The sequence below is a fragment of the Candidatus Competibacter denitrificans Run_A_D11 genome (genome assembly GCF_001051235.1).
In the GTDB taxonomy this organism is placed as follows: domain Bacteria; phylum Pseudomonadota; class Gammaproteobacteria; order Competibacterales; family Competibacteraceae; genus Competibacter_A; species Competibacter_A denitrificans.
This window is the reverse complement of the sequence record NZ_CBTJ020000054.1, coordinates 1-57671: the sequence shown is the minus strand read 5'-3', so window position 1 is coordinate 57671 and position 57671 is coordinate 1. Positions and strand designations below refer to the sequence as shown.

Annotated in this window: 50 protein-coding genes and 1 tRNA gene (1 of these 51 running past the window's edge); 14 read left to right on the top strand and 37 right to left on the bottom strand. The window is 57.2% G+C overall.

Annotated features, from left to right (window positions below):
- Positions 1-1184: the 3' portion of a phosphogluconate dehydratase gene (edd, locus tag BN873_RS11650; protein WP_048673835.1), read on the top strand. It extends 652 nt beyond the left edge of the window; only the last 1184 of its 1836 coding nucleotides appear in the window; the start codon falls outside the window, past its left edge; it ends in the stop codon at positions 1182-1184.
- A gap of 106 nt (positions 1185-1290) precedes the next feature.
- Here edd and phoU read toward each other — a convergent pair whose 3' ends face one another.
- The 5 genes from phoU to glyQ form a co-directional block, all read right to left on the bottom strand.
- Positions 1291-1983: a phosphate signaling complex protein PhoU gene (phoU, locus tag BN873_RS11645; protein ID WP_048673833.1), complete on the bottom strand. Its 693-nt coding sequence runs from the start codon at positions 1981-1983 to the stop codon at positions 1291-1293.
- 11 nt (positions 1984-1994) lie between these two features.
- A complete protein-coding gene (locus BN873_RS11640) occupies positions 1995-2780 on the bottom strand; it encodes a lysophospholipid acyltransferase family protein (RefSeq protein WP_048673831.1) in 786 nt (261 codons plus the stop codon).
- A 17-nt stretch (positions 2781-2797) separates the two neighbouring features.
- A complete protein-coding gene (gmhB, locus tag BN873_RS11635) occupies positions 2798-3340 on the bottom strand; it encodes a D-glycero-beta-D-manno-heptose 1,7-bisphosphate 7-phosphatase (protein ID WP_048673875.1) in 543 nt (180 codons plus the stop codon).
- A gap of 100 nt (positions 3341-3440) precedes the next feature.
- The gene (glyS, locus tag BN873_RS11630; protein ID WP_048673830.1) at positions 3441-5516 is read right to left on the bottom strand and encodes a glycine--tRNA ligase subunit beta; all 2076 of its coding nucleotides are present in this window, start codon (positions 5514-5516) and stop codon (positions 3441-3443) included.
- Positions 5509-6435, bottom strand: a complete 927-nt coding sequence (gene glyQ / locus BN873_RS11625; protein WP_102047036.1) for a glycine--tRNA ligase subunit alpha — start codon at positions 6433-6435, stop codon at positions 5509-5511. Before glyQ ends, glyS begins: the two co-directional genes overlap by 8 nt.
- Positions 6436-6757: 322 nt before the next feature.
- Between glyQ and BN873_RS11620 the strand changes: the two genes are divergently transcribed.
- Both BN873_RS11620 and BN873_RS11615 read left to right on the top strand, forming a co-directional pair.
- Positions 6758-7771 carry a toprim domain-containing protein gene (locus BN873_RS11620; RefSeq protein ID WP_048673826.1) on the top strand — a complete coding sequence of 338 codons (1014 nt, stop codon included), beginning with the start codon at positions 6758-6760 and terminating at the stop codon, positions 7769-7771.
- A 24-nt stretch (positions 7772-7795) separates the two neighbouring features.
- Positions 7796-9604 carry an asparagine synthetase B family protein gene (locus BN873_RS11615; protein ID WP_048673824.1) on the top strand — a complete coding sequence of 603 codons (1809 nt, stop codon included), beginning with the start codon at positions 7796-7798 and terminating at the stop codon, positions 9602-9604.
- On the opposite strand, the gene BN873_RS11610 is transcribed toward BN873_RS11615, so the two are convergent.
- The gene (locus BN873_RS11610) at positions 9601-10329 is read right to left on the bottom strand and encodes a cupin domain-containing protein (RefSeq protein ID WP_171820461.1); all 729 of its coding nucleotides are present in this window, start codon (positions 10327-10329) and stop codon (positions 9601-9603) included. The genes BN873_RS11615 and BN873_RS11610 overlap by 4 nt on opposite strands.
- Positions 10274-10873 carry an HNH endonuclease gene (locus BN873_RS11605; protein ID WP_048673820.1) on the bottom strand — a complete coding sequence of 200 codons (600 nt, stop codon included), beginning with the start codon at positions 10871-10873 and terminating at the stop codon, positions 10274-10276. Before BN873_RS11605 ends, BN873_RS11610 begins: the two co-directional genes overlap by 56 nt.
- Before the next feature lie 315 nt (positions 10874-11188).
- On the opposite strand from BN873_RS11605, the gene BN873_RS11600 reads away from it, so the two are divergent.
- From BN873_RS11600 to BN873_RS11590, 3 genes are read left to right on the top strand one after another with little or no spacing between them, the layout of a single operon-like run.
- Entirely contained in the window at positions 11189-12307 is a 1119-nt protein-coding gene (locus tag BN873_RS11600; protein ID WP_048673818.1) for an NAD(P) transhydrogenase subunit alpha, read from the top strand.
- Between the two features lie 30 nt (positions 12308-12337).
- A complete protein-coding gene (locus tag BN873_RS11595; RefSeq protein ID WP_048673873.1) occupies positions 12338-12640 on the top strand; it encodes an NAD(P) transhydrogenase subunit alpha part 2 in 303 nt (100 codons plus the stop codon).
- 3 nt (positions 12641-12643) lie between these two features.
- Positions 12644-14053, top strand: coding sequence for an NAD(P)(+) transhydrogenase (Re/Si-specific) subunit beta (locus BN873_RS11590; protein ID WP_048673816.1), 1410 nt, complete (start codon positions 12644-12646; stop codon positions 14051-14053).
- Between the two features lie 105 nt (positions 14054-14158).
- Here BN873_RS11590 and BN873_RS11585 read toward each other — a convergent pair whose 3' ends face one another.
- The 12 genes from BN873_RS11585 to BN873_RS11535 all read right to left on the bottom strand — a co-directional run bounded on the left by BN873_RS11585 (position 14159) and on the right by BN873_RS11535 (position 27953).
- On the bottom strand, positions 14159-15307 hold the full coding sequence (locus BN873_RS11585) for a slipin family protein (protein ID WP_048673814.1): 1149 nt from the start codon (positions 15305-15307) through the stop codon (positions 14159-14161).
- Positions 15308-15761: 454 nt separating this feature from the next.
- Positions 15762-15837 (bottom strand) — tRNA-Thr (locus BN873_RS11580).
- Between the two features lie 843 nt (positions 15838-16680).
- Positions 16681-17025: a hypothetical protein gene (locus BN873_RS11575; RefSeq protein WP_048673812.1), complete on the bottom strand. Its 345-nt coding sequence runs from the start codon at positions 17023-17025 to the stop codon at positions 16681-16683.
- Between the two features lie 340 nt (positions 17026-17365).
- Complete coding sequence (locus BN873_RS20095; protein ID WP_139031697.1) at positions 17366-17764, bottom strand: hypothetical protein; 399 nt, start codon at positions 17762-17764, stop codon at positions 17366-17368.
- A 381-nt stretch (positions 17765-18145) separates the two neighbouring features.
- On the bottom strand, positions 18146-19324 hold the full coding sequence (locus tag BN873_RS11570) for a VWA domain-containing protein (protein WP_048673810.1): 1179 nt from the start codon (positions 19322-19324) through the stop codon (positions 18146-18148).
- Positions 19324-21627 (bottom strand): DUF5682 family protein, encoded by a 2304-nt coding sequence (locus BN873_RS11565; RefSeq protein WP_048673808.1) that lies wholly within the window; start codon positions 21625-21627, stop codon positions 19324-19326. The genes BN873_RS11570 and BN873_RS11565 overlap by 1 nt, the downstream gene beginning before the upstream one ends.
- A 214-nt stretch (positions 21628-21841) precedes the next feature.
- Positions 21842-22447 carry a LysE/ArgO family amino acid transporter gene (locus BN873_RS19505; RefSeq protein WP_082161236.1) on the bottom strand — a complete coding sequence of 202 codons (606 nt, stop codon included), beginning with the start codon at positions 22445-22447 and terminating at the stop codon, positions 21842-21844.
- Between the two features lie 347 nt (positions 22448-22794).
- A complete protein-coding gene (locus BN873_RS11555; RefSeq protein ID WP_171820460.1) occupies positions 22795-23517 on the bottom strand; it encodes an SIMPL domain-containing protein in 723 nt (240 codons plus the stop codon).
- 61 nt (positions 23518-23578) lie between these two features.
- The gene (locus BN873_RS11550; protein ID WP_048673801.1) at positions 23579-24658 is read right to left on the bottom strand and encodes an ATP-binding protein; all 1080 of its coding nucleotides are present in this window, start codon (positions 24656-24658) and stop codon (positions 23579-23581) included.
- Positions 24655-26199 carry a DUF5691 domain-containing protein gene (locus tag BN873_RS11545; RefSeq protein WP_048673800.1) on the bottom strand — a complete coding sequence of 515 codons (1545 nt, stop codon included), beginning with the start codon at positions 26197-26199 and terminating at the stop codon, positions 24655-24657. The genes BN873_RS11550 and BN873_RS11545 overlap by 4 nt, the downstream gene beginning before the upstream one ends.
- On the bottom strand, positions 26196-27545 hold the full coding sequence (locus BN873_RS11540; protein ID WP_048673798.1) for an SWIM zinc finger family protein: 1350 nt from the start codon (positions 27543-27545) through the stop codon (positions 26196-26198). Before BN873_RS11540 ends, BN873_RS11545 begins: the two co-directional genes overlap by 4 nt.
- A 42-nt stretch (positions 27546-27587) precedes the next feature.
- Positions 27588-27953, bottom strand: coding sequence for a hypothetical protein (locus tag BN873_RS11535; RefSeq protein ID WP_048673796.1), 366 nt, complete (start codon positions 27951-27953; stop codon positions 27588-27590).
- Positions 27954-27989: 36 nt separating this feature from the next.
- On the opposite strand from BN873_RS11535, the gene ispF reads away from it, so the two are divergent.
- Positions 27990-28457, top strand: coding sequence for a 2-C-methyl-D-erythritol 2,4-cyclodiphosphate synthase (ispF, locus tag BN873_RS11530; RefSeq protein ID WP_048673792.1), 468 nt, complete (start codon positions 27990-27992; stop codon positions 28455-28457).
- 54 nt (positions 28458-28511) lie between these two features.
- On the opposite strand, the gene BN873_RS11525 is transcribed toward ispF, so the two are convergent.
- Positions 28512-29390 (bottom strand): GGDEF domain-containing protein, encoded by an 879-nt coding sequence (locus tag BN873_RS11525; protein WP_171820459.1) that lies wholly within the window; start codon positions 29388-29390, stop codon positions 28512-28514.
- A 71-nt stretch (positions 29391-29461) separates the two neighbouring features.
- Positions 29462-29998 (bottom strand): V4R domain-containing protein, encoded by a 537-nt coding sequence (locus tag BN873_RS11520; RefSeq protein ID WP_048673788.1) that lies wholly within the window; start codon positions 29996-29998, stop codon positions 29462-29464.
- A 310-nt stretch (positions 29999-30308) separates the two neighbouring features.
- Between BN873_RS11520 and BN873_RS11515 the strand changes: the two genes are divergently transcribed.
- Positions 30309-31163, top strand: coding sequence for an NAD-dependent protein deacetylase (locus BN873_RS11515; RefSeq protein ID WP_048673785.1), 855 nt, complete (start codon positions 30309-30311; stop codon positions 31161-31163).
- On the top strand, positions 31160-33304 hold the full coding sequence (gene pbpC / locus BN873_RS11510) for a penicillin-binding protein 1C (protein ID WP_242434421.1): 2145 nt from the start codon (positions 31160-31162) through the stop codon (positions 33302-33304). The genes BN873_RS11515 and pbpC overlap by 4 nt, the downstream gene beginning before the upstream one ends.
- An 85-nt stretch (positions 33305-33389) precedes the next feature.
- On the opposite strand, the gene BN873_RS11505 is transcribed toward pbpC, so the two are convergent.
- Positions 33390-34430 carry an acetyl-CoA carboxylase carboxyltransferase subunit alpha gene (locus BN873_RS11505; RefSeq protein WP_082161233.1) on the bottom strand — a complete coding sequence of 347 codons (1041 nt, stop codon included), beginning with the start codon at positions 34428-34430 and terminating at the stop codon, positions 33390-33392.
- Entirely contained in the window at positions 34427-35839 is a 1413-nt protein-coding gene (locus BN873_RS11500) for a DegQ family serine endoprotease (RefSeq protein WP_048673868.1), read from the bottom strand. Before BN873_RS11500 ends, BN873_RS11505 begins: the two co-directional genes overlap by 4 nt.
- Positions 35840-36139: 300 nt before the next feature.
- Between BN873_RS11500 and BN873_RS11495 the strand changes: the two genes are divergently transcribed.
- Positions 36140-37309, top strand: a complete 1170-nt coding sequence (locus BN873_RS11495) for a PilT/PilU family type 4a pilus ATPase (RefSeq protein WP_048673784.1) — start codon at positions 36140-36142, stop codon at positions 37307-37309.
- A 4-nt stretch (positions 37310-37313) separates the two neighbouring features.
- Here BN873_RS11495 and BN873_RS11490 read toward each other — a convergent pair whose 3' ends face one another.
- The 7 genes from BN873_RS11490 to gmk all read right to left on the bottom strand — a co-directional run bounded on the left by BN873_RS11490 (position 37314) and on the right by gmk (position 46018).
- Positions 37314-38051, bottom strand: a complete 738-nt coding sequence (locus tag BN873_RS11490) for a general secretion pathway protein GspB (protein ID WP_048673782.1) — start codon at positions 38049-38051, stop codon at positions 37314-37316.
- Between the two features lies 1 nt (position 38052).
- On the bottom strand, positions 38053-40164 hold the full coding sequence (locus tag BN873_RS18810) for an ExeA family protein (protein ID WP_139031696.1): 2112 nt from the start codon (positions 40162-40164) through the stop codon (positions 38053-38055).
- The gene (gene recG / locus BN873_RS11480; protein WP_048673780.1) at positions 40104-42203 is read right to left on the bottom strand and encodes an ATP-dependent DNA helicase RecG; all 2100 of its coding nucleotides are present in this window, start codon (positions 42201-42203) and stop codon (positions 40104-40106) included. The genes BN873_RS18810 and recG overlap by 61 nt, the downstream gene beginning before the upstream one ends.
- Before the next feature lie 47 nt (positions 42204-42250).
- Positions 42251-42637, bottom strand: coding sequence for a RidA family protein (locus tag BN873_RS11475; protein WP_048673778.1), 387 nt, complete (start codon positions 42635-42637; stop codon positions 42251-42253).
- 96 nt (positions 42638-42733) lie between these two features.
- Positions 42734-45007: a RelA/SpoT family protein gene (locus tag BN873_RS11470; protein WP_082161237.1), complete on the bottom strand. Its 2274-nt coding sequence runs from the start codon at positions 45005-45007 to the stop codon at positions 42734-42736.
- Between the two features lie 39 nt (positions 45008-45046).
- Entirely contained in the window at positions 45047-45331 is a 285-nt protein-coding gene (rpoZ, locus tag BN873_RS11465) for a DNA-directed RNA polymerase subunit omega (protein ID WP_048673776.1), read from the bottom strand.
- 72 nt (positions 45332-45403) lie between these two features.
- Entirely contained in the window at positions 45404-46018 is a 615-nt protein-coding gene (gmk, locus tag BN873_RS11460; RefSeq protein WP_048673862.1) for a guanylate kinase, read from the bottom strand.
- Between the two features lie 258 nt (positions 46019-46276).
- Between gmk and galU the strand changes: the two genes are divergently transcribed.
- Both galU and BN873_RS11450 read left to right on the top strand, forming a co-directional pair.
- The gene (gene galU / locus BN873_RS11455) at positions 46277-47191 is read left to right on the top strand and encodes a UTP--glucose-1-phosphate uridylyltransferase GalU (protein WP_048673774.1); all 915 of its coding nucleotides are present in this window, start codon (positions 46277-46279) and stop codon (positions 47189-47191) included.
- 34 nt (positions 47192-47225) lie between these two features.
- Complete coding sequence (locus BN873_RS11450; RefSeq protein ID WP_048673772.1) at positions 47226-48491, top strand: acetate/propionate family kinase; 1266 nt, start codon at positions 47226-47228, stop codon at positions 48489-48491.
- A 17-nt stretch (positions 48492-48508) separates the two neighbouring features.
- Here the strand turns inward: BN873_RS11450 and BN873_RS11445 are convergent, their stop codons facing one another.
- Entirely contained in the window at positions 48509-49165 is a 657-nt protein-coding gene (locus BN873_RS11445) for a hypothetical protein (RefSeq protein WP_139031695.1), read from the bottom strand.
- A 146-nt stretch (positions 49166-49311) separates the two neighbouring features.
- Here BN873_RS11445 and BN873_RS11440 point away from each other — a divergent pair, with 146 nt between their 5' ends.
- Positions 49312-49833 carry a 6-pyruvoyl trahydropterin synthase family protein gene (locus BN873_RS11440; protein WP_171820458.1) on the top strand — a complete coding sequence of 174 codons (522 nt, stop codon included), beginning with the start codon at positions 49312-49314 and terminating at the stop codon, positions 49831-49833.
- A gap of 28 nt (positions 49834-49861) precedes the next feature.
- On the opposite strand, the gene BN873_RS11435 is transcribed toward BN873_RS11440, so the two are convergent.
- The 6 genes from BN873_RS11435 to apaG form a co-directional block, all read right to left on the bottom strand.
- Positions 49862-50200: a hypothetical protein gene (locus tag BN873_RS11435; RefSeq protein WP_139031694.1), complete on the bottom strand. Its 339-nt coding sequence runs from the start codon at positions 50198-50200 to the stop codon at positions 49862-49864.
- A gap of 93 nt (positions 50201-50293) precedes the next feature.
- Positions 50294-52606, bottom strand: a complete 2313-nt coding sequence (locus BN873_RS11430; protein ID WP_048673763.1) for a 2OG-Fe(II) oxygenase — start codon at positions 52604-52606, stop codon at positions 50294-50296.
- A 45-nt stretch (positions 52607-52651) separates the two neighbouring features.
- Positions 52652-53419, bottom strand: a complete 768-nt coding sequence (locus BN873_RS11425) for a pentapeptide repeat-containing protein (protein WP_053085324.1) — start codon at positions 53417-53419, stop codon at positions 52652-52654.
- A gap of 10 nt (positions 53420-53429) precedes the next feature.
- Entirely contained in the window at positions 53430-55859 is a 2430-nt protein-coding gene (gene lon / locus BN873_RS11420; protein ID WP_048673761.1) for an endopeptidase La, read from the bottom strand.
- A gap of 110 nt (positions 55860-55969) precedes the next feature.
- On the bottom strand, positions 55970-56578 hold the full coding sequence (locus BN873_RS11415) for a class I SAM-dependent methyltransferase (RefSeq protein WP_048673759.1): 609 nt from the start codon (positions 56576-56578) through the stop codon (positions 55970-55972).
- A 14-nt stretch (positions 56579-56592) separates the two neighbouring features.
- Positions 56593-56979: a Co2+/Mg2+ efflux protein ApaG gene (apaG, locus tag BN873_RS11410; protein ID WP_048673858.1), complete on the bottom strand. Its 387-nt coding sequence runs from the start codon at positions 56977-56979 to the stop codon at positions 56593-56595.
- A 289-nt stretch (positions 56980-57268) separates the two neighbouring features.
- Between apaG and BN873_RS11405 the strand changes: the two genes are divergently transcribed.
- A complete protein-coding gene (locus BN873_RS11405) occupies positions 57269-57616 on the top strand; it encodes a hypothetical protein (protein WP_053085323.1) in 348 nt (115 codons plus the stop codon).
- The last annotated feature ends 55 nt before the right edge of the window (positions 57617-57671 follow it).

Here is a 57671-nt window from a genome sequence, read left to right as displayed (position 1 = left end):
ACGCGCCGGGCACCTGCACCTTTTACGGCACCGCCAACTCCAATCAGATGCTGATGGAAATCATGGGTCTGCATCTGCCCGGATCGGCTTTTGTCCCTCCCAACACGCCGCTACGCGATACACTGACCCAGGCGGCGGCGCGCCGGGCCGCGAAAATCACCGCGCTCGGCCAGGACTATATTCCGGTCGGACGGGTAGTGGACGAACGGTCCATCGTCAACGGTATCATCGGTCTGCTGGCGACCGGCGGTTCGACCAATCACACGATGCATCTGGTAGCGATGGCCCATGCTGCCGGTATCGTCATCAACTGGGACGATTTCAGCGATTTGTCTGCCGTGATTCCGCTGCTGGCCAAGGTTTATCCCAACGGCAAGGCGGACGTGAACCAGTTCCACGCTGCTGGGGGGATGGGCTTTTTGATCGGCCAACTGCTGGATGCCGGACTGGTGCATGGCGACACCCTCACCGTCGCCGGTGAAGGGCTGGCCCACTATCGGCAAGAACCGTTTTTGGCTGAGGGCACGCTCGTCTGGCGTCCGGCGCCGCCGCAGAGCGGTGATGAAGACATCGTGCGTCCTGCCGCCCGGCCGTTCAGCCCCGATGGTGGCCTGAAGCTGCTCAGCGGCAATCTGGGCCGGGCGGTCATCAAAACCTCGGCGGTCAAGCCGGAACATCGGGTGGTGGAAGCACCCGCCATCGTGTTCAACGATCAGGATGAACTCATGGCGGCCTTCGAGCGGGGCGAATTGCGGCGCGATTTCGTCGCCGTGGTGCGCTATCAGGGGCCGCGCGCTAATGGGATGCCGGAGTTGCACAAGCTGACTCCGCCGCTGGGCGTGTTGCAGGATGAAGGCTTTAAGGTGGCGTTGGTCACGGATGGCCGGATGTCCGGCGCCTCCGGCAAGGTGCCAGCGGCGATTCACGTTACGCCGGAATGTTTGGCGGGTGGCGCGTTGGCTAAGGTGCGCACGGGTGACGTGATCCGGCTCGATGGCGAATATGGGGTGCTCGAAGCGCGGGTGTCAGATGCAGAATGGGCCATGCGTCAAGTCGAAACAGTGGATTTGAGCGGCTACCAGCACGGCTTGGGGCGGGAGTTGTTCGCGGTGTTGCGGGCGAGTGCTGCGGAAGCGGAGCAGGGTGGGATCACGTTTATGAGTGTTCCTGCGACCTCAACATAAGGGTTACTGAAAATCCTGTACGGGTTCTATTCGGCAGTCCCACGGCTGAATAGAATCGCCATTGAGCGTCGTTCACAAACCGCCATTACAGCGTCGATTTGCTCACTTATAAAACAACGTTCGAGTGACGGATATCTTGCCCTTCTACGATGTAGATCACGTATTCAGCGAGATTGCGCGCCCGCTCGGCCACGCGCTGCAACGCTTTCAACGCCAGCGCAATATCGATCACTGTGCCAATCGGCAGCTCGCCATCCAGCGCGTAGGTACTGAGTGAGCGCATGATATCCTCGAATACGCCATCCGATTCATCAGTCTGAGCCAGCGCCCAGGCTTGCTCGGCATCTAACCGGGCGAAACTATCGAGCGCTTGCTGGACACGCTGGTCGGCGATCAGCGCTAATCGCTCCATTTCCAAGGAGATCGCCTCTTGCGGGCGGACGCCGCGTGCATAAATGGATAGTGTTCTCTCGGCAATCGCTTTGGCCTCATCACCGATTCGTTCCAGATCGTTCACGGCTTTATTGAGCGCCATCACCATCCGCAGATCGGTGCTCATCGGTTGCCGGCGACTGAGCAAACGGACACAATTGCGATCAATCTCCATGTCCCAACGGTTAACCGCTTGATCTCCGGCGATGACCTCCTGAGCCGCTTCGATATCACCAGTCCGAAAAACCGTGACGGCTCGGCTGACTTGCAACTCCACTGCCCGGCCCATTTCCAGGACTAAATCCACCAATTGGTGGATTTCCGCATCAAAGCGCTTGACGGTATGTCTGCTACTGGCGAAAGCCATGGATATCGCTCCTATGATTCGGGTTGGCCCGTGGCAGGGCTTGGCGCTGGCGCTGGAACCTCACTGATGAGCCGCATGTTGCTTTCAATCCAATCCTCAACCTGTCGGATCAAGTCCTGTGGCGACCGGTCAACGCTTTCCAGCAATGGACCAAAGACGACCTGGACAGTGCCAGGATACTTGATGAAGCCGCGCCTGGGCCAGAACTCACCGGCGTTGAGTGCGACTGGAAGAATTGGGCAGCCGCTTTGCGTGGCGAGCACCGCCCCACCCAAGCCGTAGCGGTTGCGGGTTCCCGGCGCGGTGCGGGTTCCTTCAGGAAAAATTAACACCCATTGGCCTTGCCGCAAGTAGTTCACACCCTGTCGGATCACTTGTCTGACCGCCAAACTACCCGACTGGCGATTGATCGCGATGGGACGCAAGGCGCCCAACGCCCAGCCAAACAGCGGTAACCAGAGTAATTCGCGCTTGACCACCCAGGACATCGGTGGCAGATACTGGTTCAGAAAAAGAGTCTCCCACGTCGATTGGTGTTTAGCCATCACCACCACCGGTCGGTCGGGAATATGCTCGTTGCCGCTTACCCGATAATCGATCCCACAGGTGATGCGCAGCCACCAGATGTTGAAGGCGGCCCAGATCTGCGAGATACCATAACGTTGGCGAAACGGGAGAAAGAAACCCAGCACCACCAAGGGGGCAAATAGGGTTATGGACGACAGCATCCCCAACGAAAACAGTAGTGAGCGGATGAAGCGGCTTGCTTTGCCAAGAAAACCGACGGATGTGGGCATGATCGGTGAGCCAGAGGTCATGAGTCGCGGGCAATTAGAAAATCGGCCACGGCAGATAAATCGTCGAAGACCGGCACATTAGCGCAGACCTCCCGTTCCCGCGTGAGCGTTTTGCTGCCCTTGCCGGTTCGTACCAGTAACGGCCATGCATTTGCAGCCCTGGCGGCCCGGATATCGCGCACGCTGTCGCCCACCACCGGCACCCCTTGTAAATCGCATTTCAGCCGCTTACCGATTTCCACCAGCATACCGGGGTTGGGTTTGCGGTAGGGGTGGGTCTCGTCCACATCCGGGCAAAAGAACACCGCCTCAATCGTGCCGCCTGCTTCTTGCACCATTTTGTACATTTTGCGATGAATTCGGTTCAGGCATTCCAGATCGAATAGCCCTCGACCAACCCCGGACTGGTTGGTGGCAACCACCACCCGATAACCGCCCTGGTTAAGGCGGGCTATCGCATCCAGACTGCCTGCAAGGGGTAGCCACTCATCCGGTGATTTGATGAATGCATCAGAATCTTCGTTGATGACACCATCCCGGTCCAGAATGATTAATTTTATCGGAGTCATTCAGTAGTTCATTCGGCAATTTTAATTGGCCCGCCGCTGGTGAGGTGTGACGACGGTACCCATGTTTCACGTGAAACCTTTGCGTTGGTTTTTAATCCTGCAAGCGTGAGAAGTCCGCCACCCTTAGAAAGAGTTCGCTGAGCCGGTTCAGCAAGGCGATTCGGTTATCGCGTAACGCCGTATCTTCAGTCATGACCAACACCTGATCAAAAAAGGCATCGACCGGTTCGCGCAGGGTAGCCAAGCGGTTCAGGGCATCGCCATAGCGGCCATGCTCCATCAGCGGTATCACCGCAGTGGAAAGCTCGCCCAATCGTTCAGCCAACGCCCGTTCGGCCGGCTCAGGTAGCAAATCCGACCGGACCTGGGATGGTGGAGCGGTCTCTATTTTTTTGAGAATGTTGCGAATCCGCTTGTTGGCGGCGGCGAGGCTGGTGGCCTCTGGCCGCTCTCGAAAAGCGCTGACGGCCCGCACTCGCCGGTCAAAGTCCAAGGGCCTGGCCGGCTGGCATTCCAATACCGCCTCAAAGCTGTCGGCGCGCACGCCCTGGTCGAGATAATAGGCCCGCAACCGCTCCATGATAAATTCAAAAACGCTTTCGACGATCTGATCGGCATGAAGGGCGAGCTGAAAGGTGGCCGCGCTGCGCTGTAATACCTCGCGCAGATCCAAATCGATTTGGCCCTCAATCAAAATTCGCAAGACACCCAACGCGGCGCGCCGCAACCCAAATGGGTCCTTCGCCCCGGAAGGCGGCTGGCCAATGGCAAAAATACCGACGAGATTATCCAGCCGGTCGGCCAGTGCCAATGCGCGTCCTGTAGGTGTCGCTGGCAAGCGATCACCGGCAAAGCGTGGCAGATATTGTTCTTCTTGCGCTTGCGCGACCTCGGCGGCTTCCTGGTCATTCAGCGCGTAGTAGCGGCCCATGATCCCTTGCAGTTCGGGAAATTCCTGCACCATTTGGGTCAACAGATCGCATTTGGCTAACTCTGCGGCCCGCTCGGCCCATCGGGGATCACCGCCCGTTTGTTCAGCGATGAAGCGAGCCTGGGTGGCAACCCGCGCGCTCTTGTCGGCTAAGGTGCCTAGACGCTGCTGAAAGACAACTTGTTTGAGCGCTTCCCGCTGGTTGGCCAGAGGTTGCTTGCGATCCTGATTCCAGAAAAATTCAGCGTCGCTAAAGCGTGGCCGAATGACCCGTTCGTTACCGGCGCGTACCTGGGCGGGATCGCGGCTTTCCAGGTTGGTCATGGTGATGAAGTGCGGCAGCAGTTTGCCGTTTGTATCCACCACCGGAAAATAGCGCTGGTTGTCCTGCATGGTGCTGATCAGCGCTTCGGAGGGTACATCGAGAAAACACTGCTCGAAGTTGCCAGCCAACGCCACCGGCCATTCTACCAGTGAAGTCACCTCATCCAGCAGCGCTGGCTTGATCACCGCTGTGCCCTGCAACTGCGCAGCAACCGTTTCAGCCTGGGCGCGCACCTGCTCGCGCCGCTCGGCGAAATTGGCGATTACCTTGCCTTCGGCCGCAAGTTGCCGAGCATAGTTGGCCGGTGCGCTCAACCGGATGGGTTGTGGGTGATGAAAGCGGTGACCGCGTGTTTCCCGGCCTGTTTCCATCCCCATGATGGTGGCGGGGATCACCTCATCGCCGAACAGCAGCACGACCCAATGCACCGGACGGACGAATTCCTCATCGCGGTCGCCCCAGCGCATTCGCTTGGGAATTGGCAACCCAGCCAGCGCGGCTTCGACGATGCCGGGAATCAGGTTGGCGGTTGGTGCGCCCGCTTCAGTGCTGACGTGGATCAGCCAGGCGCCCTTGTCGGTCTCCACGCGCTGTAGATCGGCGATGCCGACGCCGCAGGAGCGGGCGAAACCTTCGGCGGCTTTGGTCGGCCGGCCGTCGGGACCAAAAGCAGCACTCAAAGCCGGTCCACGCCGTTCTAACTGGCGGTCGGCTTGCTGGATCGGTAAGCGCTCGATCAGCACCGCCAAACGGCGCGGTGTCGCAAAACGCTGGATACCGTCGTGTGCCAGCCCGGCTTTTGCCAAACCTTCGCTAATGCCGGTCTCAAAGGCTAGCGCCAGATCGGCCAGGGCTTTAGGCGGCAATTCTTCTGTGCCGATTTCGATTAGTAAGTCGCGGGCCTCAGACATGAGCCGCCTCCTTGCTCGCCGCCGTTTGCTGAGTACACATGGGGAAGCCGAGCGCCGCGCGGGCATCGTAATAGGCTTGCGCCACCGCACGCGCCAGCGAGCGCACCCGCAGGATATAGCGTTGGCGTTCAGTCACGGAGATCGCTTTACGGGCATCCAGCAGATTAAAAGTATGAGAGGCTTTCAATGTCATTTCGTAAGCGGGTAGGGGTAGACCCAGATCGATCAAACGCTTGCTTTCGGCTTCACAGGTATCGAACCAGCCGAACAATGCGGCGGTATCCGCGTGCTCGAAATTGTAAGTTGACATTTCGACTTCGTTTTGATGGAACACGTCACCGTAAGTCACCCGACCGAGCGGACCATCGGTCCAACACAAATCAAACACGCTTTCCACACTTTGCAGGTACATGGCAATCCGTTCTAAGCCGTAAGTGATCTCGCCAGTAACTGGCTTGCAATCCAGCCCGCCCACTTGCTGAAAATAAGTGAACTGGGTAATTTCCATACCGTTGAGCCAGACCTCCCAGCCCAGACCCCAGGCCCCCAAGGTTGGTGACTCCCAGTTATCTTCGACGAAGCGAATATCGTGAATCAGCGGATCAAGACCGAGTTCCCGTAAGGAATTGAGATACAGATCTTGCAAATCCAACGGTGAGGGTTTGATGACGACCTGATATTGGTAGTAATGCTGGAGGCGGTTTGGATTCTCGCCGTAGCGGCCATCGGTGGGACGGCGGGATGGTTGCACATAGGCGGCGCTCCAAGGCTCTGGGCCGATGGCGCGCAAAAAGGTGGCGGGGTGAAAAGTCCCCGCGCCGACTTCCATATCATAAGGTTGCAGTAGCACACAACCTTGATTGGCCCAGTAGTCTTGCAAGGCCAGAATCAGCCCCTGAAAGGTTGAAACATCGCGCACAGGCGCCTCCAAAATCCGCAGAAACGGTCAACGAGCAATTCGATAGGTTCTGGTATAAAAATCGAGCTTGCAAGTATAGTCCGGCATCTGGGTTGGATTCATCTTGCGCTCAAGGTTTTATGTGAAACCAACGGCCGATGTTCCATGTGAAACATTTGCCGCCGCCACTTTTTTGGCAGCTTGTGGCCAAGGTTTTACGTGAAACCAACGGCCGGTGTTCCACGTGAAACATTTGCTGCGTACACTTCTAGTAAGGGGCAAATGCCAAAATAACAACCTCGCCCTTGATTCTCGACCATGACCGCTACTGGAGAGCGAGCAAATGCGTTGTCCTGACTGCAATCATAACCAGAGGTATCGTGATGGCACTCGCTGTGGGAAGTGCAGTTACCAGTTCGTCTTTCGGAAGAAAAGCGATGGTCTCAGCGACCACGCGCTGCGGCAGATCATCCGACGGTTATCAGACAACGGCCAGTATGCCTTCACCCTGACCCAGCTCACCCTGGAGCTTTGTCGCTACTGGCAGCGGAGCGCGACGCAAATACTGGTCAGCGGCCTGATTTTCGTTGCCATCATCAGCGGTTTTGTCGGTTTCTTCTTTGGTAGTTGGAGTATCGCGCTCCTGCTTGGCATTATTTTGGTGATATTCAGTGTCTGGAAAACCCAGCAGCAGAGAATCAGCTTACCGCTTTCCAAAGCGCGCAAGTTGCTCGACCGTTACCAGCAAAGTCACCCCATTACCGCTTTGGCCGACGGCCGAGCGTTCGCGCAACAAACCGTGACCGCCACCCCGCAAGATTTGCAGTATGCACCCGAACGAATTCTGGTGGTGGAGCGCGATGACCTGGTGGATATGCTGGTGCGCAACCGCTTCCACGCTACCCACAAAACGGTCATCGTCAGCCGCTCCGGTTATCCCCAGGCCGCGTTTGCCGCTTGTCGGCATTTCTTAAAGCACCATCCGGCTATTCCCGTGCAGCTGCTGCATGATGCCTCGTTGCAGGGTTTTAATCTCAAGGCGCAATTGGCCGCAGATACAAACTGGCCGCTGGCCCGGCAATCACTCGTCGATCTGGGGCTTTCCCAGGAAGCCATCAAGAACACAGCCCGCTTGCCGTGGCTACCGGCAGGCCGACGCGCGAACGGCAGGCTGAGCACCGATTACGCCAGCATGTTGCGTACCGGGCATCGAATGCCCATCGACTTCATCGGGCCAAAGCCTTTGTTGAATTTGCTGGGCGCGGCGGTACTCGCCGGCCTGCTGGCTTTGCCGACTCCTGGCAGTGGCAGTGATAGCGGCGACGGTGGTGGTAGTGGTGGTGATGACTTTGGCTAAGCGTAAACCAGGATCGGACGCCTGATGTCGTGCCTATTCGGCTATTGTGGAGCGCCGACGGATAAGTTGCTGGCCCGTATGGCAGGATTACTGGCCCATCGCTGCCCCCAGGGCTGGGAGTCGATTCGCGGCCACCTGGTAACTGGCGAAACCGTAGAAATCGGTCACGGGATTGCCAACTGGAACCAGGAATCGCAACTGGCTCGACAGACGACCCATGATCTTCTGGGTTATGGCGGCGTTCTGTTCCCGGCAGAACCCTCGACCGGGCCGACGATCAACAGCCAACAACTGCTGGTTGATCTGCGACAAACGCCTGATATCGAAGCGCAGCTTGCCAGCCTGACCGGTGCTTTCGTGCTGTCCTTTGCTCAGGACGATAGCATCTACTTGCTGCGTGATCCGGCTGGAGTCAAGGTGCTGTATTGGACGGTCTGCCAGGGCCGCCTGCTCTTCGCCAGCGAGATCAAAGCCCTGTTTGCCGATCCTGCCTTACCGCGTCAGCTACGCGCCAGTGCGCTGCCGGAGTATCTGACCTTTAGCTTCGTGCCCGGTGCCGGCACCATGTTCACCGGTATCGAAGAATTACAACCCGGCTCGCTTCTGCGATTTTGCCGAGGCCAGGTACAGGTACGCCGGCATTTCCGGTTTGAGGAATTGGAAGGGGAGACTGTCCGTGCGGCAGATGACTACCCCGCATTGGTGCGGGCCGCGTTGGAGCAATCCGTTGCCGAATGCCTGGCGGTTAGTGGGCAGCAACCACCCGCTGTCTTTCTGTCCGGTGGCATTGATTCCAGTGCGGTGCTCGCGGTAGCCGCCCAACAGGAACCGCAACGCGCTTTCCCGACCTTCTCAGTGCATTTCGGTGCTGAGTACGCCCGTGAAAACGAATTCGTCCAACTCATGGTGGATCGCTACCGGACTGCACACCGCTGGCTGGAAATCCGTCCCACGAATTTTCTGGAGCAGTTACGGGAAATTATCTGGCGGCTGGATGATCCCATCGGCGATCCGGTAACCGTCCCTAATTACCTGCTGGCGCAAGCGGCGGCAGAAGTCGCTGATGTGGTGTTGAACGGGGAGGGCGGCGACCCCTGTTTCGGCGGTCCGAAAAATCTGCCGATGCTTCTGGCGCAACTGTATGGCCCTTTGCCCGGTGAAGCACCGACCGGCTGGCTGGAACGGAATTACTTGCGCGCTTTTCAACGCTGCTATCAGGATCTTGGCATTTTGCTAGACCCTGCTTTACTGCGGGAAGCCGGTGGCGATGAAGCAATGGTCAGCCTACTGGAGCCGTTTTTCCAAACCTCGCAGCCGCGCGAGTTTGTGAACAAGTTAATGGCTATGAATATCCGGCTGAAGGGCGCCAATCTGATTCTGGTCAAAGTGGAAAAGATGACGGCCGCCAATGGGGTACTGGCCTTACCGCCATTATTTTCCCGGCGCATCATCGAAACCAGTATGCGCTGTCCGCCCAACACCAAGCTGGAAGGTGCCATCGAAAAAAGCGTACTCAAGAAAGCGGTGCAGGATCTCGTACCGGAACCGATCATCGCCCGGCCCAAGTCGGGGATGATGGTGCCGGTGCGATTCTGGTTTCAGGGCGATCTTCGCCGCTATGGCGAGCATCTGCTCTCCCGTAAAAATCTCCAGCGTTGTGGCTTTTTCAATCCTGATTACGTCAAGCGTCTGGTTAATTATGAAATCGAAGGCGTTCCGGGCTTACGCCACGGCCTGAAATTATGGATGCTGGTGACTTTCTTGCTTTGGTACGAACAGATGGTCGAAGCGCCGTTGCCGGTCGGACCAGTGCCCAAACTGATCCAACACTAGGCGGCGGGAATCACCGTGCGATTGATCATCGGATGATCGTCATCGCGTGGCCCAAAATCACTGTCAGGATGCCAGGCGATCACGTCGAGCGATTCATCTTCCGTAAAGAAGGAATGCAGGCAGCCTGTCGGGATATACCAGCCCATGCCAGGCTGCAATGGAAACACACCGTCCGGGGTGCGGCATTCACCGGTGCCACGCAAAATCACCCCGATGCGCACCGAAGGGTGGGTATGGGGGGTTTGGTCGGTATGGGGCGGGATATGCAGGTGATTCAAGCAAGGATCGCCCAAACGGGGAGGGCAGATCAGCAGGGTATCGCTACAGCCGTCGATATAGCGCAGGCGCCCCGCCATCTCCAGCGGGCCGCCGATGTGCCGCAGTCCACGATAGCCGGTCAGCAGGATGGCCAAACCCTGGCCGCCGCTCACTGCGCCGCCGTCGGGCAACATAAAAAACATACCGGCGTTCAAGGTAAAGGGGCCGGTTTCCGCATCGGCCAACTGGGCCTGACCGGTCGTGACCATCCCGTAAGCCGTCATCCCAGACGGTAAGCGCAACGGCTCATCCGCCCAACCCCAGACCTGGATCGTTCCCAACTCCAGCAACACACCAGGGCCAAGGGCGAGCGGAACGAAAGCCAAACCTGCATCGTGGTCAGTCATGACATCAAGACAAGCGCGCCAGCCGCTGGTGCAGCGGGCTGGACCGTGGGAAATGGGCACGCAAGAAATCCATCTGATCGACCAACACCCGCTTGCCTTGCAGATAGACATATTCGGCGTGATTCGGCGTGAACGGAATCGCCAGCAGTTGCATCCCTGCTTGCTCAGGCGTCTTACCGCCTTTGTGGTGATTGCAAGGTTTGCACGCCGTGACCACATTGTTCCAGCGATCAAGACCCCCTTGTACAAGAGGCCGGACATGATCGCGCGATAAATCACGCACAGCAAAGGTCAGGCCGCAGTAAAGGCAAGTATTGCAATCACGGCGAAACAGCGAGGCATTGGACAGAGGCGGCACGTAATCCTCACGGGCGCGCAATCGGGCATACGCACCACCCTGGGTGGCGATGATCGAATTGACCGCGATAACGCTCTGGCAACCGCTACGGGCACTGATCCCCCCATGAACGGTATACAGCACGATACCGCAGGTATAGGCCACCTGATCGGCGTAATACAAACGCACCGCTTGCTGGTAATCAACCCATTCCAGGGGCATCCCCGTGACATCCGTGTGCAAAACCTGCTGCTCCAACCCGTACATAACCCACCTACACTTGTTCCTTAATTTTGGTTTAGGTATTTTTGCCTGCTACTGTGAAGCCATGTTGACAACGAAAAAATCGACAGTCGAAAACAGGTTAGTTACCCTGCCCAACGGGCTTATTTCACCCATAACCTTTCAGCGACCTCAAGTCTAAGCTACTATTTTAACAGTGTCGCGCGCTCCCCGCCGCTGACGCGCGAGCCAATCATAAACACAATGTCTTCAAGAGGCTTCATGAAGCCTTTTTTCGTTCTTAATTTCCGGCTAAGGCGGGTAGTCCGGTAGCGATAACAACATCAGGAGGACAACATCATGCCTGTTCGTATGGCCGTCCCGAAAGAGATCGTTTCGGGGGAACGCCGGGTCGCTTTGGACCCGACCATGGCCGAGCGCTTCGCCAAGCTCGGCGCGGAGCTGTTAGTGGAAAAGGGCGCGGGTAGCAGCGCTTTTTTTGCTGATGAAGCTTATAAAAATTGTCGGCTGATGGACGACGCCAAAGCCTTGTACGCCGAGGCCGATGTGGTCTTCAAAGTCCAAGCCCCCACGCTGGAAGAAGTGGAGCTGATGAAAGATGGCTCGACGTTGCTGGCGGTGTTGTTGCCCCATCGCAATCTCGACCTAGTTAAGCGGCTGCGCGATAAGAAAATCATCAGCTTTGCGATGGAACTGATTCCCCGCATCTCTCGTGCTCAGTCGATGGACGTGCTGTCCTCACAAGCGGCGGTGTCCGGCTACAAAGTCGCCCTGTTGGCCGCCAACCTATCCAGCGGATTCTTCCCAATGCTGACCACAGCAGCGGGCACGATTCGTCCCTCTAAAGCCGTGATCATCGGCGCGGGCGTGGCGGGCTTGCAGGCCATTGCCACCTGCCGCCGCTTGGGTGCGATGGTCGAAGCCTACGACGTGCGTCCCGCCGCTCGGCAAGAAATCGAATCGCTCGGCGGTAAGATGATCGACACCGGCGTTAACGCTGCCAGCGAAGGCGGTTATGCCCGTGAATTGACAGCGGAAGAAAAGCAGAAACAGGCTGACGTCTTGGCCAAGCACATTGCCGCCGCCAATGCCGTCATTTCCACGGCCGCCGTCCCCGGTCGCGCCGCTCCGAAGATCATCACTACCGCGATGGTCGAAGGCATGAAGAAAGGCGCAGTCATTGTCGATCTGGCCGCTGAATCCGGTGGCAACTGCGAATTGACCAAACCGGGCGAAACCATCGAGCATAACGGCGTTATCATCGCCGGGCCGCTCAACATTCCCAGCAGCTTCCCGGTTCCGGCCAGCGAAATGTATGCCAAGAACCTGTTCAACTTCCTGTCGCCGATGATCAAAGACGGCAACATGAATCTGGACTGGGACGACGAGGTGATCGCCAAGAGTGCCTTGACCCGCGATGGCAAGATCATCCATGAAGCCACCAGCAAGCTGGTCTAACCACAACATCGGAGAAGCGTTATGGAAATCATGAAACAAGTCGTCGAGTTCTTCTCCCCCATATACATCCTGATGCTGGCGGGTTTTCTCGGCTATGAAATCATCAGCAAAGTGCCAGTCATCTTGCACACGCCGTTGATGTCGGGCACTAACTTCGTTCACGGCATCGTGCTGGTCGGCGCGATGGTCGCCTTGGGCCAGGCGGAAACCGGATTGGAGAAATTCATCGGCTTCCTCGCCGTGCTGTTGGGCGCCGGTAATGCGGTCGGTGGTTACTTCGTCACCGAGCGGATGCTGGAAATGTTCAAGAGCAGCAAGGGTCAGGAGAAGTAAGTCATGGGCTATTTGATCGAGTCAGTCTATTTCCTGACGGCCGCGCTGTTCATCATCGGCCTCAAGCGGATGTCGCATCCGACCACCGCCCGCAGCGGCATCGTCTGGGCGGGTTACGGCATGGTGCTGGCGACGGTGATCAGCTTTATTCATCCGCAGATTCAAGCGGGCACCGGCAATTACCTGCTGATGGTCGTCGCCATCGCCATCGGCGGCGCGATCGCCTGGTACGGCGCCAAGAAAGTGGCGATGACCGCCATGCCGCAGATGATCGCCATTTACAACGGCATGGGCGGCGGCGCGGCGGCGGCCATCGCGGCGGTTGAACTGCTGAAGGATCACGGCGACAAGGCCACCGCGCCTCCCACCTTCATTCTGGTGATGGCCGTGGCCGGCGCTTTGATCGGCGCGGTGTCGTTCTCCGGCTCGGTGGTCGCGTTCGGCAAGTTGCAGGAACTCAAATTCTTCAAGGACGACGCCAAGTTCCGCTTTACCGGCCAACAGAAAGTCAACGCGGCGATCTTTTTGGCGGCGGCGGTATTGGGTCTGGTCATCGCCATTTCCCATAGCTCCAGCGGCGCGCTGATCACCATTTTCTTCCTGCTGGCGTTGGCCTTCGGCGCGATGATGGCCTTGCCCATCGGCGGTGCGGATATGCCGGTGGTAATCTCGCTGTTCAACGCCTTCACCGGTTTGGCAGTGGCGCTGGAAGGCTATGTGCTCGGCAACTCGGCTATGATCATCGCCGGCATCATCGTCGGTTCGTCGGGTACGCTGCTGACCCTGATGATGGCCAAGGCGATGAATCGCTCGGTCTCCAACGTGTTGTTCAGCAACTGGGCGGCCTTGGGCAGCGGCGAGGCGCAAGCGGTCACCGGCAGCCTCAAGGCAATGGAGCCGTCGGATGCGGCGGTGCAGATGGCGTATGCGTCCAAGGTCATCATCGTCCCCGGTTACGGCATGGCGGTGGCCCAGGCGCAGCACAAGATCTGGGAAATGTGCAAGCTGTTGATCGAGCGTGGCGCGACTGTCAAGTTCGCCATCCACCCGGTCGCGGGTCGGATGCCCGGCCACATGAACGTGCTGCTGGCCGAGGCGGGTGTGCCTTACGACTTGATCTTCGACATGGAGGAGATCAACGAGGAGTTCCCGACCGCCGACGTGGCGCTGGTCATCGGTGCCAACGACGTGGTGAACCCGGCGGCGCGCAACGACAAGTCCAGCCCGATCTATGGAATGCCGATTCTGAACGTCGATCACGCCAAGAACGTGCAAGTCATCAAGCGCGGTAAGGGCGTTGGCTTCGCCGGTATCGAAAACGCGCTGTTCTTCGCTGACAACACCCGGATGGTGTACGGCGATGCACAAAAAGTAGCGGCGGGCCTGATCCAGGGTATCAAGGATCTCGGCTAACAGCCTCGGCTGCTTAAAGTAGAAACCAGGCGGCCTTCGGGTCGCCTGGTTTTTTTGCGGGCTAAAAAAAAACCGGCCTTGCCGCCGGGCCTGAAACCACGCCGCTCAATGCGGCGGCAGGTTGATGCGCACCGTGTCCTTCAGCACGCCGTCCAGCCCGCCGAACACGGTCAGCCGATCCACCTTATCCACCACCTTCTCCAGCGCTTCCAGTTCCTTCAAGCGCAACAGCAGCGGATTCTCTTCCATGAGCTTGGCAGTGTTCAGCAAGGAACGGGTCGCGGCGGTTTCCTCGCGCCGCCGGATAACGTTGGCCTGCGCCACCTTCTCCGCCTGCACCACCTGGTTGAGAATGTCCTTCATCTCACCCGGCAGGATCACGTCCTTCAAACCGACCGTCTCGACTTCCAACCCGTGCGAGCGCACCCGCTCGGCCGCGTAACGCCAGACTTCCTGATCCAGCTCGTCCTTGTCGCCCAGCAACACATCCAACGTGCGTGAACCGATGGTCTGACGCAGACCGAATTGCAACGTCCGGTACAAGTATTCGCTGATGTTGCCCAGTTCGGCCCGCGCCTTCACCGGATCAGCGATGCGATAGACCGCCGACAGATTCACCCGCAGGCTAACCTTATCCTTGGTCAGAATATCCTGGCCGGACACTTCCACAGTCTGCAAGCGCAAATCGACCGTTTCCACCTTCACGGTGCGGTTAAACCGCCAGAAGGCGTGTAAACCCGGCGGCAGCGTGCGCACCAGTTCACCGTCCACCACCAACAGGCCAAGGTGGTTATCCTCTACCTCCGCGACCTGAGTCAGGCCCGTCAGACTCTTGGCCAGCGCCGCCGACGGCCGCGCCAGTAAGGCCGTGTGCGCCCGCGACAAGGTGTAATCGGTGGCGATGTCGATCAACTCCACCCGCACCTCGACCGGCCCGCGCCAGTACACCCGACGGGTCGCGGGCGGCAATACACCGTTCAGCCGACCGCTCTTGTAAATCAGGCCGACCTGCTGGTCGCTGGTTTCCACCACCTGGAAATGGCGCTCCACCAACGCGGCATCAGTCTTTAACAGCACATCCAGCCACGGGTGCTCGAACTCGGCCACGGTCAGGTCGTAACGCTGCACCCCGTGGCGGTTCTGCGGGTCGAGCCAGCGGTAAATTCCCGGCTCCAGGATGGTGATTAGCCGCTGATCATAGAAATGCAGCCCACGCTCGTTCTGGGCAATCACGATACGCTTGTAACCGAACATCTTGATTCTCCTTATGAAGATTATTTAAGCTTCCTGTTCCGCCAACATCTGGCGGATAAGCGTGGCGTGTTGCTGTCGGCACCGTTTCCGGCCCGCCACTGCCGAGCGTCAGGATGTCATTCCGTCTTGTCCCTGCCGGTTGTCGTTGAAAGAAAACATCGAAACAGTTGAATGAGTGGGTACCACCCCACGCCCACGCAGCGGACGGCGGGTCGATGCCAGGTCGATGAACGACGGACCTCACGCAGTGGCCAGCGTCCTTGTTGAGCTAAACTGCGTTCGGTTGGCCGCTCACGTTCCCGGCGCGATCCACGCCGTGCAAGACTGCACGAGCGCTGTGGGTCGGTCACGCTTCCGATGCCGAAGCGCCGGATACGCTACCGCCCACCGGGGTGGCTCCCGGGGGTACTGCTATGAGGCGGAGTCGAACCGCGAGCCGTTTCAAGGCTTACCATGGAGAAAAAGGAGGGAATCGAACCCCCTACCGTCTGATTACAAATCAGATGCTCTACCGATTGAGCTACTTTTTCCTCGAAGTCCCATCAAATCCGCCCGACACACACCGTGCAATGGGTAGCGTTGGCGCGCCGAACCGGTATCCAGAACCGGACTCGCTGTGCGGCGACAGGTTGGTTTCGAGCTTTGCCGACGGGGATTTCAAAATCGTTCCGCCGCGCGTCAGACAAAAACGCAGACAACAAAAAACCCCGGTAGGCTCGCCGCCGACCGGGGTTAGGTAATCCCGCTCGGAAGGCCGCCTCACGCAGACCTTCCGAGCTTATAGTCTCGTCAGGTCTGCATCCGATCTATCGTTAGCGCACAAGGCAGCGCCGCCGATCTTGGTCGGCCGATAGCTGATAAGCGGTTGAAGTTGCGATGGCTTTTGTTCATGGGGTGCGGAGTGTAGACCTAAAAAATGGAAAGTCAAGCTCTTTTTCAATCTCTCTAAACAGAGCTTTTTCTGGAAATCAGTGATCAGGCGACTCACATCTTTTTTATCTTTATACTCAAAATGTTACGTGACGCTTAGTATTGCTTTGAATTTATATTTTATAAATCAACATATTACCGACCATCATCGGATTGACATTGAAGCGATTCCAGGTAACTCGGAGCAGATCAAGACACTGAAAATCAGTAAACCCTTTAGGAACACCTGCACAAGCGAGGGTTCTTGGCGGCTGACAACCGCACTAAATCATCACAACCAATTGATTGTAAAATATAAAAAGATGTGGGTAATCGGGTGGCTTCCAAGGGCATCGAGTAGTTTCTTCGCCTGTAACAGGGCTAATCCAAAGGTCGCTAAGCGAGTCTATACACCTGAATTAAACCGCGCTGTGCAGCAACATCGGCTTGAGCAACTGGTTAGGTTAGGCTTGACTGACATTTCCTCCGAGGAGCACTTGCTTCATATCTGCACGACATTTGAACGTCAAATAGAGCAAATACGTAGAAAGAAACAGGCTGCCACCCATCAAGGCAAGCATACCCAAGCCGATTCCTTGAGCAGAGAAACGATTTCTCCACATTGTCCAAAGAGAAGATAGAGTCAGCATTAGAGTGAAATCGTAATTGAACTGTCCAGGCCAATTCAGGGCGAAAATATCACCAAAGAAAATTGGCAATAAATTCCATCCATGCATGGAACCCACTTTGAGTGTATAGATAGAGAGTGAGAGAAGAATCGTGATAAGCAAAGCGCGGAATGCTGTCATGCCATAAATCCTGAAAAGGGTCGTGAAGAAAATTTCATGTCAAGCCTAACATTTGGTTAACTTGCAAATACGAAGTATTTGTCAAGTTGAACCAGTTGTTAGACGTTTATTTTATTACATTTTATAATTATCATTTTCATATATTCAATTGTTTGATTTTTTATTTCTTCTATATTTTCTATATATATAGTATTAAATTTCCTAATATTTATTGCAAAATCTAGCACTTTATTCCATTTTTTATCAAATTAGGAGTTACGCAGTTGGGTCTCTAACGCTCTGATTTTAAAAGAAATCGACCTGTGCAGCAGACAACAGAAATCTTCTATTAATCAATCACTTAGAATTTCAACTGCGTAACTCCTACAAATATATTTTTTGCATAAAATCCTGCATCAAGTTTAGAAATAATTTTCCCTGTAAAAATAGTTGCATGAAGGCGAGTTATACCTAAAACACCCCATTCAATGATAGCTGTTAATTCACTTAAATTATGAACAGCTGACTTTTCCGTCTGATTTACCCAATTCTTCCAATATGTGTTAATATTTTCATGGCAGTATTTAATTACATCATTATTAGTAATTTTTACATTTAAATCATTTAATCCATAAACACATATTGCTGTTTCTTTTAAGTATTTCCATGTAATAGGATTAACTATATAACTATTATTAGTATAAAAATTATTTTCTAAATACCATGGATTATCATTTAGTAATTCGGACTTTATAAGCAATTGTTTATAATTTAAATAGACACCATCGAAATTGATTTGATTAAAATTTGTTGATATTTCTTCATGTATTTTGATTAAAATTTGTTTATCACTATTTCCCCATAAATCATCTTTTATTGTTATAAAATCAAAGTCACTTTTACCAACATAGTAATCATTTAATGATATAGAACCTATCGCATAAATTGATACATTTTTGTTATTGAAAGCATTTTTAATTAAATCTTTATATGCACTAATTGCATTTTTTAAGGTATTATCTATGATAATTTCATCTATTTTTTTTATTATTGATCCTCAGCGCTATTGCTTCCGTCTAACAAATGATTATACGGCTCTGCATAACTTAACCAGGGTGGAATTATACAGCGGCGAAGCCTCTCACCCCTCCGCCCTGGCCGTCACAATATTCTGCCCCGCTGCCCATAGCGCAATGTCCTCGCGCTTAATAGCCGCAGCCATCAACGCCGGAAACTGATCCGGTGTGCAGGCAAACGACGGTACGCCGAGCGCCGCCAGTTTCGCCGCAAGTTGGCGATCGTAGGAGGGCGCGCCTTCGTCGCTGAGCGCCAGCAGGGCAATGAACTGCACGCCGGATTGCACCAGTTCGCTGGCTCGCTGCAACAGATTCTTCTCGACCCCGCCTTCGTACAAATCCGAAATCAGCACCAGAATGGTGTTGCGCGGCTCGCGCACCAGCCCCTGACAATAACCGACCGCCCGGTTGATGTCGGTGCCGCCACCCAGTTGCACACCGAACAGCACTTCGACCGGATCGTCCAGTTGCTCGGTCAGATCGACCACGGCGGTATCGAACACCACCAGATGGGTTTTCACGGCGGGCAGCGAGGCCATCACCGCGCCGAAGATGCTGGAATACACCACCGAGGACGCCATTGAGCCGCTCTGATCGATGCACAGAATCACCTCGCGCTGGGTGCGCCGCGCCTTGCGCCCATAACCGACCAGCGTTTCGGGGATAATGCTTTGATGTTCTTCCTGCCAGTGCCGCAGATTGGCGCGAATCGTCCGCCCCCAGTCGATTTCGGCATGGCGCGGGCGACGGTTGCGCTCGGCTCGATTCAATGCGCCAGTGACCGCGCTGCGCATCGGTTCTTCCAATTTCTTCATCAGCGCATCGACCACCTTGCGGACGACAAGCCGAGCGGTATCGCGGGTTTTGGCCGGAATGATCCCGCGCAGGGACATCAGCGTCGCCACCAGATGCACGTCCGGTTGCACCGCTTGCAGCATTTCCGGCTGGAACAACATGCTCTTCAAATCCAGCCGCTCGAAGGCGTCTTTCTGCATCACCTGTACCACCGACGCCGGAAAATAGCGGCGGATGTCGTCCAGCCAGCGGGCGACACGCGGTGACGACGCGCCACTGCCGCCGCGCAAGCCACCGGGGCCGTCGGCGTCATACAGCGCGGTCAGAGCACGGTCGATGCTCAAATCCTCGCCGGTCAACAGCGCGCCGCAGGCATCCTGGGCTGGCTCACCCAAGACCAGCCGCCAGCGTTGCAAGCGGGTTTCGTTCGCAGAAGAGGGGGGATTCATCAGCCGACTCCCAACAGTTGACGGAACAGCGGCAACACCCGTTCAGCCCGCTCGTTATCCCAATCCGGCAGCGCGCCGCTGGGTACAAGCGGGTTATCCGGTCGGGCGGCGCGTTCACCCAGTTGGCGACGTTCCGGGGCGCTGAAGCCGGAAAAAGCTCGGCGCAGCATCGGCAGAATCTGCCGGAAACGTTCTTCGGTCAGAGTCGTCAGCCAGCCATCCACCAGCGCCCACAATTGACCGTCATGCAGCAACACCAACCCGCTTTGATTCAGAAAACCTTCCAGCCAGGCCGCCGCCAGCGCCGGTTCATGGCCGGGCGAGAGGGCCTGACTCATGTGCAGCGCGGTGCCTTCCACAGAGGCGGCCTGCTCATCGAACAACAGCCGCGCCGCCAGCCCGCAGACCAGCCCGTGGGCATTCGGCAACAGCGCCACCCGTTCCAGCGCCTGCAACCAGGCGGCTCGCAACGTCTCATCGGCCAGTAAGCGCACCGCCTGATGGGTGGCGGCGATAGCATCCCGCAGCGTCTGCGCGGCGTCATCATCCAGCGCGCTACACGCGCCCGGCAGGCCAATCGCCGCCCGTGGAATCAAGCCCTTAAGCACCTGCTCGACCATGCCGACATCGGTCTGCCGGACATTGCCGTAACGCGCCACGTTGACCAGCGGCGGAATCGCGCCCAGCACTTGCACCAGATCGCTGGCGATAGCGGCGAGGTCTTCCAGGGCCTGCGTCACCGGGCCGATAGCGGTTTGCAAATCGGCTAGCAACACTTGATTGACCAATGCGGCCAGCGGCGGCAACGCGGTCAGTGTCCGGGCCTGATCGACCGCTTTGGCGGTGGCGGCGTCCGCGACGGTATTGCCCCAGCGGCTGGCTTCGATCACTGCCATCGCCAGTTCCGGTTGCCATTGCAGCGTCCACAATTCGTGAAAACTGCCTTTCGCACTGCGCCCGGTTTGTTGCGGCCTGCCCCAGCGGATGTCGAGCAGATTCAAGCGATGCAAGAGATGACTACGCGCCAGATCGTTGGCCTCGCGCAAATCGAGATCAAGCGTCCGGTCCACCGCTTCGACTTTCAAACGCCAGCGTTTTTGCTGTTGCGTCAGATCGTGCTGCAACGGCACCACCGGCGCACTGGCGGGAATGCGGCCCAGCCGATCCCCGACGATCAGCGCCCGCTCGATCAACCGCATCAGGGCGGCATCGCCCAGACAGACCACGGTCTGCAAGGCTTCGTTGAGTTCGTCCAAACCGGCTTGCGGACGCTCGCGCAACGCCGCTAGCGTTTCGGCCAGCCGCACCGCTTCGATGATATGGGCCGACGAGCAATCCAGTCCTTCTTCGCGGAACAAGCGCGCCGCCCGCGATAGCCAGCCGACCGCTCGTTGTGCCGGTTGCGCCTTCCACAGATGTTCGTACCAGCCGGGCGAGGTCACGCCCGCACCGTAACCGCTGGCGCTGCTCAGATTGCGATACGACCACGGCGCCCAGGTGGCGGCGACTTTGGCGCGAGGCAAGCCTTTGAGCAGGTCGTTATCGGCTTTGGCGGACGGCATTTCGGCCAGCGAGGGAACGTGCCACGCGCCGCAAACCACCGCGATGCGGGTAAAGCCGTCTTTCTGCGCCTGCCGCAGGGATTTCCGCATGTGGGCTTCGCGCAAGGCTTCCCGCTGTTGCGCCGCCGCCGAGCGTTCCGGGCCGGGCGTTTCGGCGCGCACCGTGGTCATTGCCTCGCGGATCGCTGCGAATAATTCCAGACTGTCGCCGCGTTCCTCGACCAGATGATTCCACCAGCTTTCGCCGTCGCCATAACCGGCGGCGCGGCCCAGCCAGTCGAGCGGATCGAGTCGAGGATCGGTTTCTGGCGTTTCGCTGGGTTCGACCCCGGTCTCGGCTTGATTCACCGCGCCCGCCGAGTTGTCGTCCGCTTTGATCTCATCCGCTGCAATAACTTCCGGCTCCGACGGCGCGAGAGCGAACTGATGTGCCATCGGTAAATCGATAAAGCGGGTCGGGATGCCGTGCGCCAGACCGTAATGCAGCGCGTTCCATTCCGGCGAAAACACCGCGAAGGGATAAAACGCCGCTTGTCGTGAATCGTCCGGGTTGTAAACCAGCAGCGCGACCGGCGGCTCCAGATCGGCATCGGCCATCAGCGGCAACACCGCCTCGCCTTCCAGCGGGCCTTCGATCAACAGACAATCCGGCTGCAAATGCTCCAATGCCTGGATCAGGCTGCGGGCGCAACCCGGCCCGTGATGGCGGATGCCAAAGAGGTGGAAGGGGGTATCAGTCATAACGCCTAAACTCCGCTATCCGGTACAGATCAATACTCAAACGCAGGATCATCACAAACGATCTACAAGACACGGCCATATCATCGAATAGAACCATTTTAGGAATAAGAAATAGAAATGACGCAGCGCTAAGTAGCACGATATGGCTAGCCATTATTCGGAGAATTGCTTTATATAAGAATGAGAAATCTTGCGGCTTTGTCGGGAAATGTTACTAAAAGACCAAGGATAAAGCTATGGAACACATAACAATAAATATAGAAAAATCCAAAATACGCCATGCGCTTGGTTTGGAAAAAATAGGCCTTAAATAAGCAGCGCCATAGCCCAACAAAAAGAAAAATACAAATGAAGCTGTGCTTGTTCCGAGCCAGAAAAACACTAGGTTATCTTTATAATTTCTAGAAACAGCACCGATAAGAATAAAAGTATCTAGATATACATGTGGATTGAGGAACGTAAGAGATAAACATATAACAATAGTCTTATATAAGGATAAGGAATCCTTGTTACTATTTTCATGAATGATTAATCGCGTTTCCTTCTTTAACGAAGAGTAAAGATGACTCAATCCATAAGAAAATAAAAATACTGCACCAAGATATCGCGCGAATTCACCTATATTTTTAACCTTACCTTGTAGTATCTCAAATCCATAAATACCGAAAAACATTAAAATAGCATCCGAAGATGCGCATAAAAAACATACTATAAATATATTCTTTCCAGAAATCCCTCTTTTTAAAATAAAAACATTTTGAGGGCCAATTGCAATTATTAGCGAAAACCCTAATAACAAACCGTAATAGAAGACTATCATCTCAATACAGTATTAAGGATAAAATCAACATCACCAATTCAGAGACACAAATAATGGTGTCGAATTGGCCATGATCCGTCGTGCTCAGGGGCGTTGCTTAGTAGCTTGCAGATCGTTTTGATTATCCAAAGAAAAACGTGCCAGAAAGTTGGTATCAAGTGCGATCATCCATGTGTTCCCGCATCGCCTGAGCAACATCAAAATCGTCTAAACACCGTTGGCTTGGTTTATTGCAGATCAACAAACCGTAACCATCCTCGACCTGGGTAGGCTTAACAGTCGGTTGCGCGACGAGCTGGATCATATGCCACCCACTATGATGGCCGGAGGCGTGGAAAATGCCAACCCTATATCTTTTGTTCCGCAAGCTTGAAAAAGACATGAACATTCTGACGAATTTCAATTGTCGAAGGAATAAAAATTAATTTATCTGACTCTCCCTTATACATAGATTTTTTGAACATTCTATTCATATAGTCATAGTTACCATACCCCGCTTCCATGCGTTGATCCGATATAGAAAATACAGAGCCAAGTTTCGCCCCAATACCATCTGCCATATTTTCAGCTTTATTTTTTGCATCGGCACACGCATCTGCAATTAATGATTTTTCGATTTCCTTACGATTAGATACATCGAATTTTGCATCAATATCAACAATATTTCGATATTTTAACAATCCTTCAACTAACACAGAGTATTTTTTAGTTTCGTGCAGATTAACTAAGATCTTCTGCTTAGTTTCGTATCCTAATATCTTTAAATCTACGCCATTTTTTTCCTGTCGGATAGCTTGTTTATCAAGCTGATAAGCCTCTATATCTTTATCTTGCACTTCTAATTTTTTTAGAAAATCCAGCACTTCTGAAGTTTGCCTCTGAACAATGTCGAGCGATTTTTCAGGGTTTTCATCGAACGATTTCACCTCAAAAGTAACCTTGGCCAAATCAGGAGGAACCTCTTTCAAAGCATTGCCAATCACAAAAACAAATGGGAATGCTGGTAATTCGCCAGCAGATGCAAAAACGAGCGGTTGTAGTAGCAGCAGAATTGCAAAAATATATTTCACTTCACTAATCCTCAGTTTTGATTCCAGTAAGATATTTGTTGATTCAGAGATTAAAAATATATCATTCAAACTCCCGACACGCCCGATACAAATCCTTCCAATCTCCGCGCTCCTTCATCACGGTTTCCTGATACTCACGCCAGACCACCGCATCCTGCACCGGGTCTTTAACGATGGCTCCAACCAGGCTGGCGGCGATGTCTCTGGCCCGTAATACCCCATCGCCGAAATGACCGGCCAGCGCCATCCCGCTGTTGATGACCGAAATCGCCTCCGCAGTGCTCAGGGTGCCGCTGGAGGCTTTTAGTTTAGTCTTGCCGTCCTCGGTTTGGCCGTTGCGCAATTCGCGGAAGATTTGCACCACGCGGCGGACTTCCTTCAAGGCGGGCGGTTCGCCGGGCAATTGCAGGGCGCGGCCCATTTCGCCGACCCGTTTGGTGACGATAGCGACTTCTTCTTCCTCGGTGGCGGGCGTCGGCAGCACCACGGTATTAAAGCGGCGCTTGAGCGCGCTGGACAATTCGTTGATGCCTTTATCCCGGTTGTTGGCGGTGGCGATGACGTTGAAGCCGCGCACCGCCTGGGTTTCCATCCCCAGCTCCGGGATCGGCAGGGATTTTTCCGACAGAATGGTGATCAGTGTATCCTGCACGTCGGCGGGAATGCGGGTCAGCTCCTCGACGCGGGCGGTCTTGCCCTGTTCCATCGCCCGCATCAGCGGACTCGGCACCAGCGCGTCTTTCGACGGGCCTTTCGACAGCAGTTGCGCGTAATTCCAGCCGTAGCGCAACTGCTCCTCGCTGGTGCCCGCCGTGCCCTGAATCAGCATCGTGGAATCGCCGCTGATTGCCGCCGCCAGATGTTCGGACACCCAGGATTTCGCCGTACCCGGCACCCCGAACAGCAACAGGGCGCGGTCGGTCGCCAGCGTGGAGACGGCGGTTTCCATCAGTCGCCGATTGCCGATGTATTTGGCGCTGACGGCGAAACCGTTATCGAGCGTGCCGCCCATCAGATAGGTGACGACCGCCCACGGCGACAGCGCCCAGTTGGTGGGCCGCTCGCGGGTATCGGCTTTTTGCAGGGCCGCCAGTTCGTCGGCAAATTGAGATTCGGCGTGTTCGCGCAGCAGTTGGCTCATGACGGATTCCGGGGAGTAGGGGGGCGGTGAAGGGTTTTACGCCGTTCCGCGATAGCGATCAGGCGGGCCAGCGTTTCGCTGAAATATTGGGCTTCCGGTTCGATGGGCCAGTTGTGCAAGGTCTCCTCAAGCACCGGTACCGGCACCAGACAAATGAATTCGGGCAACGTATGCCGCAGTGGGTAATCCCATTTTCCGGCATCGCTGGCGACCGTGATGCGGACATGGCGCAGCATCTCGCGCGCGAAGTCGGCGGAACACGCGGTGACACTGCGGGCCATGCGATTGAGCAATTCGCTTAAACCAACCCGGCGACTGGATCTTTTGAGCAGCGATAGCCAGTGGGCTTCCCGCTCGGCGGGTGGCAGTAAATCAATCAACGCCAGGGGATCAAGTGTCAGGCCCGGCAATTTATTTTCTGCCAAAAAAGCGATTGCCCAGGACGGATCACGCTCCCGTGCCAGGGCTTCATGCCAGGCACGAAACAGCATCTCGCTCCAGTCGCTTTTCTTCGCCCAGCCGATCAGGTCGGTAGGCGTCATCGCCAATTGAGACGACCACCACGCCAGCGGCACAGCGCGGGCGAGCTGATACAACCACCAGGCCCGCTCGCCCAGCGTTTCGCTTTTAGCGCGAGTGGACTCAATGGCGTCAGCTTTCCAGTCTTCGCCAAACGCGCCTGGCGGCTCGATCACCCAGCGTTGCCGCAACAACTTCCGTTCCTGATGCAGACAGGGCGACAGTCGGTCGATCATGCGCTTGACGTAGCGGCTGTCTGGAAGGCGGGCGAGTAAACCGGCGACCAGATTGCGGACTTCCTTGCTGCGATCTGTCAGACGTTGTTCCAGAAAATCCTCATCGCTGAGGTCGAGACCGACCGAAAGTTGTTCCAACAGCGTCAGCCGCTCGCGGGCGTCCAGTTCCGCTAAAGCCGTTTCTAACAATGCCCTGGCGGCAGCAGGATCGCGGCGGCGCAGTTGGTCGAGAAAGAGCTTGCGCACCTCCAGCGTGCCCTGTTCCCACAGCGCCGGGTCGGGTTCCGTATCGCTGCTGCTCAGCGCAGAACGCCAATCGGGATTGAATTGCGCCAGCCAGCGGCCACGTTGACCCAGCACCATGCACAAGGCGGGTTGCAGCGACGGCGTTTTGCTGGCGACGGTGAGCGCTGCGGGTAAGATTTTCGGCGGCAACGATGCGCCATAGCCGGCCAGTCGCCGCAGGGCTTCCTGCTGGAGCAAATCGGGGCCATCCTGAAAAATCTCGGCCAGCGCCGAACACCAGTGCGGATCGGTGACCGGCGGTTGTGATTCTGTTTCGCAAAGCGGCAGAGATTCTTCAGCAGCGATAGTCGGCACATAACCGACGGCGGCGCAGGCGGCCAGCACGCCTGCCCGGCGTAACACACCGATTTCCAAAGCGGTATCCGGTGGGATGGCAGCGTCCAGAAAATCGCCGACAGCCCCTGCCACTGACATCAGCACCGGCGGGCGGCGTTCGCTGCCGAGGAGCGTCTGAGTCGCCAGGTCGTGCAGGGGATTCATAGCGGCGCGGCCTCTTCCGTCCAAACCAGATCGCCAGCCCAGGCGCTGAGCGGATGCAGCGTGTCGCCATCCCATTCACCGAACACGGTCAATGGTTTTCCGCCGCTTTCCGCCAACAGTATCCAGCCGTGGTCATCGCTCACCGTCAGCGACAACAGCCGACGGTCAGGCGTTTGCAGTCCCCAGCCGGTCCCGTTACGGCAGGGAATGCCCTCGCCGTACAACAGCGGTTGCGGCCATTGCCAGGGATTCGCCGCCAGGGTCGTAGCCAAAGCATCCAGCGCCTGATCCAGCGTCGGTGGATTGGCGGGTATCAGCCGCTCCTGGGCGCGCGCTGCATCGACCGCAAGCGCCCGTAGCGGCGCATTGCCGGGAAAAAAGGCCAGAGTTAGCCCGACACAGGTTGAAGCCACATAATTCTGCTCGAAGCGACGCATCCCGTGCGCGTGATCCAGCAGCAGGGCCGTTCGACCGGATTGAGCACCACGCAGCCAGACCCGCCGAGTCCACAACCGTGATTCCTCTTCGATACGCTGACCCAGCACCAGCCAGTCATCCGCGATCCGTTCGCCGCTTTTCAGCACGGTGTCCCGATCCACCGTGATGCCGAGCGCGGTGCGCACATCGGCCTGCACCGATGCGGGCAGGCTTTCCAGGCGACGAAAAGCATCTATCAGAATTTGCAATTGACCCAGACCGCCCAGCACGCGGGCGGGCCATTGCTCGCCGCGATTCACCCAGCCGCCGATCCGCCGCAAACGGTAGGCGATACCGGGCAATTTGGCGTCCACCATCCGCGTCGCCAGCTCGTTCCATAACGCTGGTTGATTGGGCAATTGCGCCAAGCCCTGTCGCAGTCGATCCCCCAGCCAGCGCTCTAAGTCCGCCAGGCCCGCAGCCATTTGCTCAAGACGCGAGGCTTCCCGGCGGGCGGCGGCGGCTGGATCAGGCGCGGGTTTGGCGGCATTGTCACCTTCCGCAGGGGATTCCACCGCTTTCGCCGCCTGCTTCTCCACCCGCTTGCGGCGCGATTCCAGCCACTCGCTGACCCAGGCCGGTTGTTCGGCGATGGCAAAGCAGTCCGGGTGCTGGGCGCGGAGTAGCAGAAGCGCAAGACCATGTTTACAAGGAAATTTACGGCTGGGACAGGTACAGCGAAAGGTCGGGCCGCTTTGATCGACCTGCACCTGATAGGGCTTGGAGCCGCTGCCCTGACACTCACCCCACACCGCTTCATCGTCATGATGCAGGCTCGGCCATTTGCCGGGCATCACCAGGCCCTTGGCCGCTTTGGCGGATGCTTCATCCGGGGAAAGTTTCAGGACTTCCTGGGCGCTGAGGTACATTACTGGAAAGAATCTTGAGGTAGAAAGCTTGAAATTATAGATTTAATGGCCTTCATCAAACCTATAGCCACAGAGTTTTGCCACGCAAAAACTTACAATCCGGTTCAGGAAAAAACCAACGATCATGGGGATAACGACTTGCTTGATCAGCAGAGTATCCGCACTGCTCTGTAAGCCAAGCCAATCGGGGAAATAGGGTCTGACTAAAAGCAAATAAACGATGGCTAGCCAAAATCCGACCGTATCCAACAAAACGGCGACTAGAATTGCACCGATAGAAAATCCGGACGTGATCCCCAGAAAACTCCACAAAACAACCGCGCTCGTTATCATGCTTAAAACAGCGATCTTTCTGTATCCGGTATGCCAGTAGAACCAGTGACTTTTGAATTTTCTCAACCATTTCATCTAAGTTGCAATCCTAACATCAAGGAATGAACGATCATGCGTATTGGTCACGGCTTCGATGTTCACGCATTCGGCGTGGGTGATGCAATTACACTAGGGGGTGTCCGCATACCGCATTCCCACGGGTTGGTGGCGCACTCAGATGGTGATGTCCTCTTGCACGCGCTATGCGATGCGCTCTTGGGCGCGGCGGCTTTAGGCGATATCGGACAGCATTTTCCTGACAACAACGCGGAGTTTAAAGATATGGATAGCCGTATTTTGTTACGGCGCGTTATGGATCTGTTGCGGGAGCAGCGGCTTGTTATCGGCAATGTGGACGCGACCATCATCGCCCAGGCGCCTCGGATGGCCCCGCATATCCCCACTATGCGAACTCACATCGCTGACGATTTAGGTCTTGCCATCAACCAAGTCAATATCAAGGCGACGACCACGGAGCGGTTGGGCTATATCGGGCGCGGGGAGGGGATTGCCGTCCATGCCGTCGCTCTGCTCCAGTGACGGGCGGCCGGGCGCAAGCAGTCTCGGTGTCAGGAATCCCTTGAACTTCAGAAATTAACCATTGCGCAGCTTTTCCTTGCGCTGCACCTTGTCCTGGTACATGGCTTCATCAGCCCGGCGCAGAGCGTCTTCCAAGTCGGCGTCATCTTGCGCCGTCGCTGTACCCAGCGACATGTGAATCGAGAGACTTTCATTGCGCCGGTTATAGGCGTGCAAGGCGGTACGGATTCGGTCGAGTACCGCGTTTGCAGTGGTGCGATCCGTGCCGTACAAAATAATGGTGAATTCATCGCCGCCGACCCGCACCACCGAATCTTCGCCACGAACGCCATGTTCCAATAGCCGCGCGGCCGTTTGGATGAGCAAATCGCCAACCTGATGCCCGTAGGTGTCGTTGACCGGTTTTAGGTCGTCGAGGTCGGCGATTAGAAAACTGACCGGATAATCTGGCGACAACCGTAACCGCTCGATCTCCTCGTTAAAAAATGTCCGGTTATAGAGGCCAGTCAGCGCATCGTGCAAACTCAAATGGCGCATTTGCTCTTCCGCCGTGCGCTTCTCCCGCAAGCCCTCCACCATCTTATTGAAGGCGGCCGAAAATTCGCCGAGAAAATCGACTTGCTGATCGAAATTACCGGCAGCCACTTCCAGGGTTTGCCACGTCAGATGGCGTAGGTTGGCTTGCAATTGTTTCAGCGAATCCAACAGATGCAGCCGTTTCGGCGGTTCGTGGCTGAGATCGCCATTACCAAGGGCGATGGCAAAACGGCGCAACGCTTCCATCGCCTCCAGCAGATGGTCGAATTTCTCGGCGAAGGCTTGCAAATCTGGCGACAGTCCCTCTGGGCGCAACGGCATGGCCGTGCGCGAGATCAGCAGCTTCTCGATCCTGCACGCTGCATCAGCAAGATAACGCTGATCTTCCTCATTCACGAAGCTCACCAATTCTGAGCAACTCGTCATGATAGTGATGGCGCTGCGCGATAAGGTTTTTTAGTGGCGATTCACGCGGCTAATAGGTCTGGTTTAACCTCAAATCGGCATGTTCGATCCCCAGTAGCCCAGCAGTCTATCTCCTTGGCGGAGAACGGTTTACCGGTATAGGTATACAGCAAGCCGGCGAGGAACCCCTCATCGTAATCGCAGACCGTGTTACCAGAAAGCGGCAAGCCGGAGCAATCCAGATCCTCGGAAACGGTCAGGGTGAAGAGCATATCATTCGGATCAGCCTTTTCGACCCGCAGCACACCGATACCCAATTCCTTAAGCTTGGTCTGTAGCTGCGCGACAAAAGCGGCTAGCGGTTGTGCGCGATCCATTACATTGAGGCAAAACTCTCGGCCCGCGATCCAACCGGAATCGCGCAGAATTTCTGCCGCCGTATCATCGCCATAGCGCTGAGCCAAGGCTTCCCGCATCGTGTATTGAGCCAGGCGATAGACCATCACCGGCATCTGTTGTCCCAGATTTGGGCGCCCAAACTGAACGTCACCCAAATCACTCCATTGAAAGTTATATTTTTCACCAAAAACTGGAATCATCGCTCTAACCCCTAATGATCACCACGCGAACAAGCGCACATTTAACCCTTCACTCCCCGAAGGGAAATGCGACAACCGCCGCTGAAACAGGTTCTGATTTTAAAATAAAATTGTACAAGCATTAGACCTACACACACTGTATTTATTTTAGCCCAGATTCTATGCCATTACATTTAGGAGTTACGCAGTTGGATCTCTAACACTCTGATTTTAAAAGAAATCGACTTGTGCGGTAGACAACCGAAATTTTCCATTAATCAATCACTTAGAATTTCAACTGCGTAACTCCTAACATTTACTCCACGCATAGATGTCTATTTTTTCCGCAGACCCATTGGATTTGTTGGTGGATTTTATCGAACACCACCGCCATTTGTGCGTATTGACCGGCGCGGGTATTAGTACAGATTCCGGTATCCCCGATTACCGGGATGCCAACGGCAACTGGAAACGCCAAGAACCGATGCGTTATCAAGAATTTATCCGCAGCGAGCATAGCCGACGCCGCTACTGGGCACGGAGCTTGTTGGGCTGGCCGACGTTCGCCCGCGCCCAGCCGAATCTCGCTCATGCGGCCCTGGTCCGCTTGGAAGCGGCAGGATTCGTCCATCAAATCATCACACAAAACGTCGATGGCCTGCACCAACAAGCCGGCAGCCGACAGGTGATCGACTTGCACGGGCGACTTGATAGCGTCGTCTGTTTGGAATGCCCTTATCGGGGTGCGCGCGAGGCGTTTCAGGTCGCCTTGGCGGAGAATAACCTGGCCTTTACGGCGCTGGTGGCAGCGCTGGGTCCTGATGGCGACGCGGATTTAGATGATGTTGATTGTGGCAGCTTCCGAGTACCGAACTGTCCCGCGTGTGGGGGTCTACTGAGACCGGCGGTAGTTTTTTTCGGTGAGGCCGTGCCGAAATCCCGCGTCGAGCAGGCATGTCGCCGCCTCGCCGAAGCGGATGCTCTGCTGGTGATTGGTTCGTCTTTGGCTGTTTTCTCCGGCTATCGCTTTTGTGCATTGGCAACTGCTCATCACCAACCGATTGCCGCGATCAATCTTGGCCGTACCCGCGCCGACAATGAGTTGGCCCTCAAAGTGAGCCTACCTTGTGGGCCGACATTAAACAGCCTGGTAGAGCGATTGGCGCTCTGTGCGCATGAGCCATGACCGATCTCTCGACCATGACCGATCTCTCGACCAAGATTTTGGAGCGTCAGCGCCTCATCCGGTACCGCTACGGCGGTTGGCTGATTGCAGTGCTGATAATGATCGCTTGCTTGCTGGGATTGGATAGCTGGTTGCCGCCGCCGCTGGAAAAGCCTCGCCAAACGTCGGTGTTGGTGCTGGATGCGCGCGACCGTCTATTACGAAGCTTCACCGTCGCCGGCGGCCTGTGGCGATTACCAGCGCGCGTGGCCGAGGTCGATCCGCTCTATTTGCGAATGTTGCTCGCTTACGAAGACCGCCGTTTCGCTGACCACAGTGGCCTTGATCCACTGGCTCTCATCAGGGCGTTGGGCCAGTGGCTTTGGCATGGCCGGCCCGTTTCCGGCGCGTCCACCCTGACGATGCAAACCGCCCGCTTGTTAGAACCTCACCCACGGACGTTGGCCGGTAAAATCGGTGAGATGCTGCGCGCCCTGCAATTGGAGTGGCGTTACGGCAAGGATGAGATTCTCGGCGTTTATCTGACGCTAGCGCCTTATGGCGGCAATCTGGAAGGGATTCGGGCAGCCTCCCTGGCCTGGTTTGGCAAGGAACCGGGCCGATTAACCCCAGCCGAAGCCGCGCTGCTGGTGGTACTGCCACAAGCCCCTTCGCGCTTGCGCCCGGATCGCTTCCCCGAACGCGCGCGTACTGCCCGTGACAAAGTGCTGGTGCGGATGGGCCGGCTTGGGGTACTCAACGCGCAGCAGGTGGCCGAAGCCCGCCAGGAACCGCTGCCGACCCGCTATCGCCCACCACCTTTTTTGGCGCCGCACCTGGCTGATCGCTTGCGCACCGCGCGGCCCGATACGACGCTGCATCGCACTGACCTGGATCGGGATCTGCAACATACCCTGGAAGCCCTGGCCCGCCAACAGCAAGCTCAGCTCGAACGAAGTGCCAGCATTGCCCTGCTCGTCGTGGAGAATCGTAGCCGTCGAGTGTTGGCCTATCTAGGGGCTAGCGATTTCTTCGACGCGCGGCGCTCCGGGCAGATCGATATGGTGCGCGCTATTCGTTCACCGGGATCAGCCTTAAAACCGTTGGTTTACGGCCTCGGTTTCGATGATTTACTGATCCATCCCGAAACCCTGATCGACGATGTTCCCAGCCGGTTTGCTGGCTATACGCCGACCAATTTTCATCACACCCATGCCGGCCAGGTCACGGTGCGCGAAGCTTTGCAACAATCGCTCAATATTCCAGCAGTCGCGGTACTGGCCCAGGTCGGGCCAGCACGAGTAGCGAGCCGCTTACGCGAGGTCGGGCTACCCCTGCACTGGAATGCGGCACACCCGCAACCGGGTCTACCACTGGTGCTGGGTGGCGTCGGGGTGACGCTGGAAGAACTTGTCACGCTGTACGTCGGCTTTGCCAACGGTGGCACAGTGGCGCCCTTGCGCTTCGGCCCCGCCGATCCGCAACCAGTCGGCCAAGCCCTTCTGACGGAAACAGCCTGTTGGTATTTGGCTGAGATCTTGCGCACGGCACCAACACCTGGCAACGTCCTGACACCGGGTAGCGTCGCCAGCCCGCATCCTATCGCCTATAAAACCGGCACCTCTTACGGATTTCGCGATGCCTGGGCGCTGGGCTTCGACGCCGATCATACTGTGGGGGTTTGGGTCGGTCAGCCGGACGGCTCTCCTAGTCCCGGACATTACGGGCGCAATACCGCCGCACCGTTGTTGTTTCGAATATTCGATCTACTGCCTGTCCCGACCGCCCAGGTCCAGGCACCACCGCCCGGCACGCTCCTGGTCAGCCGTGATCAGTTGCCGGAGCGACTACGTTACTTCCGGTCGGCCGTGGATACACCGGCGAAGCTAACGAACACGCCACCACTGGATATCACTTTTCCGGTCGCCGGCTCGACGGTGGAATTGCCTGACCGCGATGGCACCCTGGCCGACTTGCCTCTGGTGGCCAAGGGTGGCGTCAAACCCTTACGCTGGCTGGTCAATGGCCAACCGCTCAATGCCAGCGGCTGGCGGCGGGATGCCTTCTGGGCGCCGGATGGCGAGGGGATGGCACGGATCACCGTCTTCGATCAAAGCGGGCAATCCGCCGACACCGATGTGTGGATTCGCCGGGGCCAGTGACGCGCTCCAGCCGGTCACGGTAGCCTGGAACGCGATAGGATCGGTCAGCGCACCGGAGCCTATGCGATGCCCGACGATTGTCTTGCTAGCCTTCGCCGGCGCGTTCCTTACCCAGCAGAGCTGCCACGCTACTTTGCCAGGACGATTGAGTCGAGGTGGCCGGTTCAGTTTCCTTGAACACCCCGTAAGCCATCAGCCGCCGATAGCGTTGCTCCAGCAAATCATCCACCGCCAAGGCATTCAGTTGCTGTAAGTTTTCGTGCAAGGCGGCGCGGATATTCTCAGCCATCCGTGTCGGATCACGGTGGGCACCACCGGATGGCTCGGCAACGATGCCATCAATCAGCCGCAACTTGAGCAGCCGTTCGGCGGTCAACCCCAGCGCCTCGGCGGCATCAGGGGCTTTCTCGGCGCTCTTCCATAAAATCGCCGCGCATCCTTCCGGCGAAATCACCGAATAGGTGCTGTATTGGAGCATCAGCACGCGATCACCCACGCCGACTGCCAGCGCACCGCCAGAACCTCCTTCGCCGATCACCAGACAAATGATCGGCACGCGTAGCCGACTCATTTCGGAAAGGTTGCGGGCGATGGCTTCGCTCTGGCCGCGCTCCTCAGCGCCAATCCCCGGATAAGCGCCGGGCGTGTCAATGAGCGTGAGCACTGGCAACTGGAAGCGCTCGGCCAGCTTCATCAGTCGCAGCGCCTTGCGATACCCCTCCGGCCGGGGCATTCCGAAATTGCGGTAAATCTTCTCTTTAGTATCGTGGCCTTTTTGATGGCCGATCACCACGACCGCTCGCCCGTTCAAGCGCCCCAGCCCGCCGACGATGGCGTGATCATCGGCAAAAGCCCGGTCGCCGTGCAATTCCTGAAAATCAGTCAGCAGCCGTTCGATGTAATCCAGCGTATAGGGGCGAAGCGGATGGCGGGCGATCTGGGCGATCTGCCATGGCGTGAGACTGGCGAAAATCGATTCGGTGAGGGCCTTGCTTTTCGCCTCCAGCCGGGCGATCTCATCGCTGATGTTAAGGTCTTGCTGCGTGCTAAGATCACGCAATTCTTGCAGCATCGCTTCCAGTTCGGCGATGGGCTTTTCGAAGTCCAGGCAATTGTTCGGATTCATCGGGGGACCGCTTGCGGAGTGGGTACGTCATCGGGCAAACGCACAGCCAGATAAAGCGTTTCATTTTCCCGGCGTACCCAAATCGGCACCGCCTTGCCCTTGGGTAGTTCCTTGGCCAGTTCGACGAACTGGTTGGCGCTTTTTACGGGGATATGATTGATTTGTAAGATGATATCGTCTGGGTACAGGCCCGCGTTCGCCGCCGGCCCGGCATCCAGCGCCGTCACCAGCACGCCTTGCTCGTCGGCGCTTAACATCCGACGCTGCTCGTTGCTCAGATCGGCTACGGTGATACTGAGGCGCGGTTCGCTGTGTTCATCCATCGTGGTCACCGGATCTTCCACCGTTTCCAGCCGGGCGATGGTGGCCTTGATTTCCAGGGGTTCGCCGTTACGCAAGATCGACATGGCCACGGTCTTGCCGACTGGCGTCACTCCGATCATGCGCGGCAGTTGCGAGGAATCTTCCACCGGTTCGCCGCCGTAGCGCAGGATGACGTCACCGGGCTTGAATCCGGCGCTGATGGCCGGGCTATCCGGTAAAATCTGCGCGACCAAGGCCCCGCGCGGTCGATCCAGTTTGAACGCTTCTGCCAAGTCGTTATTGACCGCTTGCAAGAGCACCCCTAACCAGCCGCGTGTGACTTCACCAGTCGCTTTCAACTGTTCGACCACTTGAATCGCTAATTTGATCGGAATGGCAAACGACAGGCCCATGTAACCGCCGGTGCTGCTGTAAATTTGCGAATTGATGCCCACCACCTCGCCGCGCAGGTTAAACAGCGGTCCACCGGAGCTGCCGGGGTTGACGGCAACATCGCTTTGAATAAAGGGCACATAAGTCCCGCTGGGCAGATTGCGGCCCACCGCACTGACGATACCTTGGGTAGCGGTATGTTCCAGGCCGAAAGGCGAACCGATGGCCAACACCCATTCTCCGACTTCCAATGCGTCGGAATCGCCAATTTTCACAGTTGGCAGGTTGTCGCCCTCAATCTTGAGAACCGCAACATCGGTCAGGTCGTCCACACCGATCACTTTGGCCGGGCGTTCGCGCTGATCGCTCAAGCGCACGATGATTTTGTCGGCATCTTGGGCGACATGGGCGTTCGTTAGGATGTAACCGTCCGCTGAGATCACAAAACCTGATCCCAGAGAATTGGATTGGCGATCTCCCGGCAATTCGGGTCGGTCCTGAAAGAAGCGCTTGAAAAATTCGAGATAAGGATTCTCCTTACCCGGCAGATCCGGCAGGCCAGGCTTGCGGTTGGTATTCTGTTTGCTCGGTGCTTGTGTTGAGCTGATGTTGACCACGGCCGCTTCGTTTTGTTTGACGAGCTTGCGAAAGTCGGGCAAGGGTTGCGGTTCCGCTGTGCGCGCCGGGGTGGCGGCCACACAGGACAGCGGCATTGCCAGCAGGCAAACGTTCAACCATCGGCGGCAGGAGCGAATCAAGGCCACGCGGATCTCCTCAAGGGGCGCGGCGGTTTTTAAGGCGCTGCCGCGGGCGGCGAGGTCGTTTAGGGCAATGGCCAAAAGCGGGAGCGCGCCGCAATAGCCAAACGTCGGTGTGATTTGCGCAGTATAAAATAGTTAGCGATACTCTGGTGAGGCAAACGTCGGCGTAAGAGTGACTCAGGTAATCAGAACCGTTGGGCTTCACCACTGCCGACAAGCGGGTATAGCGCGAGCGACAAGAGAGGGGCACACATGGAACAAAAACTGGAAGGGACGTTGAATGATAGCGAGAAAGCGACCCAGTATCTTTACGAGCTCACGCTCAAACTGCTGGAAATGAAAGGGTCAGATATTTTCATCACCGCCGGCAGCCCGCCGGCACTGAAGATCAACCAGGATATCCGCCGGGTCAGCGGCCAGAATCTGACTCCCCAGCAGGCCGGGCTGTTAGTCCGCTCGGTCATGAACGACCGTCAGGCGCGGGAGTTTGATGACCGCCACGAAATCAATTTTTCCTTGAATTTTCCCGATGTCGCCCGCTTTCGGGTGAGCGCCTTTACCCAACGCGGTAGCGCCGGCATGGTGCTGCGGCTGATTCAACAGCAGATTCCCACCATCGACGACCTGAATCTGCCGTCGATTTTGCGGGATATCGCCATGGCCAAGCGCGGTTTGGTGATTTTTTTAGGCGGTACCGGTTCCGGCAAAACTACCTCCATGGCGGCCCTGATTGATCATCGCAACAGCCAGGCACGCGAACATATCATCACGGTTGAAGATCCGATTGAGTTTTTTCACCGCCACAAACAGTGTTTGGTGGACCAGCGCGAGGTCGGAGTTGATACCGAATCCTATGAAATAGCGCTGAAAAATACCTTGCGTCAGGCCCCCAACGTCATCCTGATCGGTGAAGTTCGGGATCGTGAGACGATGCAGTCGGTCATCAATTTTGCCGAGACCGGTCACCTTTGTCTCACCACCTTGCATGCCAACAACACGGATCAGGCGTTCGACCGCATCCTCAATTTTTTCCCCGAAGAGCGCCACCAGCAAGTATTAATGGACTTGTCTTTCAATATCAAAGCGTTCATTTCCCAGCGCCTGCTGCCGCGCCAAGACCGCAGCGGCCTGGTTCCAGCCGTCGAGATCTTGCTCAACACCCCTCTCATGGCTGAGCTGATCTTTCAGGGACGGATCAAGGAGATCAAGCCCGTCATGGCCCGCTCGGGTGAGCAGGGCATCATCACCTTCGATATGGCGCTGTTCGATCTGTATGAATCGAAACTGATTAGCTACGAAACCGCTATTCGTCATGCTGACTCCGCTAATAATTTACGGCTGAAAATCAAGCTGGAGAGCAAGCGCCCGCCACCGCCTGCGATAACCGCCCAACTGAACATCGATGCGGCCGCAAAGCGGTGACCGGTTAGCGGGGCACGGCTAACCGGAACCGCCGGCTCCCTTGGCGCACGGTGGCTCCGGCGGGCGTGACCGTTTCCAGTACAGCGCCTTCGCCAATGGATTCCCCTTCACGATAACGCCGGCCGTTGAGGACCACGAACCGTTTGTCCGCATCCGGGCTGTACACATGAATGTCGAGCTTGGCTGGTAGCCCGCGCCGCGCACTAGCCGGTAGCATCTCCAGCAGGGGAGGTGGTTCCGGGCCGAAGGTCACGGAGGGGCCTCCGGCGGTTGGTTTTGCAGTCAGCTCCCGGCGCCGTTCGTGGCCAACGGGGGTCGGCACGCGCGTGGGAGGCAGTGAAGCGCTAGCCGGTACTTTGCTTGATGGGCGCGCAGGTGTTGGTGGGCTACTCGCTGGCGTGTTGAGCGGGGCGACGCTTGCTGGCAAGACCGGCGTCGTTGGTAGCAGTTCAACACCTGGCGCTTTTGGCGCGATGATCGGTGCAGTGGGTTCCAGCGGTGCGGGGACGACAGATACGGGTGCCGGCGCTACTACAGGGATCGGCTCTGCTACCGGTTGTGGCCGAAACAGTAAATAAATCAGCAGTGCGATATTGCCGCTCAAACCGATTCCCGCACCCACCCAAAGCCACCGGCTATGGCGGGTGGCAGGACTCCACGCGGTGGACGTGACCGGATGTGGCGGTCGCCCACGATGACGGTCGTGTTCCGCCTTGCGCAGGGCATCGAGGATATACGACATCTCAAGGTTCCCGATGCGGTCGGCTCAACAGCGGAGTACCCGGCAACGGCGCGAGATGATTCAGCAAAACCAGCGTTTGCCCTCCTGCGATGCCGTCTGGTTCGAGTCCCTGACTCTGCTGAAATGCGCGCACCTGTTTTCCCAAATCCGCATCGAATGCCTCCGAGAGGGTTGCAGGAATCGATTGGCTGGTCGCCATGGCCAACCGACGGCGCAGCCAGCGCACCGCCTCACCGTTATTGCCGGGTCCGATAATCGGCTGATCGGTTTGCAGTTTCCATAGCAAAAGATAGTAACCGCTCCAGAGCGGCTTGAGTTGCTCTATGGGGACCGTGATCCGCTGACCGGCAATCTCCAACGTCGCTTGGTCTGCACCGAGCGCACGGAGCAATACCGGTATGGTTATGCCCTTCTGAACCAGCCGCAGCACGGCGGGGTGATCAAAACGCCGCAATGCGTCCCAATCACCTTGACCGGACAGACAGCGCAGTGCGCGGGTTTTGATCTGTTCGCAAAACGCAGCCGCGCGTCCTTGCAGCGGTGGAACATCCCAAAGAGCCAATAGGCGGTCGTTGAGATTTTCGTTGCGGGCACTGTCTAAAAGGGCCGCCAAAGTCGCTGGACTTGTTTCGGGAACTGACGGTGAGTTCAGGCTGGCAGCCGGAGGTGTCAGGCTGATGGCGTTGCCGATTTCCGGGCTTGGTGCCAAGGCAGAGATAGGGGACGGCGGTACGGAGGGTCGCGTCGGGGGTAATGGCGAAACAGCGGTCGCGGCTGAAGGCGGCGATACCGCCAGGATCTTGGGCGCCAAAGCCAGTGATTGAGACGCTGCGTTGGGTACGGATATTGACGTTGGCGTGCTCTTGTCGGGTGGCATCGGTGATAGAGCATCCAATCCCACAGTGGCTGCCAGGTCTGGCAGTACCTCAGATATTGGCAATGGCAACGGTAATGGTAGCGGCAAGGTCGAATGGGTTGTTGCCATTGGCGCCAGACGGCCTGCGGCGGTGGGAAGCGCTCGGCCGGTTTTTCCGGTATCAGCGGCAAGCGGCGCGGCGATAAAAGGCGATGGAGTGCGTAATGGCGGCGTTGCCACGGTTGGCGATAAATCAGCTAGGGCGGCAACCGGCGGAGAATCAACGCGCGGCAACCAGCGCCCGACACCGATCAAGGCCAAGCCAATGACGCTCAGCGCAAACGCCCGCCAGCCGAACGTAAAGCGTTTTGGTAATCCGCGCGTTTGGCTCTGTAACGTTTCGCGTGCCGCTTGGCGGACAATGGCCGTGCTGACCCGATGCGCGTTCTGGCTATAAGCGCCAAGCAGAGCACGGTCGCAAATGATGTTGATCAGCCGTGGAATGCCCCCGGAAAGCCGGTCAACGGCTCGTAGCGCGCCACGATTGAACACATTGTCCCGACCCCCCGCGACGCGCAGCCGATGGTCGATATAAGCGGCAGTTTCCGCCGAATCAAGCGGCGACAAATGATAGCGGGCGGTAATGCGCTGGGCTAATTGCCGCAAATCCGAACGCGCCAAAAACTGCCTCAACTCCGGCTGACCGACCAGAATGATACGCAGCAACTTATGTTTGGTGGTTTCCAGGTTGGTCAACAGGCGAATCTGCTCCAGCACTTCGCGGCTCAGATTTTGCGCCTCATCGATGATCAAGACCGTGCGCCGACCCGCTGCATGGGCACGCAACAAATGGCCGTTGAGCGCATCCACCAGTACTTTCAGGCTGGCGTGCTCCGGCAAATAAGTAACGCCCAGTTCATCACAGACGGTGGCCAGCAATTCTTCAACCGTCAGACGTGGGTTCAGGCACAAGGCAATATCTACCTGTTCCAAGCCCTGTTCCAGCAAGGCACGAACCAGGGTGGTTTTTCCGGTGCCGACCTCGCCAGTCAATTGGACAAAGCCACCATTTTCGTCAGTGCCGTACAGCAAATGGGCCAATGCTTCCCGATGGTGGCGGCTTAGATAGACATAGGCGGGGTCCGGGGTCAGGGCAAACGGCGGCTCGCGTAGCCCGAAATGCTCAGCGTACATCGCTAGACCTCGCCATAGCGTGCGCCGACGCCGATCCAACGCCGAATCAACGGTTCGACGCAATCGGGATGGTCGCGCAACAGCCGGTCGGCGGCGTAACGTGCCGCGTTTAACAAGTCCTGATCGCGTAGCAGATCGGCAACCCGCAAGCTCTGTCCACCGGTTTGTCGGGTGCCGAGCACCTCGCCAGGGCCGCGCAGTTCCAGATCACGGCGGGCAATCTCAAAACCGTCGTTGCATTCCCGCAACGTACTCAGCCGGGCGTAGGCGATCTGTGAAAGCGGTGGCCGATACAGCAGCACGCAACTGCTATTCGTCGCGCCACGCCCCACCCGGCCCCGCAACTGATGCAATTGCGCCAGACCCAGCCGTTCGGCGTTTTCCACGATCATCAGGCTGGCGTTGGCGACATCAACCCCGACCTCGATGACTGTCGTCGCCACCAATAAATCCAGCCCGCCGGCCTTGAAAGTGGCCATCACTGTTTCCTTATCTGCGGCTGACTGGCGACCGTGTACCAGACCTACCCGCAGTTCCGGCAGAATTGCCGTCAGGCGCTCAGCAGTGACCGCTGCCGCTTGGCATTCCAATACCTCCGACTCCTCAATCAGCGGACAGACCCAATACGCCTGGCGGCCGCCACGGCACGCCTGCCGAATCCGTTCAATCACTTCCTCACGGCGGTGGTCAGGCACTGCGACCGTTTTCACCGGACGACGACCGGGCGGTAGCTCATCAAGGACCGACGTATCAAGATCGGCGTAAGCACTCATCGCCAAGGTACGGGGAATCGGCGTGGCGGTCATGATGAGCTGGTGTGGGCAACGCTGCCCTTGGCGGCCCTTATCGCGCAGCGCCAGCCGCTGGTGGACGCCGAAGCGATGCTGCTCATCGACGATGGCGAGGGCCAAATCAGCAAAAACCACCGATTCCTGGAACAGGGCGTGCGTGCCGACCGCGACCTGAACAGCGCCGCTGGCCAGTCGCTCTAACAGCGCTTTGCGCGCTCGGCCCAGCAACCGACCGGTCAGCCACGCGATTTCAACCCCAAGCCCACCCAGCCAATCCTGAAAATTGCGGTAATGCTGTTCGGCCAATAATTCGGTGGGCGCCATCAGCACCGCTTGCCCACCACTTTCCACCGCCCGTAAGGCGGCAGCAGCGGCAACCACCGTCTTACCGGAGCCGACATCCCCCTGGAGTAAGCGCTGCATCGGGCGCGGCTGGGTAAGATCGGCGGCAATCTCGGCCAATACGCGCTGCTGAGCGCCGGTGAGCGCGAAGGGCAACCGTTCCAGAAACCGTTGACTTAATCCGCCATCACCAAGCAGCGGGGGCGCGGCTTGTTGCCGCACTCGCTCACGCAGTTGCCGCAAGCTGAGCTGATGAGCAAGTAACTCTTCGAATGCCAGCCGTCGTCTTGCAGGATGTCGGCCGCTGTCCAACTCGGCTACCGGTGCATCGCTTGGTGGCCGGTGCAGGAAACCGACGGCTTCTGCCACCGACATCAGTTGCAGTTGCAGCCGCAAAGCGGGTGGTAGCCATTCCGGTAACAGCGCCGCCGTATCCAGTAGGATCAAGGCTTGGTCGGTTAGAGCGCGTAGCGTGAATTGTTGCAAATCGGCGGTGCTAGGATAAACCGGGGTCAGTTGATCGGAAACCGGCGGCGAGTCGCCATCGAGTCTACGGCATTCAGGATGAATCATTTCCAGGCTGGTATAGCCCTGGCGAACTTCGCCGAAACAGCGCAACCGAGCGCCCACTTGGCCAAACAACTGGCGCTGGGCCGGACTGAAGTGGAAAAAACGCAGTGTCAGTTCACCGGTAAGATCACGCAGGGTGCAAAGCAGGAAGCGCCGGCCACGTTCGGTTACTTCGCTACCGACGATTTCGCCTTCGATCTGCGCTTCCGCGCCGGCTACTAACCCACTGATCGGAGTAATGCGGCTGCGATCCTGATAGCGCAGCGGCAAATGCAACAGCACGTCTTCAGCGGTGTAAATACCCAACCGCGCTAGCCGCTCAGCCAGCTTTGGCCCAACGCCCGGTAACACCGTGACCGGGCGCGGTTCCTGGAGCAATGACCGAGCCGCGTCAGGCATCTTGGCGTTCTGGTCGGCTTAAAACGGCTTTCGAGCCAGCCGACGGCTTATTGCCCAAGCACCAGAACTGCATCCATTTCGACCTGGGCGCCGCGTGGCAACGCAGCGACACCGATAGCCGCGCGGGCCGGATACGGTTCATGGAAGTACTCGGCCATGATCTGGTTGACCGCGGCAAAATGGCTCAGATCGGTTAAAAATACATTGAGTTTGACGGTATCGGCCAGGCTACCTCCGGCGGCCTGCGCGACCGCCTTGAGATTGTCAAACACCTGGCGAATCTGAGCGCTGATGTCGCCAGTCACCAGTTGCATGGCGACGGGATCGAGCGGGATCTGGCCGGACAAATAAACGGTATCGCCGACCTTAACCGCTTGGGAATAAGTACCGATGGCGGCGGGAGCTTGGCTGGTGCTGATGATCTCGCGGGGCATGGCGCGCGCTCCTAAGGGGCTAGGGATGATCGATGGGTTTCAAGAGAGTCGCTCATGGACTGGAGCGAGCGATGACCGAGCGATGGAGTAGGGCCGCTAACCGCGCCGGGCCAATTTCATGGTTTCTGGTAAGGTGCGCAGTCGGCGCATCACGCGCGCCAAGTGGCTGCGGCCCCGGACGTTGAGCAGCAAATACATGGTGATGGTGCTGCCGTCACGCTCCACAGTGTTGATGGTCTCGATGTTGGTGTCAGTCTCTGAGATCGCCGCAGCGATGGTAGCCAGCGCTCCGCGCTGGTTGACGATCTCCAGTCGCAACTCCGCGCTAAACTCGGCAGCAATGTTTTGCGCCCATTCCACCTCAATCCATTTTTCGGCGCTTTTCTTATAGCCGGTGACATTCTTGCAATGGTCCCGGTGCACAACGATACCGCGCCCGGTGTTGAGAAAGCCGATGATGGCATCACCAGGAACCGGCCGACAGCATTTGCCGAAACTGACCACAGTCCCTTCGGTGCCCTTAATCAGCAGCGGTTGTGCGCTGGCATCGGAAGACGGCGGTGGTGCTTCTTGTTCGCTGTCGGGCAACAACCGTTTGGCGATCAATGCCGCGACTCGGTTACCCAAGCCGATTTCGGCCAATAATTCATCGAAGCGGGTTAAATTGAATTCCCGCACCAGGGCCTTGATCCGCTCAGGCGGCAGCTCGTTTAAGCCATTGACCCGACCAGCCAACGACTTTTCCAGAAGGCGCTTGCCAAGGAGAATCGCTTCATCGCGTTGCAGGTGTTTTAGATAATGGCGAATGCTGGCGCGGGCCTTGGCGGTCACCACGAAATTGAGCCAAGCCGGATTGGGTCGGGCCGTCGGAGTGATAATGACCTCGACGGTCTGACCCGTTGATAACGGGGTACGGAGCGGCACCAACCGACGATCCACGCGCGCGCCAACGCAGGTGTTGCCGACATCGGAATGGATGGTGTAGGCGAAATCGACGGCCGTGGCCCCACGGGGCAGTTCGATGATCTCCCCGCGCGGGGTGAATACATAAACTTCGTCGGGAAACAGGTCGATCTTGACGCTTTCCAGGAAATCGACCGGATCGCCAGCCCGGCGCTGCATGTCCAAGAGCTTGCGCAACCATTCGCGTACCCGCTGCTGGGCACGCCCATCTTCATCTTGCCCATCAGGCTTATAACGCCAGTGTGCGGCAACACCGACCTCGGCCATGACGTGCATTTCTTCGGTACGGATTTGCAGCTCAATCGGGACCCCGCCGGGGCCGAACAGCACGGTGTGTAGCGACTGATAACCGTTGGCCTTGGGAATAGCGATGTAATCTTTGAAACGGCCCATGATCGGTTTGTAAAGGCTATGCGCCATGCCGAGCACCCGATAGCAGGTATCGACGCTATCGACGATGATCCGCACCGCATACACATCATAGACCTCCCGGAACGCCCTGGTTTTGCGGGCCGCCGCACGATCTGAATCATGGGCCGGTCTGGTCGAGTGCTCTTGAAGCGGCAGCGGCAGCTTGCCACGCATCTTTTGATAGATGCCCCAAATATGCTTGTTGCGACCGAGGACGCGCGCGCTGATCCCTTCTTGCTGAAGATGAGCATCAATGCGAGCTTCCATTTGGCTAACGATTTCGCGGCGATTGCCGCTCATTTTGCGCACCGCTTCCTGGAGCACGCGGAAGCGGAACGGGTAGAGGTGGTTGAGGCCCAAATCTTCCAGTTCTTGGCGCAAATGGTTCATGCCGAGCCGACCGGCGATAGGGGCGTAGATTTCCAAGGTTTCGCGGGCGATGCGTCGCCGCGATTCCGACCGCATCGAGCCTAGCGTGCGCATATTGTGCAGGCGGTCGGCCAGCTTGATCATGATCACCCGCAGATCTTTGGCCATCGCCAGAAACATCTTGCGGAAATTTTCGGCCTGCGCTTCCAGCTTGGAGTTGAACTGGATCTGGGTCAGTTTGCTGACACCATCCACCAGTTCGGCAACTTCCAGCCCAAACTGGGCGCTGATATGTTCTTTGGTGTGATGCGTGTCTTCGATGACGTCATGCAGTAGAGCGGCGAGCAGGGTTTCGTGATCGAAACGGACGTTGGCGAGAATACGGGCGACGGCTAACGGATGGAAAATATAAGGCTCACCACTTTTCCGGTAGACGCCGGCGTGAGCCTCGGCGGCGAAGCGGCAGGCGGCTCGCTGCTCCTCGACCTGCTCCGGTTCTAGGTATTCGGCTACGAGCGCGCAGAAATCATCAATGCGCAGCCGTAAATCATCCAGCCACTCGTCATCGACGGGAAGTTGCCCGAGCGGCTGTAGCTCGTTTCGGGTTTCCCGCAACGGCGCGCTCATCACGACTTCGCTCCCGATCAATTGTGGTGGCTCAGTCAATTACTCCGTCGCAGTCGCCGTAGTGGCGTCGGCGGCGGGGTCAGGGAGCGGGTCCGGGGTTGTCGCTGTTGTCGCTGGTTTATGACCATACTTGGCCTTGACCAGATGATTGAGTCTACCCTCGGCCAGTTCGCGCAGCGCCACGACAGTCGGTTTGTCGTTTTCCCAGGGGACCAGCGCTTCCTTGCCAAGAGCGAGATCGCGGGCGCGGCGCGCGGCGATCAGCACCAGCTCGAAACGGTTTTCTACATGATCAAGACAATCTTCAACAGTGATGCGAGCCATCGATGGCGTTCTCCAAGCCTAAAAGCAGTATTTGGGTAGTGCGGATTTTGCAGTCTAATCAGAAAAAAGCCGTTAAGACAAGAGCGTCTGTAACAATCGCCTTTGGCGTTCCAACTGCGTTTCCCGGCATTGGCGATTGGCGATCACAATAGCACGCAGCGCGTCCAGCGCTTCGTCAAAGCGGTCATTGACCACCAAGTAATCGAATTCAGCGTAATGGGATAGCTCATCCAGCGCAGCGGCCATGCGTCGGTCGATGGTTTCGTGACTATCCTGGCCTCGAGCCATCAAGCGTTGGTACAACACCCGCCGCGATGGCGGCAAGATAAAGATGCTCGCGCACTCTGGCAGCAGGGTTCGTACCTGGCGGGCACCCTGCCAATCGATTTCCAGAATCACATCCAAGCCGGCTTCGCGCTGTGCCGAGACCGCTGCTCGGCTTGTGCCATAGCAATGATCAAAGACGCAGGCTTGCTCCAAAAATAACCCATCGGCCAGCATCGCTTTGAACGTGGGCATAGACACAAAGTGATAATGCGTGCCGTCTTTTTCACCCGGCCGTGGTGAGCGGGTGGTGTGCGAGACGGAAACAACCACGCCTGGCGTGGTTTCCACCAGCTTATTGACCAAGCTGGTCTTGCCGGCTCCTGAGGGAGCGGCAACGATGTAGAGGTTACCAGTCGTCATTTCCTTGCCAGTGCTTGTGCCTAAAAACAAAAAGAAGGGTTCAGTGCGGAGCACGCCTAAGCGGGGCTTGCCTGTTCAATGATGTCACGAATTACCGTTGGCGCAAAATTTGCCCAATACTCTCGGCTCTCTTGTTTTTGGGTGCCGAGGATCGCTCGCTGGATGGGGTTTCACTTGTTCGGCTGGGCGGGATGCCGGAGAATGCCCAGTAGCCAATTCAACCCAATAACCAACTAACCCGTGGGGAGAGACACGAGAATGAAACGGCAAGTGCGCAAAGCGGTATTTCCGGTCGCCGGCCTCGGCACCCGATTCCTGCCGGCGACCAAGGCCAGCCCGAAAGAAATGCTGCCTATCGTTGATAAGCCTTTGATTCAATACGGGGTTGAGGAAGCGGTCGCAGCCGGGGTCGATACGTTGGTCTTCATTATCGGCCGCACCAAGAACGCCATCGCCGACCATTTCGATAAAGCCTACGAATTGGAAGTCGAGTTGGAAACGCGCGGTAAAACCGACCTGCTCCAGATCGTGCGTAGTATTGTGCCACCTCGAGTTGAATGCGTTTACGTCCGGCAAGCCGAGGCCTTAGGGCTAGGGCACGCGGTACTGTGCGCCCGGCCGGTGGTGGGTAATGAACCCTTTGCCATCATCCTGGCCGACGATCTGATAGAAGAAGATGCACGAGAGGGCGGGGCGTTGAGCCAGATGGCCCGGCATTTCAATAAATACCAGTGCTCGATTCTCGGCGTGGAGCGGGTACCGCCGGAAGAGACCAACAAATACGGCATCGTTCGGCCACTGCCGTTTGCCAGCCGGATCAGCAACGTCGATAACATCGTCGAAAAGCCAAAACCCGCTGATGCACCCTCCAATCTGGCGGTGGTCGGTCGCTATATCCTGACACCACGGATCTTCGATTTATTGGAAAATACCCCGCGTGGGGCTGGTAATGAAATCCAGCTCACCGATGGCATCGCTGCGTTATTGAACGAAGAACAGGTCTTGGCGTATGAGTTTTCCGGTCGGCGTCATGATTGCGGCAGCAAGCTCGGTTATCTAATCGCCACGGTCGAATACGGCGCACGCCACCCGGAATTGGGCGAAGAGTTTCAAGCCTATTTGCGGGCCAACACCCATCGGCTCGACAAATCCGCGCCGCCCGTCGAAGGCTAATCAAGCAAAGCCAGCGATCTGTGAGGGTATCCGAATGTCGCAAGGGTTGTTGGTCATCAACGCCGGTTCATCGAGTATCAAATTCTCGGTATTCGCTTTGCCGGAGAACCGTCATGATTTGCCTCTGGTCTGCCGGGGTTTGCTGGAGAGCATTGGCGAGGAAACTCCCCACTTCAAGGCGTTCGATGCCGCAGGCAAGGTGTTGATCGAGGTGCGACCGGCGCCACCGGCTGGCCGTTATCGAAAAGCGGGCGCCGATTATCGCCGCCGGGCGACCGATACCCAGCCATCGGCAGCAGACGGTGAGGTCTACGATCACCAGGCCGCGCTACGCGATTTATTAAGCTGGCTCAAGGAAAAACCCGATCTGCCGGATGTGGTTGCCGCAGGGCATCGCGTGGTGCATGGCGGCAAGGAATTTAGCGACCCGCAGCGCTTAACGCCCGAAATCATGAGCCGTTTAGCGACGTTCATCCCGCTGGCGCCGCTGCACCAGCCACACAATCTGGCCGGCATCCGCGCACTGAGCGCCGTGCTGCCTGATCTGCCGCAGGTGGCTTGCTTCGACACTGCATTCCATTTTGGTCAGCCGGAAGTGGCTCGGCTGTTCGCCCTACCGTTGATCTACCGGCAGGAGGGCGTTCAACGCTACGGGTTCCACGGCTTATCCTATGAATATATCGCCGGCGCGTTGGCGGAAAAAATGGGAACGGCAGCCACGGGTCGAACCGTGGTCGCCCATCTTGGCAACGGTGCCAGCATGTGCGCGATGCAGGATGGTCAAAGCGTAGCCACCACCATGGGCTTCACCGCCGTCGAAGGCTTACCGATGGGGACGCGCAGCGGTTCGCTTGATCCGGGTGTGGTGCTCTACCTGCTGGAGCGGCACGGGATGGGCGTGCGTGATTTGAACAATCTGCTCTACAAGCAATCCGGCCTGCTGGGGTTGTCGGGAGTCAGTAACGACATGCGCGAATTGCTGGCCAGCAGTGATCCCAATGCCAAGCTGGCGGTCGAGTATTTCACGTATCGAATCGCCCGTGAGATGGGTTCGCTGGCGGCAGCGCTGGGCGGATTGGATGCGCTGGTCTTCACTGGAGGCATCGGTGAACACGCCGCGACGGTGCGCGAACAGGTCTGTACCCGGTCGGCCTGGCTCGGCATTCGCTTGGATGCAGAGGCCAACGCCAATGATTCTACCCGCATTGATCAGGCCGGTAGCCGAACCGCAGTGTGGGTGCTACCGACCAACGAGGAGTTGATTATAGCCCGCCATACCAGGACGTTGGTCTTGGGTTGATAGCGTGACCCGCTGGCTTAGGCTTTGCCGGCATTGATTCGTTCGATAAGCCCAACGGCCTGTTTGCGCAAGAGGGTGATCATGGTACGGCTGGCGCTATACCAGGGCTGCTTGCGCAGATAAACCACCCAGCGGTCGCGAAAATCCCGCAGTTGTGCCAGACGTGCCATGACCCAGGCGTCTACGCGCGCTACCCATGGATAGGCTGCGATCACCCGTGGGCGCGCGGCTTGCCAGGTGAGGTGAGCGAAATAGCCCAAGCTGGCTTTGGCGCAGAGGGTGACGACGACCGCTGCCGCCAATCCGAAATAGCGGTAGCTCAACAAAACCGCCACTTTGGATACTTCCAGGCCGACCAGCGACAGCAGCGATAGCGCTAGAGCCGCACTGGGCGGCAGATTGGCCACGCCTCTCTGGTAGCGCTGGACAGTCTTTTGTCCCGCCAACCAGCGCGCGAGCGATTTGATCGGCCCGAACAGAGCGGTGACCAAGAGATAGAGTAACCCCAAAATCCGGCCAAACCAGCGCAGTCGGGGATACCGGTAACGAGGCATTGTTGGGTGCTGGGTCATGTCGTCGATTTCCGCTGGATGGAGCGAGGGAGGGTTTCCGCTGACCGTTGGGCTAATGGCATTCAAGTTGGTTCCTGGTCCGGCCATTAACCGACTTTGCATGGCCTGTCCTGCGGTTGAAGGTACACCTGACGATTATGGCCGTCGGCAGAAACCGGCTACACTCAAATAAGCGTTTCGCGGCACGGTACAATAAGACGGTTTGCAATCTCGGCGGTGCGATCCGCCGATTCAACGGGGGCGACAACATGACTGGACACGACCAGCGGAGTTGGAAGCTCCACATTCGTAAGGACAATCTCAAATTTTCTGCCGCCCATATGACGGTGTTTCCAGATGGGAGCAAGGAGAGCTTGCATGGCCATAACTACGAGGTGACGCTCGAAGTAGAACTCACCGCCCCGACCTTGGCGCAAATGCTCAGCTATGCGGCCTTCAAGCAAGCGCTGCGCTCAGTGTGTGATAGCTGGGACGAGAAAGTCTTACTGGCTGGCGCCAATCCATGGTTCATTCTTTTACCCGGCCCAGAGGGAGAATATAACTTCCGATTGTGCGGTAAACGCTATGTGCTGCCGATGGACGAGGTGGCGATCCTGGATGTGGACAACATCACCGTTGAGAACCTGACCCAGCTTTTCTTCGAGCGATTTTGGCACGTATTGACGCAAGATCAGGCGGTGTCCTGGCGTGAGCGGATATTAGCAGCGCGCTTGCGTATTGATGAATCGCGCGGACAGGGGGCGACCTATTCGGTGCGCTTTAACCGCTAAATTCCGAGCAGAGCTGTGGTGCTCAAGATCAAACGTTGGTCAGCGCCCGGTCGATTTTGCTAGCCCAAATCAGGGCTTCGTCCTGTGTCAGCAATATAATCTGCAAGGTGTTGCGGTAGTCTTGCCAGGATTTCTCGACGCACTCGCTCATCACGTCGGCATAAGCCGACACCGCTTCAGGCGTATCACCCAGGTGAGCGTTTTTCACATAGCTGGCACTATGTTGCAGGCACAGCATATAGGTGTCCAACCCCTTACGGAAGGAACCGATCATCCCAATACCCATGAGTCCGCTGACCCGCACCGCGCACTGCATGGCCATTAAGCTTGCCGCATGATGACGCTGTAATACCCTGTCCGCCTTCATGAGATTCATTAGATTCCGTAAGTTTAATTTTGTGTGCATCGCAGCATATTTTTTGACCATTGTCAAGCTAGCCGTGGTAGCGTCAGTTCAAATTCAAATGGCTATCGCCTTCAACTGTGCCGCATCTTTAAGATCCTTTTGGCGCTGCTGAACCCGCCGGTCATAACTGGCCTGATTTTTACTACAGACTAAAGTAAAGGGCCGTCCGCGTTTATCGGTGATGTAATCCAGATCGCATTGGTTGCTGCGAATCGACTCCTCAACATGGTCGCGGATTCCGCCGATGGCTTTGAATGTCCACATCTGCTGCTCAGGATCGGCCAGAAAGCGGCTCAGTTCCGCACAGTACCCACACTGACACCTTAAAGTGCTGTCGCGATACCAATTAGCCGGCGGTTGTAAATCTTCCGCGATCCGAGCGTGCAGGTGTGTCAGGCAGGCATTGGCGAGTTGTTGACTCGCAGGTTGTTCTTGATCCGCTGCCGTTTGACTCACAATGAGCGCAGCGGGAACCAACACACGGTCGAAGTCATAGGTTTTGGGATAAGCCAGCATATGGACTACCGCACGCTGGGCCAGCGCAGGATCAATCCGATTCAGTGCGTGCAGGATCGTGACAACGAAATCCCGCCTGACCGGTGAGCGTCGCTGCCAGGAATATTGTTGGGAGACGGCCGGGTCTTGAGGCAGCGCATCAACCACACTGTGCGCTATAGCCGCCAAATCCATCTTGCTGCTGATAACCGGCAGCGCCGCGCAGCGCACTAACAGATCGCTACAAGCGGCAGGGGCGCGCGCAGCATTCCTGGAAACAATGCATTGGAGAAAGTCAGCGGCCTGCGCCGTCGGCAATAAAGCCAGTGCTTCCACCAAAGCGACGTTTTGATCCTCACTGTAAATGCCGACGGCGGCCGTTTCGCTGATGAAGTTAGTGATGCGCTCCGAATCCCGCAGTTGGTTAAGTAACGTCAACATTCGGGTTTCAATGCTGGCAGTTGACCTTTGCTCGATATAAGGCCCTTCATAAGGCTCTATGTTTGGCCATGTGCGCAGCATGTGGCTGGTCAACTCATGCGCTTCGCGCCATTGGGCGGCATCACAGTCAGCGCCACTGGCCACCCAGTCCTGGGTCAGTTCCTCCAGATAAGGCAAGGTCACTGACAAGCCACCGCCGTTTAGCACCGCTAGCCAACGTGTGCGGGGCCACAACACCAGACCGGCCCGGCGATATGTGCGCTCAAAGGAAGCGCCTTCATTACCGGTGGCTTCTTGAAAATGCTGCTCGTCCGGTTTTAGTTTATCGAACGCATCGGGTGGGCATAGCTCATTGTCTTCAAAGGGAAATTCACCCAGTTCGGCTGTTTTTCCATCGGCGCGCTGCCATTCGCTCAAGGTGGTGGTTCGGTCGGCCACCTCGACGATCTCGAAAGATTCCTCATCATGGTCCGAGCGCCCCCGACGACGGCGTGAAGAGTAATAATCCTCATATTCAGCCGGGCCGCTTTCCTTGATGGAAACCAGCGCCAAATGGAGATCGCAGTCGGCCTGTTCTGCGGCGGGGATTAGGGCTGAGGCAATGGCGGCATCCGCCCCTTTTAGCGTATCGAACGCCAGCGCCGCTGGGGTGTAAGCGTGTTGCAAGGGGTAGATCAGCTTTTCTGGAGAATCGTCATCTGGTGAGTTTTTCGCAGCAGTCCAGTCGCGCAACAGCTTGACGATGATGGCTTGTTCAGCCTGGTAACTCGGCGGTTCGGGCAGCCGCCCCTTCGCAGGACGGAGCAGCAGGTTATAAACCAGGGTCAATCGCCAGCCGGAGGTGATGGGCAGGATTTCGTGCAGACAATCGGCATAAAACGCGGCAAACGCTACCTCTGAAGGGTCGGTACGTTGCAGATCCAGACGTGCTTCTCGATCCCCATGCTGGATTCGCAATTCGCCACCGGTGTAAGGAGAAGGCAACACGATAATCAGGGTGGCGAACATGCCGGGTGCTTTTTCGGTGTCTCGGTGACTGACAAAAAAGCTACCGGCGTCATAGACCAGCAGTTTGTACAGCTCCGCCGTCACCGGTTGGCTAACCCCCAGACCCGTTACGGCTTGCTTAACGATTCGATCCAGCGCGCTTTGCCAGTGGCGACCGCCGAGTTCGACGCGGGCGGCTTCGATCTGCCAGGTCCGCCGCACTTGCGTATCCACCAAGGTTTCTTCGCCCCGGCCATAGGGGGCTTGCTCGGCAACGGCAATCAGTTGTTCGGCCTGAACCGGTAATAGTGGTAAGGCAATTGGGCCGATTCCAGTCACCGCCAAGGAAGGGGTAAAAATCTCGGTGACACCACTGGCGTAAAAATCGCCGGGGCGCTGAATTTTTTGGAGAATTTTGGCCAGTGCAGTGGTGATGGTAACCATAAAGAAAATCTCTGTTGCAAGTTTGGGTTGGGTGGCTGCGAGACCTTAGCGACATTCCCCAACCGATCCGGGCCGGCAGCGGCGGCGGTCCGTCCAAATCGTGCTATCGAGCTTGGCGTCGGTGAATTTTGCGCCGTCAATCCGTGCATCCGCCAAGGTGGCTTCCGCTAAATCGGCACCGGTGAAATCCACCATCAACAAATTGGCTCCATCCAGCCGGGCACGGTAAAGCTTGGCCTTGTTGAGCACGGCATTCTCCAAAACCGCTCGATTCAGCACCGCCTCGCTCAAATCGACGCCCGCGAGCTGAGCGTTGGTCAAATTGGCTTGTGCCAGATTGGCCTTTATCAATTTCGCATCGCGCAAATCGGCACCGCTCAAGTCCGCTTGATACAATCGTGCCTCGCTAAGATCCGCTTGACTCAAATCCGCTTGTTTCAATATCGCTCGATCCAGCCGCGCGCCAACCAGATTGGCCCCGCTAAACCGCGCGTGTTCTAAAGTCGCTGCTACCAGGCGAGCGCCGAACAGCGACGCGCCGGATACATCGGCTCGACTCAGGATCGCCCGCCCCAAATCCGCACCGCTTAGCTTGGCGTCGGCCAGCTTGGCGTCGCTGAAATTAACCTGGGTCAACACCGCGCCGCGCAAATCCATACCTTGTAAATCCACGCCTTGCTTATCGCAACCAAGCCAATTGACTCGCTGCGCGGGTTGATCGTCACACGCTCCCCAACTGACCACCGGCGAATAGAGCAAAACCAGCAGACAAAACGGCGACCAGAAGCCAGGAGCGCGGCGATACGGCGTCACGAAAAACCTCTCATGCGGCAGCGGGCGGATTGAAGATCACCTCAACCACCTGGCGGAAGTGTTCGACAAAGTGAATGGTCACGCCTTCCTTGACATGATCCGGTAACTCTTCGACATCGCCCCGACAGCCTTCCGGCAAAATCAGCTCGAATAGACCCACCCGCCGGGCAGCGATCACTTTCTCGCGAATTCCGCCCACCGGCAACACCTGGCCGGTCAAGCTCAGTTCGCCAGTCATCGCCAGCGGCCGATTCGGTGCTTGGCCACGGGCCAGCGACAGCAAGGCGCTGGCCATGGTAATGCCAGCGCTGGGACCGTCCTTGGGCGTGGCGCCCTCCGGGACGTGCAGGTGGACGAACGCTTCATCGAAGAACTTCGGGTCGGCCTGGTAATCCTTCAGATGGGCGCTGACGTAACTGTAGGCAATGTTAGCCGATTCCTGCATCACCTCACCCAGTCGGCCGGTCAGCTTGAAGCCCCGGTTCTTGGTGTGAACCAGGCTGGCCTCAATGGTCAGCGTCACCCCGCCCATCGCGGTCCAGGCCAAGCCGGTCACCACGCCGACGCCGGACATCAGCGTTTCCAGCTTGAACGGCGGTTTGCCCAGGTAATCATCGAGTTGCGCGGTCTCCACCGTGATGGAGCCTTCGCGGCCCTGGACAATTTCCACCGCGATCTTGCGCACGATCCGGCCCAGTTGTTTTTCCAGATTGCGCACGCCAGCCTCGCGGGCGTAACCCTCAATGATCTGGCGCAATACCGCATCGTCAAGCTGGATGCGGTCGCGCGCCAGGCCGCTGCGCTCCAGCAGTTTCGGCCACAGATGGTTGCGGGCGATTTGCACCTTTTCATCGGTGATGTAACCGGACAGCCGGATGGTTTCCATCCGATCCAGCAGCGGCCCTGGAATGGTGTCGAGCTGGTTGGCGGTGCAGATGAACAACACCTTGGACAGATCGAAACGCACATCCAGGTAATGATCCAGAAACTCGGTGTTCTGTTCAGGATCAAGCACTTCCAGCAAAGCAGAGGCCGGATCGCCTCGGAACGACGCACCGATCTTGTCGATCTCGTCTAGCATGATGATCGGGTTGGCGGTCTTCGATTCGCGCAATGCTTGAATGAACTTGCCCGGCAGCGCGCCGATGTAAGTGCGGCGATGACCCTTGATTTCGGCCTCATCGCGCATCCCACCCAGACTGAAGCGGTAGAATTTACGCTCCAGCGCATCGGCCACCGAGCGGCCAATGGAGGTCTTGCCAACGCCGGGCGGGCCGACTAGCAAAATGATCGAACCGCCGACTTGACCTTTCAGTGCGCCCACCGCCAGAAACTCGATGATGCGGTCTTTCACATCGCCCAGCCCGTCATGGTCACGGTCGAGAATTTCGCGGCCATGCTTCAAATCCAGATTGTCGGTGGAATACACGCCCCACGGCAATTCGGTCATCACATCCAGATAATTGCGGGTGACGGCGTATTCTGGCGAGCCGGTTTCCAAAATCGCCAGTTTCTCCAGCTCTTCCTCGATCCGCTTCATGGCCGCTTCAGGCACGGTTTTGCTGGCCAGCCGCTCGCGGAAACGGTCACCGTCGGCGGTGCGGTCGTCCTTGGCGATACCGAGTTCCTGCTGGATGGTCTTGAGCTGCTCGCGCAAGAAGAATTTGCGCTGGTGCTCGCTCATCTTCTCCTCGACCTGCTTGCGGATGTGGGTCTGAAGCTGGGCGACTTCCAATTCCTTTTTGATCAGCACAATGACTTTTTTCATCCGCTCCAGAATTGGCGCGGTCGCCAGAATATCCTGCAATTCTTCCTTGCTGGCGGTAGTCAGGCTGGCGGCGAAATCGGCTAGCGGCGAGGGATCATGGGTGTTGAAGCGGTTGAGGAAGAACTTCAATTCCTCAGAATACAACGGGTTGAGCGGGATTAGCTCCTTGAGCGTATTGATCACCGCCAGCGAATAGGCGCGCAGTTCCTCAATGCCCGCTGTGTCTTCCTCGTTCAGATACTCGACTTGGACATGATACGGCGCTGTGGTGGACAACCAGCTTTGAACGCGAAAACGCTTCAAGCCTTGGGCGATGAATTGCAGCCTGCCCTCATTGCGGGCGAGTTGGTGCATCCGCGCCACGGTGCCGACTTCGTAAAAATCGGCGGGGCTTTCAGCCTTCTCGGCGCTGTCGGGCTTGACCAGAATCAGGCCGATTACCCGCTGATCGCGATTGGCAGCCGCTTCGACGGTCGGCAACCACGGTTCTTCATTCAGCAGCAAAGGCAGCGCCTGCGCCGGGAAAAACGGCCGTTCCGACAGTGGCAACAGATAAAGCGTGTTGGGCAGAATATCGGCGGCGGCGACGATGGTATTGGCGACTGTGGTTTCGGGAGCCTCGCCTTCGCGCACGACCTCCGCTTCCAGAGCTTCGATTTCGTGATCAGTCATGCTGTTTCTCGCGGCTAGGGAAATTTCTCCCTAAATGCGGACGAACCAAGGAATTATCAAGTGCCAGATGCACTGGTTCATCGCCGATGGACGGCGACCGTGTAACCGCCTTAGCTAGCGCGTTTGCGCAGTACGATGCGCCGAAACCAACCCCTGGCCAGCGTTGGTGTATCGGATACGACCTCCAGGCTCCGTGTTTGGGCGAGCAACTGCTCGAACACGACATCAGTATGGGTCGCCAGTAGCCCCACAAACGGACTGATGAGCCGTCGCAAGGGAGCACTTTGGCCCGGTCGCAAAAATTTATCAAACACCAACATTTGGCCACCGGGCCGCAGCACTCGCACGCTTTCGGCCAGGACTCGCTCAGGGCATGGCGCCACCGCCAAAATCAGGTGTAATACCACCGCATCGAAGGCGGCAGCCGGGTAAGGCAGAGCACGGGCATCGCCGATATCGAGTTGGATGTCTAGCTTTTCGGCAGTGGCCTTGCGACGAGCGCGCTCTAGCATCGCAGGTGTTAAATCAATGCCGGTGTAGCGTGGCCCGCGCGGCAGTAACGGGATATCAAGACCGCTGCCGATGCCGACCAGAAGCACCTCGGTGCTTGCCGCCTTCGGTAATAACGCCAGGTTGCTTTGCCGCGCAGCCAAGGTAAAGGGCGCCACAAAGGTGTCATAGACCGGCGCCAGAACAGTATAGCTATGTCGCAACGACAAAATAGGTGTCCGCGTCAGTGGAGGGTACGGGGGATAGACAGTACGAAGGCCGGGATCTCGGCATCGAACAGTACGCCATCATCAGCGAGCATCTGGTAGCTGCCTTGCATACTGCCGACCGACGTTTCCAAGATGGCACCGCTGGTGTATTGAAAACCCTCACTGGGGCGCAGGTACGGTTGTTCACCAACAACTCCCTCGCCGCGCACTTCCTCGGTCTTGCCGTTGGAGTCGGTGATGATCCAATGCCGGCTAAGCAGCTTGGCGGGGATATTGCCTTGGTTCTGGATCGCCACAGTGTAGGCAAATACATAGCGGTCATGCGCCGGATCGGATTGATCCTCCAGGTAGAAGGCCTGAGCGGCGACCGTGATACGGTAGTCCGTCTTGTGCTTCGCCATTAGCGGTCGGCTCCAGAACGTGGCGGTGGGCTTTCGGTGGTCGGTATCGCGCTCGGCAACGCCGATCATCGGTGGTTGAGGTGATAGGGAATGGTTGATTGTAGCAATTATTCGCTGTGAGCCTATACGCAGGTAACCGCCGCCGCTGAAAGAGTCGGTGATGAAACTCCGGCAAGATGCTTGAGGCGCTATTCTGTCGGAGTGGCGCTGACCAAGCGTTTGGGATGGATTTTATACTTCGTTCAGAATATGTTAGCCATGCCTCTATAAACCTTAGCGAAGCGACCGCATGTCCGAAGAACCGCGCCTTCAGCGCCTATCCGGCAACGCTATTAATCCCTACCTGCCTGATCTGGCGCGGCTACGCATCCAAGTCTTTTGGGAGTATCCCTATCTGTACCAGGGTACCGTAGCTTACGAGGAGAACTATCTTCAAAGATATGTCGATAACCCAGCCAGCGTGATGGTGCTCGTCTGGATCGGCGACCAGGTGGTAGGCGCATCCAGCGGTTTGCCCTTGACGGCGGAACCACCGCAACTGATTGAGCCTTTCCTAACCCACGGCTACGATCCCGCACGACTGTTTTATTACGGTGTAGGAGTTACGCAGTTGCCGGTAGCCTGTAAAGTGGATTAGTCAGATAGGTGCGGATGGCGGGGCGGATGATAGCGAGTTTCGCCTCAAACCAGCT

Coding starts and splice junctions, on each gene's coding strand:
- galU (WP_048673774.1), top strand. CDS start 46,277: ATGAAACGGCAAGTGCGCAAAGCGGTATTTCCGGTCGCCGGCCTCGGC.
- glyS (WP_048673830.1), bottom strand. CDS start 5,516: ATGTCTGAGGCCCGCGACTTACTAATCGAAATCGGCACAGAAGAATTG.
- BN873_RS11605 (WP_048673820.1), bottom strand. CDS start 10,873: ATGTACGGGTTGGAGCAGCAGGTTTTGCACACGGATGTCACGGGGATG.
- gmk (WP_048673862.1), bottom strand. CDS start 46,018: ATGACGACTGGTAACCTCTACATCGTTGCCGCTCCCTCAGGAGCCGGC.
- BN873_RS11435 (WP_139031694.1), bottom strand. CDS start 50,200: ATGAAGGCGGACAGGGTATTACAGCGTCATCATGCGGCAAGCTTAATG.
- BN873_RS11540 (WP_048673798.1), bottom strand. CDS start 27,545: ATGTACCTCAGCGCCCAGGAAGTCCTGAAACTTTCCCCGGATGAAGCA.
- BN873_RS11495 (WP_048673784.1), top strand. CDS start 36,140: ATGGAACAAAAACTGGAAGGGACGTTGAATGATAGCGAGAAAGCGACC.
- BN873_RS11595 (WP_048673873.1), top strand. CDS start 12,338: ATGAAACAAGTCGTCGAGTTCTTCTCCCCCATATACATCCTGATGCTG.
- BN873_RS11450 (WP_048673772.1), top strand. CDS start 47,226: ATGTCGCAAGGGTTGTTGGTCATCAACGCCGGTTCATCGAGTATCAAA.
- BN873_RS11500 (WP_048673868.1), bottom strand. CDS start 35,839: ATGCCGCTGTCCTGTGTGGCCGCCACCCCGGCGCGCACAGCGGAACCG.
- BN873_RS11515 (WP_048673785.1), top strand. CDS start 30,309: ATGTCTATTTTTTCCGCAGACCCATTGGATTTGTTGGTGGATTTTATC.
- BN873_RS11600 (WP_048673818.1), top strand. CDS start 11,189: ATGCCTGTTCGTATGGCCGTCCCGAAAGAGATCGTTTCGGGGGAACGC.
- BN873_RS11585 (WP_048673814.1), bottom strand. CDS start 15,307: ATGTTCGGTTACAAGCGTATCGTGATTGCCCAGAACGAGCGTGGGCTG.
- BN873_RS11550 (WP_048673801.1), bottom strand. CDS start 24,658: ATGAGCCAACTGCTGCGCGAACACGCCGAATCTCAATTTGCCGACGAA.
- rpoZ (WP_048673776.1), bottom strand. CDS start 45,331: ATGGCTCGCATCACTGTTGAAGATTGTCTTGATCATGTAGAAAACCGT.
- BN873_RS11470 (WP_082161237.1), bottom strand. CDS start 45,007: ATGAGCGCGCCGTTGCGGGAAACCCGAAACGAGCTACAGCCGCTCGGG.
- BN873_RS11440 (WP_171820458.1), top strand. CDS start 49,312: ATGACTGGACACGACCAGCGGAGTTGGAAGCTCCACATTCGTAAGGAC.
- BN873_RS11590 (WP_048673816.1), top strand. CDS start 12,644: ATGGGCTATTTGATCGAGTCAGTCTATTTCCTGACGGCCGCGCTGTTC.
- BN873_RS11520 (WP_048673788.1), bottom strand. CDS start 29,998: ATGATTCCAGTTTTTGGTGAAAAATATAACTTTCAATGGAGTGATTTG.
- pbpC (WP_242434421.1), top strand. CDS start 31,160: ATGACCGATCTCTCGACCATGACCGATCTCTCGACCAAGATTTTGGAG.
- BN873_RS11570 (WP_048673810.1), bottom strand. CDS start 19,324: ATGAATCCCCCCTCTTCTGCGAACGAAACCCGCTTGCAACGCTGGCGG.
- ispF (WP_048673792.1), top strand. CDS start 27,990: ATGCGTATTGGTCACGGCTTCGATGTTCACGCATTCGGCGTGGGTGAT.
- BN873_RS11430 (WP_048673763.1), bottom strand. CDS start 52,606: ATGGTTACCATCACCACTGCACTGGCCAAAATTCTCCAAAAAATTCAG.
- BN873_RS11575 (WP_048673812.1), bottom strand. CDS start 17,025: ATGACAGCATTCCGCGCTTTGCTTATCACGATTCTTCTCTCACTCTCT.
- BN873_RS11620 (WP_048673826.1), top strand. CDS start 6,758: ATGCGTTGTCCTGACTGCAATCATAACCAGAGGTATCGTGATGGCACT.
- BN873_RS11505 (WP_082161233.1), bottom strand. CDS start 34,430: ATGAATCCGAACAATTGCCTGGACTTCGAAAAGCCCATCGCCGAACTG.
- apaG (WP_048673858.1), bottom strand. CDS start 56,979: ATGGCGAAGCACAAGACGGACTACCGTATCACGGTCGCCGCTCAGGCC.
- recG (WP_048673780.1), bottom strand. CDS start 42,203: ATGCCTGACGCGGCTCGGTCATTGCTCCAGGAACCGCGCCCGGTCACG.
- lon (WP_048673761.1), bottom strand. CDS start 55,859: ATGACTGATCACGAAATCGAAGCTCTGGAAGCGGAGGTCGTGCGCGAA.
- BN873_RS11445 (WP_139031695.1), bottom strand. CDS start 49,165: ATGCAAAGTCGGTTAATGGCCGGACCAGGAACCAACTTGAATGCCATT.
- phoU (WP_048673833.1), bottom strand. CDS start 1,983: ATGGCTTTCGCCAGTAGCAGACATACCGTCAAGCGCTTTGATGCGGAA.
- BN873_RS19505 (WP_082161236.1), bottom strand. CDS start 22,447: ATGATAGTCTTCTATTACGGTTTGTTATTAGGGTTTTCGCTAATAATT.
- BN873_RS11615 (WP_048673824.1), top strand. CDS start 7,796: ATGTCGTGCCTATTCGGCTATTGTGGAGCGCCGACGGATAAGTTGCTG.
- BN873_RS11640 (WP_048673831.1), bottom strand. CDS start 2,780: ATGCCCACATCCGTCGGTTTTCTTGGCAAAGCAAGCCGCTTCATCCGC.
- BN873_RS11545 (WP_048673800.1), bottom strand. CDS start 26,199: ATGAATCCCCTGCACGACCTGGCGACTCAGACGCTCCTCGGCAGCGAA.
- BN873_RS11535 (WP_048673796.1), bottom strand. CDS start 27,953: ATGAAATGGTTGAGAAAATTCAAAAGTCACTGGTTCTACTGGCATACC.
- BN873_RS11405 (WP_053085323.1), top strand. CDS start 57,269: ATGTCCGAAGAACCGCGCCTTCAGCGCCTATCCGGCAACGCTATTAAT.
- BN873_RS11475 (WP_048673778.1), bottom strand. CDS start 42,637: ATGCCCCGCGAGATCATCAGCACCAGCCAAGCTCCCGCCGCCATCGGT.
- BN873_RS11490 (WP_048673782.1), bottom strand. CDS start 38,051: ATGTCGTATATCCTCGATGCCCTGCGCAAGGCGGAACACGACCGTCAT.
- BN873_RS11565 (WP_048673808.1), bottom strand. CDS start 21,627: ATGACTGATACCCCCTTCCACCTCTTTGGCATCCGCCATCACGGGCCG.